Annotated in this window: 38 protein-coding genes; 32 read left to right on the forward strand and 6 right to left on the reverse strand. The window is 37.9% G+C overall.

Going from position 1 to position 41,922, the window contains the following annotated elements; genetic code table 11:
* Positions 1 to 258: 258 nt before the first annotated feature.
* Both ACSU6B_RS26095 and ACSU6B_RS26100 read right to left on the reverse strand, forming a co-directional pair.
* Entirely contained in the window at positions 259 to 2,172 is a 1,914-nt protein-coding gene (locus ACSU6B_RS26095; protein WP_410889277.1) for a heavy metal translocating P-type ATPase, read from the reverse strand.
* Between the two features lie 176 nt (positions 2,173 to 2,348).
* On the reverse strand, positions 2,349 to 3,527 hold the full coding sequence (locus tag ACSU6B_RS26100; protein ID WP_410889279.1) for an MFS transporter: 1,179 nt from the start codon (positions 3,525 to 3,527) through the stop codon (positions 2,349 to 2,351).
* A 185-nt stretch (positions 3,528 to 3,712) separates the two neighbouring features.
* On the opposite strand from ACSU6B_RS26100, the gene cax reads away from it, so the two are divergent.
* From cax to ACSU6B_RS26205, 21 genes are all read left to right on the forward strand, one after another.
* Positions 3,713 to 4,753 carry a calcium/proton exchanger gene (gene cax / locus ACSU6B_RS26105; protein WP_410889322.1) on the forward strand — a complete coding sequence of 347 codons (1,041 nt, stop codon included), beginning with the start codon at positions 3,713 to 3,715 and terminating at the stop codon, positions 4,751 to 4,753.
* Positions 4,754 to 5,136: 383 nt separating this feature from the next.
* The gene (locus ACSU6B_RS26110; protein ID WP_410889281.1) at positions 5,137 to 5,751 is read left to right on the forward strand and encodes a YczE/YyaS/YitT family protein; all 615 of its coding nucleotides are present in this window, start codon (positions 5,137 to 5,139) and stop codon (positions 5,749 to 5,751) included.
* Positions 5,752 to 5,882: 131 nt separating this feature from the next.
* Positions 5,883 to 6,653 (forward strand): YfkD famly protein, encoded by a 771-nt coding sequence (locus ACSU6B_RS26115; protein ID WP_251033171.1) that lies wholly within the window; start codon positions 5,883 to 5,885, stop codon positions 6,651 to 6,653.
* Between the two features lie 132 nt (positions 6,654 to 6,785).
* Positions 6,786 to 6,983, forward strand: coding sequence for an SE1561 family protein (locus ACSU6B_RS26120; protein WP_088085809.1), 198 nt, complete (start codon positions 6,786 to 6,788; stop codon positions 6,981 to 6,983).
* Between the two features lie 191 nt (positions 6,984 to 7,174).
* Complete coding sequence (locus tag ACSU6B_RS26125) at positions 7,175 to 8,716, forward strand: fumarate hydratase (RefSeq protein WP_410889283.1); 1,542 nt, start codon at positions 7,175 to 7,177, stop codon at positions 8,714 to 8,716.
* A gap of 468 nt (positions 8,717 to 9,184) precedes the next feature.
* On the forward strand, positions 9,185 to 10,087 hold the full coding sequence (locus tag ACSU6B_RS26130) for a nuclease-related domain-containing protein (protein WP_410889324.1): 903 nt from the start codon (positions 9,185 to 9,187) through the stop codon (positions 10,085 to 10,087).
* Between the two features lie 62 nt (positions 10,088 to 10,149).
* Positions 10,150 to 10,917 carry a delta-lactam-biosynthetic de-N-acetylase gene (pdaA, locus tag ACSU6B_RS26135; protein ID WP_410889285.1) on the forward strand — a complete coding sequence of 256 codons (768 nt, stop codon included), beginning with the start codon at positions 10,150 to 10,152 and terminating at the stop codon, positions 10,915 to 10,917.
* Between the two features lie 192 nt (positions 10,918 to 11,109).
* Positions 11,110 to 12,492, forward strand: a complete 1,383-nt coding sequence (rlmD, locus tag ACSU6B_RS26140) for a 23S rRNA (uracil(1939)-C(5))-methyltransferase RlmD (RefSeq protein WP_410889286.1) — start codon at positions 11,110 to 11,112, stop codon at positions 12,490 to 12,492.
* A gap of 790 nt (positions 12,493 to 13,282) precedes the next feature.
* Positions 13,283 to 13,405 (forward strand): DUF2200 domain-containing protein, encoded by a 123-nt coding sequence (locus ACSU6B_RS26145; protein ID WP_215006181.1) that lies wholly within the window; start codon positions 13,283 to 13,285, stop codon positions 13,403 to 13,405.
* 385 nt (positions 13,406 to 13,790) lie between these two features.
* Complete coding sequence (arr, locus tag ACSU6B_RS26150) at positions 13,791 to 14,204, forward strand: NAD(+)--rifampin ADP-ribosyltransferase (RefSeq protein ID WP_410889326.1); 414 nt, start codon at positions 13,791 to 13,793, stop codon at positions 14,202 to 14,204.
* Between the two features lie 406 nt (positions 14,205 to 14,610).
* Entirely contained in the window at positions 14,611 to 15,177 is a 567-nt protein-coding gene (locus ACSU6B_RS26155; RefSeq protein ID WP_410889288.1) for a DUF4256 domain-containing protein, read from the forward strand.
* Between the two features lie 16 nt (positions 15,178 to 15,193).
* Positions 15,194 to 18,364 (forward strand): ATP-binding cassette domain-containing protein, encoded by a 3,171-nt coding sequence (locus tag ACSU6B_RS26160; protein ID WP_410889290.1) that lies wholly within the window; start codon positions 15,194 to 15,196, stop codon positions 18,362 to 18,364.
* A gap of 318 nt (positions 18,365 to 18,682) precedes the next feature.
* Entirely contained in the window at positions 18,683 to 19,864 is a 1,182-nt protein-coding gene (locus ACSU6B_RS26165) for a C40 family peptidase (RefSeq protein WP_410889292.1), read from the forward strand.
* A gap of 167 nt (positions 19,865 to 20,031) precedes the next feature.
* Entirely contained in the window at positions 20,032 to 20,739 is a 708-nt protein-coding gene (locus tag ACSU6B_RS26170; protein ID WP_410889293.1) for a M48 family metallopeptidase, read from the forward strand.
* A gap of 34 nt (positions 20,740 to 20,773) precedes the next feature.
* The gene (locus ACSU6B_RS26175; RefSeq protein WP_410889295.1) at positions 20,774 to 21,271 is read left to right on the forward strand and encodes a DUF1456 family protein; all 498 of its coding nucleotides are present in this window, start codon (positions 20,774 to 20,776) and stop codon (positions 21,269 to 21,271) included.
* A gap of 61 nt (positions 21,272 to 21,332) precedes the next feature.
* Positions 21,333 to 22,802, forward strand: coding sequence for a protein adenylyltransferase SelO (locus tag ACSU6B_RS26180; protein ID WP_410889296.1), 1,470 nt, complete (start codon positions 21,333 to 21,335; stop codon positions 22,800 to 22,802).
* Between the two features lie 51 nt (positions 22,803 to 22,853).
* The gene (locus ACSU6B_RS26185; protein ID WP_410889298.1) at positions 22,854 to 23,123 is read left to right on the forward strand and encodes an iron-sulfur cluster biosynthesis family protein; all 270 of its coding nucleotides are present in this window, start codon (positions 22,854 to 22,856) and stop codon (positions 23,121 to 23,123) included.
* 171 nt (positions 23,124 to 23,294) lie between these two features.
* A complete protein-coding gene (locus ACSU6B_RS26190) occupies positions 23,295 to 24,068 on the forward strand; it encodes an IclR family transcriptional regulator (RefSeq protein ID WP_215012171.1) in 774 nt (257 codons plus the stop codon).
* Positions 24,069 to 24,120: 52 nt separating this feature from the next.
* Positions 24,121 to 25,008: an acetaldehyde dehydrogenase (acetylating) gene (locus ACSU6B_RS26195; RefSeq protein ID WP_410889300.1), complete on the forward strand. Its 888-nt coding sequence runs from the start codon at positions 24,121 to 24,123 to the stop codon at positions 25,006 to 25,008.
* Between the two features lie 23 nt (positions 25,009 to 25,031).
* A complete protein-coding gene (gene dmpG, locus ACSU6B_RS26200) occupies positions 25,032 to 26,060 on the forward strand; it encodes a 4-hydroxy-2-oxovalerate aldolase (RefSeq protein WP_410889302.1) in 1,029 nt (342 codons plus the stop codon).
* Between the two features lie 229 nt (positions 26,061 to 26,289).
* Positions 26,290 to 27,696 carry a GntP family permease gene (locus tag ACSU6B_RS26205; RefSeq protein ID WP_215006123.1) on the forward strand — a complete coding sequence of 469 codons (1,407 nt, stop codon included), beginning with the start codon at positions 26,290 to 26,292 and terminating at the stop codon, positions 27,694 to 27,696.
* Positions 27,697 to 27,873: 177 nt separating this feature from the next.
* On the opposite strand, the gene ACSU6B_RS26210 is transcribed toward ACSU6B_RS26205, so the two are convergent.
* Positions 27,874 to 28,299, reverse strand: coding sequence for a MarR family winged helix-turn-helix transcriptional regulator (locus tag ACSU6B_RS26210; RefSeq protein WP_251026733.1), 426 nt, complete (start codon positions 28,297 to 28,299; stop codon positions 27,874 to 27,876).
* 36 nt (positions 28,300 to 28,335) lie between these two features.
* A complete protein-coding gene (locus ACSU6B_RS26215) occupies positions 28,336 to 28,815 on the reverse strand; it encodes a glutathione peroxidase (RefSeq protein ID WP_215006126.1) in 480 nt (159 codons plus the stop codon).
* Between the two features lie 162 nt (positions 28,816 to 28,977).
* On the opposite strand from ACSU6B_RS26215, the gene ACSU6B_RS26220 reads away from it, so the two are divergent.
* The 3 genes from ACSU6B_RS26220 to ACSU6B_RS26230 all read left to right on the forward strand — a co-directional run bounded on the left by ACSU6B_RS26220 (position 28,978) and on the right by ACSU6B_RS26230 (position 30,451).
* On the forward strand, positions 28,978 to 29,205 hold the full coding sequence (locus ACSU6B_RS26220) for a hypothetical protein (protein ID WP_215006130.1): 228 nt from the start codon (positions 28,978 to 28,980) through the stop codon (positions 29,203 to 29,205).
* 192 nt (positions 29,206 to 29,397) lie between these two features.
* The gene (locus ACSU6B_RS26225) at positions 29,398 to 29,781 is read left to right on the forward strand and encodes a hypothetical protein (RefSeq protein WP_374102998.1); all 384 of its coding nucleotides are present in this window, start codon (positions 29,398 to 29,400) and stop codon (positions 29,779 to 29,781) included.
* Between the two features lie 61 nt (positions 29,782 to 29,842).
* Positions 29,843 to 30,451: a methyltransferase gene (locus tag ACSU6B_RS26230; RefSeq protein WP_168242271.1), complete on the forward strand. Its 609-nt coding sequence runs from the start codon at positions 29,843 to 29,845 to the stop codon at positions 30,449 to 30,451.
* On the opposite strand, the gene ACSU6B_RS26235 is transcribed toward ACSU6B_RS26230, so the two are convergent.
* Both ACSU6B_RS26235 and ACSU6B_RS26240 read right to left on the reverse strand, forming a co-directional pair.
* Positions 30,440 to 31,516 (reverse strand): GIY-YIG nuclease family protein, encoded by a 1,077-nt coding sequence (locus ACSU6B_RS26235; RefSeq protein ID WP_410889305.1) that lies wholly within the window; start codon positions 31,514 to 31,516, stop codon positions 30,440 to 30,442. The genes ACSU6B_RS26230 and ACSU6B_RS26235 overlap by 12 nt on opposite strands.
* A 97-nt stretch (positions 31,517 to 31,613) precedes the next feature.
* The gene (locus tag ACSU6B_RS26240) at positions 31,614 to 33,098 is read right to left on the reverse strand and encodes a peptide MFS transporter (RefSeq protein ID WP_410889307.1); all 1,485 of its coding nucleotides are present in this window, start codon (positions 33,096 to 33,098) and stop codon (positions 31,614 to 31,616) included.
* A 332-nt stretch (positions 33,099 to 33,430) separates the two neighbouring features.
* Between ACSU6B_RS26240 and ACSU6B_RS26245 the strand changes: the two genes are divergently transcribed.
* The 8 genes from ACSU6B_RS26245 (at position 33,431) to aroD (ending at position 41,848) form a co-directional block, all read left to right on the forward strand.
* Positions 33,431 to 34,195, forward strand: a complete 765-nt coding sequence (locus ACSU6B_RS26245; protein ID WP_410889309.1) for a MerR family transcriptional regulator — start codon at positions 33,431 to 33,433, stop codon at positions 34,193 to 34,195.
* A gap of 304 nt (positions 34,196 to 34,499) precedes the next feature.
* Positions 34,500 to 35,513 carry an ABC transporter ATP-binding protein gene (locus ACSU6B_RS26250; protein ID WP_410889311.1) on the forward strand — a complete coding sequence of 338 codons (1,014 nt, stop codon included), beginning with the start codon at positions 34,500 to 34,502 and terminating at the stop codon, positions 35,511 to 35,513.
* Positions 35,494 to 36,462: an ABC transporter ATP-binding protein gene (locus ACSU6B_RS26255; protein WP_410889313.1), complete on the forward strand. Its 969-nt coding sequence runs from the start codon at positions 35,494 to 35,496 to the stop codon at positions 36,460 to 36,462. Before ACSU6B_RS26250 ends, ACSU6B_RS26255 begins: the two co-directional genes overlap by 20 nt.
* Positions 36,463 to 36,512: 50 nt before the next feature.
* The gene (locus ACSU6B_RS26260) at positions 36,513 to 38,129 is read left to right on the forward strand and encodes an ABC transporter substrate-binding protein (RefSeq protein WP_410889315.1); all 1,617 of its coding nucleotides are present in this window, start codon (positions 36,513 to 36,515) and stop codon (positions 38,127 to 38,129) included.
* Between the two features lie 320 nt (positions 38,130 to 38,449).
* Complete coding sequence (locus tag ACSU6B_RS26265) at positions 38,450 to 39,457, forward strand: ABC transporter permease (RefSeq protein ID WP_410889316.1); 1,008 nt, start codon at positions 38,450 to 38,452, stop codon at positions 39,455 to 39,457.
* Between the two features lie 17 nt (positions 39,458 to 39,474).
* On the forward strand, positions 39,475 to 40,374 hold the full coding sequence (locus ACSU6B_RS26270; RefSeq protein WP_308162605.1) for an ABC transporter permease: 900 nt from the start codon (positions 39,475 to 39,477) through the stop codon (positions 40,372 to 40,374).
* A gap of 139 nt (positions 40,375 to 40,513) precedes the next feature.
* Positions 40,514 to 41,032, forward strand: coding sequence for a shikimate kinase (locus ACSU6B_RS26275; protein WP_410889318.1), 519 nt, complete (start codon positions 40,514 to 40,516; stop codon positions 41,030 to 41,032).
* 51 nt (positions 41,033 to 41,083) lie between these two features.
* Complete coding sequence (gene aroD, locus ACSU6B_RS26280; RefSeq protein WP_410889320.1) at positions 41,084 to 41,848, forward strand: type I 3-dehydroquinate dehydratase; 765 nt, start codon at positions 41,084 to 41,086, stop codon at positions 41,846 to 41,848.
* Positions 41,849 to 41,922 lie beyond the last annotated feature (74 nt).

The raw sequence follows: 41,922 nt of genomic DNA on the forward strand, positions 1-41,922 counted from the left end.
TGCGCGGAAGGCACGCAGACTCCTGCGGGAGTACGGGGCAGGGGAGACCCCGCAGGCGCTAGCGCCGAGGAGGCTCCCCGGACCGCCCGCGGAAAGCGAAGTGCCTGGAGCGCAAATCAACAGACATGTTGCAAAGCCTATATATTAATAATGTTATAATAAATTAACGCGGTGAATGGTTAAAGTTATTGTAGAAAATAAGAGGCTGTCGAAAGTTTCTCGACAGCCTGACCGGATGAATGTTCATCCGGTTTTTCACTATTTAAGCAATCGAAGGCTATTTAGAATGACTAAAATGGTACTGCCTTCATGACCGATTACTCCATATGGCAAATCGAGCATCTGAAAGAAATTCGATGCGATCAAGATCATGATTACAGTTATGGAGAAAACCACATTTTGTTTAATGATTCTATTCATGCGTTTGGAAAGATCGATGGCCTCGGCAATTCGCGGCAAATCATTTTTCATTAGGACAATATCAGCAGTCTCAAGGGCAACATCAGTTCCTCCGCCCATGGCAATACCGACATTGGCAATTGCTAGCGCGGGTGCATCATTAATCCCGTCACCTACCATTGCCACAGTTTTATACTTTTCTTTTAAATCCTTAAGTTTTTCTACTTTTACCTCAGGTAAGCATTCGGCGAAAAATTCATCTACATGGCTTTCAGAGGAAATCGCTCGTGCTGTTTTTTCACTATCCCCAGTAAGCATGACCGTATGAATACCTTGCTTTTTTAAATGATCAATGGCAAGTTTTGTTTCCTTGCGAACTACATCCTTCATGGCAATGATCGCACTCAGTTCACCATTTATTTCAATGTATACAAGTGTATTGCCAAGACTTGAAAGATCTTTTGCCTTACCTTCAGCAAACTTGTCAACATAATTATTGCCAATAAAGGCAGCCTTACCAATTTTCCACTGCTCACCATTAATTGTCGCTTTAACACCCCAGCCTGGTACATCCTCAAGACTTTCTGGATAAAGGAGATCCTTATTAATGCTTAATTTAACATAATTCACAATCGCGGTTGCAAGAGGATGGTTAGAATGGCTTTCAATTGAAGCTGCTTTCCAAATAAGGTCCTCTCGATCAAGTCCTTCCTTAACAATCACTTCAGTTACTTCTGGTTTCCCTTTGGTAAGTGTTCCCGTTTTATCAAATGCGATGGCTCCTAGATGGCTTAAATTTTCAAGATGAATACCACCTTTAACCAATATTCCATGTCGCGCTCCATTTGATATGGCGGATAAAGTGGCCGGCATAATGGAAGCAACAAGTGCACATGGGGATGCAACCACCAATAATATCATTGCCCTGTAGAAGGCTTCTTGCCAACTCCAGCCTAACATAAAGTGTGGGAGGAAAAACATTAATAAAACAACGGATAGGACTACCTTTACATAGGTTCCTTCAAAACGTTCAATAAACAGCTGTGAGGGTGATTTCTCGCTTTGAGCTGATTGAACAAGCTGTATGATTTTGTGGAAGAGGGTATCATGACTCGCTTTTGTCACTTTAACAGTAATTGAACCAGTCATGTTAACGGTGCCCGCGAAAACATCCTCCTCAGTTCCTTTTGAAACAGGCATTGATTCACCAGTAATAGCTGCCTCGTCGATATTCGTTTGTCCTTTGATGATAATTCCATCAGAAGGGACTCGCTCTCCAGGCTTAATTAAAATAAAATCACCGACACGAAGCACTGAAACAGGAACCTTTTTTTCATAACCACTTGAGATGAGCAAGGCTTCTTCGGGCTGAAGCTTCATTAAAGAGGAAATTTCCTTGTGGCTTTTATTCATGGTATAGGTTTCTAATGCTCCACTTACAGCAAAAATGAAAATTAGAACGGCACCCTCTGTCCAGTAACCAATAATTGCTGAACCTATGGCAGCAAAAATCATTAGCATTTCCACATTTAATTCTTTATTTTCATAGGTGGCTTCAATGCCTTCTTTAGCCTTGGCAAACCCGCCAATTACAAATGCCAGCAGGTAAGCAATAATGGAATCTGCTCCACTTCCGTACTTATCCAATATCCAGCCAGCAGCAATGAATCCACCGCTTAATCCAGCAGCAATCAATTCTGCATGCGGTTTGATTTTTTCTAAGAAACCTACTTTGTGAATACTCTTTGTTAGAGTCTTTGCTTCTGAATTCATAGGATCTCCCCCTCTCAATTTCCTAGTTGATAAGAATAATCAAAATCAATCCCCTTAAAAAATACGAAAGCTGTCATCAAAGGGATGACAGCAACAATTCTAACTTTTATCATTATTTTCTTTCATCTTACCACATATCTTATGCATTAGATACGAATTTGCTCTACAATAGTGGATTAAGAATTTTGTTGTTCGAAAACCAATAAAGTCTTTTTTCCAAAAGCAAAGATGATAATTGATAAGATTAAAAGCATTGTACTAATTATATAGAAGAAACTCACATTTTCAGAGAATTTAATGAACAATCCCCCGATGATTGGACCACATAAGCTGCCAAGACTAAAAAAGATGCCGCATAACAAATTTCCTGTCGGTAGTAGGTTCTTTGGAACTAAATCGGTCATGTAACTTATGCCAAGCGAGAAGGTCGAACCGACTATCATCCCGGAAATGAGGAAAGATACAAACAGCCCAATAAAGGAATGCTCAAGAAAACTTGCAGCTGTAAAGCTGAAAAATCCAAGAAATAATATAGTTATTAAGATATTTCTACGCCCAACCTTATCACTAATAATTCCTAACGGAAGCTGGGTAATGATACTGCCGATTGCAAAAGCTGATAACACCATTGAAACACTGGAAACGTCGATATTCATTCTTAATGCATAGACAGGGAAACTTCCGTTTAAGGAGGATTCTAAAAAGCCGTAAGAGAATGGAGGTAAGAAAGCGACCCATCCATATTTTAATGCCTTTCTAAACTGCTTGATTGTGGCTAGGAATGAATTGATACCAACTTCTTGTTCAGGTAATTCATTTTTAAGAGTAAAAACAAAGACCCAGCCAATAAAACATAAAATCGAGGAAACAATAAAGGGCAGCGATTGATTTACGTTTACTAATGGTGTCATTAATGGCCCGGAGGCAAAACCAATCCCAAAGAACAGACCATACAGAGAAATATTACGTCCCCGCTTTGCAACTGGGGAGGAGGAAGTAATCCAAGTCTGTGTGGCAAAATGGAGGGAATGATCGCCAATGCCAATCAGTAATCGGAGCGCAAACCAAAACCAAAATGTCTCCCATAATGGAAATAAAGCAAGTGAAACAATTACGAGCCCGCCACCATAGATAATAACCGGTTTATAACCGTATTTTCTGAGAGGCATTTCCATGAAAGGGGACACAAGTAGAATTCCAATATAAAGTGCTGTAGCATTTAAGCCATTTAATGAAGGAGAAACGCCACTTTTTTCAAAAATTACTGCGATGAGCGGCAACAGCATGCCTTGCGAAAAACCAGATATGGCAACAATACTAACAAGAATCCAAAAACGAAGGTTATTTTTATTCATAGAACTTCCTCATTCAAATATTTTTAAATATTTCCTAAATGATGGTAACGAGAAAATCCGCCATTTGCAAGTGAACAAACTCCCTAGACTTTTATGATAAGTTTAGGTAAATTAGGGTACAAAAGGAAAAAATATATATAATAGAAAACCGAGAATTTGGAGGGAATACGGTGAACAAGATTTTTATGCTTATGACACTTATTGGGGTGCCACTTTCAGTTATTGGCTCGCTTTTGCATTGGTCAAATATCATCTTATTTATTATTTACTGTTTAACCATAGTTGCATTAGCCAGTTTTATGGGGAGGGCAACAGAAAGTCTCGCAATTGTTGCTGGCCCGCGAATAGGCGGATTATTAAATGCAACCTTCGGAAACGCGGTTGAACTTATTATTTCTATCTTTTCGTTGAAGGCAGGACTCGTTGGTATTGTTCTTGCCTCCTTAACCGGTTCGGTATTAGGAAACTTGCTTCTTGTGGCGGGACTATCTTTCTTTATTGGGGGCATAAAATTTAAGCGGCAGACATTTAATGTGTACGATGCTCGACACAATTCGGGCCTGCTTATGTTTGCTGTTATCATTGCCTTTGTTATTCCCGAAGTTTTTTCGATGAATATGAATGAGACAAAAACTCTTTCCTTAAGTATCGGAATATCAGTCATTCTGATTGTCCTTTATCTAGCGGCCTTATTTTTTAAGCTGGTCACCCATCGAGGTGTGTACCAGCCTAGTACTGAAAAAGTGGCGCATGAGGAAGAAATACCAGAATGGAGTAAAGGGAAAGCGATCGCTGTCCTTTTCATCGCTACCATAGCTGTTGCTTATATTTCCGAGCATCTTGTTCATACCTTTGAATATGTAGGTGAAACTCTCGGTTGGTCTGAATTATTTATCGGGGTAATTATCGTGGCAATTGTTGGTAATGCAGCAGAGCATGCTTCGGCTATAGTGATGGCATTTAAAAACAAAATGGATATTGCGGTGGAAATCGCAATTGGTTCTACCCTACAAGTGGCTATGTTCGTCTTACCTGTACTTGTTCTGATCTCTCTTTTCTTTGATACCACGATGCCGCTTCTTTTCAGCTGGCAGGAATTAATTGCCATGGTTTCATCGGTTCTCCTTATGGTTGTTATCTCTAACGATGGAGAATCCAATTGGTTTGAAGGGTTAACTTTACTGGCAGCCTATTTGATTATGGGAATTGGTTTTTACTTACTCTAATTTACATTAAAGAGACTCTAAGCCTAATGGATTAGAGTCTCCTTTGAAATATATACTATTTTTAAATTCTTCCATGTACGGAGTTAATGATCTTGCTTGGACTATAATAATAAAATATCTTTTTTGTAGGGTTAAGTATCAATCGCTTTTCTTTGGGCCATCAATCACCAACCTTCATGTTTATTTAGATACATGAACACGAGTGTTGAATCTCATATAAGACGGGAATCCCAACCTCCTTAATATTAATTAGGTAAATGGTTAGCAGATTGATTACAGCCCTCCTTACTTGATAGGTTAAGTATATTATATAACGAAATTGTAATTTTGTAAATGTTCTGATTATTACATTTATGTTACTTTTCCCCTAAAAGGAGCCACAAATGAAATTATTAATTAGGTTTTTATTTTTTATTTTAGGTTTAACTATTATGACTTTTGGAGTTTGTATGACCATTGAAGTAGCCGATATTGGTGTAGGTGCATGGGACGCACTTAATGTAAGCCTAACTGAAAAGGTTGGGTTATCAGTGGGAAAATGGGTGATGATTGATGGAGCGGTTTTAGTCATCGTTGTTTCTCTTTTATTAAAAAAAAGACCGGATCTGCTTTCATTACTAACTATTATTATCATTGGTTCCTTAGTGGATTTTTGGTTAGACACTGTTTTTGATTTATTTCAAGTCAACCAACTTAAGGGGAAAATCGGGATGTTATTGATGGGCATCTTGATTATTGGATTTGGGGCAGCCATTTATATTCAGGCTAAGTTTCCACAAAGTCCAATCGATAATTTTATGTTGGCAATCAAGGAACGTTTTCATGTTAATTTAATGGTTGCGAAAACGATTGGGGAAATTACAGCCTTAATTCCTGCAATTTTTCTGCATGGGCCTATTTCATACGGGACCCTTATTATCACTTTTACGGTAGGGCCGGCCATTCAATTGTTTTTTCCATTTTTTGAAAAATTAATGGTCCGTCTTCAGGCGAAATAATGAAATTACTTGCTTGGATGGATAAAATATATCAACTCCGAAAAAACTACTAGCAGACTGATTAATGCTATTTAGTGAAAGGAGTTTAACTCGTGAAGAGAAATATCTCTGTTCTTATGACACTGCTATTAATGTTAACTTTTATTCCGTCAGGGTATGCACAAAAGGTTCCGGTGAAAAAAGTCTCGGTTAAATATCAAGTTCCAGCTTCGGTTCGGAATATCACCAAGGAAAATACTTATCCGAATTCGACACAGGATCTGCCATTACTGCAACCAAGTGATTTAACTAAGAAGTTGATTAATTCTTCAAAGGTCAAAATTGAAAATCCTGATTTGATCCGGATGTTGAATGAATCGAGTATTAATAGCACACCTTTTGCGATTGGTTATCGCGCGATCGTCTACTTAGGCCAGTGGCCGTTGAATTACGAATCAACCGAAACTTCCCCGAATTGGGAGTTCCAAAAAATAAACACAAATTATTTCGATAATCGTGGGGGAAAGGTGCCATATCAGATTAAGTATGTTCAGGAGTCGCAAAAAATCATCAGAGGGGGCCTAACGGCTAAAATCGCCAATGCCGAAGATGTGAAAAAAATGATGCTATTAAAGGCGATGGAAAAAACGAATCTTCCACTTTCATTTGATACGATTATTGGAGCAGGCACAAAGAATGATCATATTTATAACATCCCTCCTAACCGCCTAGGCTACTTATACGCTTATGCACCAGGTGTGAATGAAAAAGGAAAAGTAACCTACGGTGAGGTCTACTTAATGCTAAAAGGAAGTAAAAAGTTTATCGTAATTAAAAATGTCACGTCCCAAGGAATTGGTGCATGGATCCCTGTACAGGATTATGTTTCCTTTGGATTTGCCGCATCTGAAAGACCAAGATGACTTTAAAGTTGAGGACTCCTCCGTACAGGAGTCTTTTTATTTTTTAAAAATAGGGCAAAATAATAATAATCGATTGTCAAAGTTTAAATTTTTCGGTAGGATGAGAACGTTAACGAAAAGGAGTGAATCAGTTTGGGTAATCCAATTGAAGATAAAAATACACAAGTGAATTTTTTAAAACAACGTTTAAACATGTTCATTGATGTGCTAGATGCCATTGATCCTGAAGATACGGATCTTGAAGATATTGACCGCTTAATTTCAATGTTAGATGATATGGAATCAAAATGCAGAGAATTTAATAATCGCGAAGTGAGTGAGTCTGTTTAATCAACAGGCTCTTTTTTTGGAGGGAGGTGAGTTTCTTTATCCAAAATTTACATGGTTTTTTTCCCGATTAACATGGCAACGGTTGCAAGCTAATCCTTTAATTCTAGAGGGTATAGGAGTATAATATAAACGTGCAAAAACGTTGAAAATTGAAAAGACTATTGGGGAACATAGGGAGAGGGGTACTCGAATTGAATATTTCTAAATTTCAAGAAAGCATGTACAAGCTAGTCGTAGAAACATCAACAAAACTTCCTAAGGATGTACGCCGGGCCGTTAAAAGGGCGAAGGAAATAGAAAACGCGGGAACAAGTGCGGCGATGAGCCTTGCGACGATTACAAACAATATCAAAATGGCAGACGACCAAGTGTCACCCATCTGCCAGGACACTGGTTTACCAACCTTTAAAATCAAAACGCCAGTTGGTGTAAACCAGTTAGTAATTAAAGAAGCGATTCGCAATGCCATTGTTTTAGCAACAAAAGAAGGAAAATTACGCCCGAACTCGGTTGATTCACTCACAGGTGAAAATAGTGGTGATAATCTTGGTGCAGGGGTGCCGGTTATCAAATTTGACCAATGGGAAAAAGACTATATCGACGTTCGTCTTATATTAAAAGGCGGCGGTTGTGAAAATAAAAACATTCAATACAGTCTTCCATGTGAAATAGACGGTCTAGGCCGCGCTGGACGTGACCTTGATGGAATCCGTAAGTGTGTCATGCATTCCGTATATCAAGCACAAGGACAAGGCTGCAGTGCTGGCTTTATTGGCGTTGGGATTGGCGGCGACCGTTCCTCCGGATATGATTTAGCCAAAGAGCAGCTATTTCGTTCCGTTGAAGATGTGAACCCAAATGAAGAACTTCGCAAGTTAGAAGAATATGTTATGGAAAATGCAAATAAATTAGGAATTGGCACCATGGGCTTTGGCGGCGAGGCAACTCTTTTAGGCTGTAAAGTCGGTGTGATGAATCGTATTCCTGCAAGTTTCTATGTGTCTGTTGCTTACAATTGTTGGGCATTCCGACGTTTAGGTGTGAGTGTGAACGCGGAAACAGGCGAAATTAATGAATGGATGTACCAAGACGGGGAATTCATTGATTTTGCTGAGGGAGAGGCAGCGAAGGAAACGGCAGCTACATCTGAGGGTGTTATCACGCTTGAGGCGCCAATTTCCGAAGAACAGATCCGTGCTCTTAAAGTTGGAGATGTCGTTCAAATTAACGGCATGATGTACACAGGCCGTGATGCAATTCATAAGTATCTAAGTGATCACGAGGCACCTGTTGATTTAAATGGACAAGTTATTTATCATTGCGGTCCGGTAATGTTAAAGGATGACGCTGGTGAGTGGCATGTTAAAGCTGCGGGTCCGACAACAAGTATTCGTGAGGAACCTTACCAAGGCGATATCATGAAGAAGTTCGGAATCCGCGCTGTCATCGGTAAAGGCGGGATGGGCCCGAAAACATTGGCAGCGTTGGAAGAGCACGGAGGTGTGTACCTGAATGCGATTGGAGGTGCGGCCCAGTATTATGCAGATTGTATTAAATCTGTGGAGGGTGTGGATTTAATGCAATTTGGTATTCCAGAAGCGATGTGGCATCTGCGTGTAGAGGGCTTCACAGCCGTAGTAACCATGGACTCGCACGGAAACAGCTTGCACGCCGACGTTGATAAATCTTCCTTAGAAAAATTAGCTCAGTTTAAGGAACCGGTTTTTAAATAAGGTATTTTTGGGATAGGCGCTTTGGGCGTCTATCTTTTTTAATTTAAAGAGCAATTAGTGAGGAAGGAGATAAAACTGGGAATTAGATGCCATTTTTTGAAAAATAAAGTCCCTGTTTTGTAAAATTAATCTTAATTTTGGTCGAATAACCAGGTTTTAATTTCATTGTTGGAAATATTTCCTAATAATTGTTCAATTCCTAGCTTTTTATGAAAAATAAATTGAATAATTGTATAATAAATCTTTTTTATCGTGTAATTATCTCCCGATATGTAAAATTCCCTTTTCATCTTTTGTCTATCACATTATAATTAACAAAATTCATAAATACTTCATACACGAAATAAGGAAAACATGTTATAAATAAGCGAAACAATTTCTAGATTTACTAAGGGAGGTATTAATTTGTTTGTTAAAGAACTAACACTTCCGCTTAATCTCTTAAAAGCCGAAGCATTGGAAAAAAGAATGCCCTTAAATCATCCCAAACTTAATGCTTTAAGGCTATTCATTAAAAATTTACGATCTGGATATAATGGAGAAAGAAAAATACATTACTATCTAGGACAAATTCCCCCAAAAAGGTTTCTCATTTTCCACGACTTGCGTCTCCCGTATGGAGAAGGATACTTTCAAATCGATGCCCTGCTACTTTCCCCAAGAGGTATTCTCATGATTGATGGAAAAAACCATTCTGGCAAACTTACAATCGAAAAAAATCAGATGATTCAAGATTATTTGGACAATAGGGTCATTTATGAAAATCCAATCGCACAGGCACAACGCCATAACATACTATTGACATATTTTCTAGAAAAACACCAAATCCCTCCAATCCCAATCGACTCCTTAGTTTCTATTTGTAAATCATCCACTGAGGTATGTATTAGTCCTGGATACACAGCTGCTCAAAAGAAGGTTTGCCGAGTAGGTGATTTACTTGGAAAAATCGATGTATTTTATCATCAACATAATAAGAACCAGATTGATAATAAAACCATTGAGAAAATAAAAAAGCTCTTTTTAAAAAACCACACTCCTATAATTACAGACATTCTTCAAAAATTTGGTATTATAAAATCTGAAATTATAACTGGAGTTCAATGTCCAAATTGCTTTCAATTTCCAATGAAATATAAGAGGAAAATATGGTGTTGTCCTACTTGTCAATTTATTTCACAAGATGCGTACATAGATGCGATAAGAGAGTATTTCTTTCTATACACTCCATCATTTACAAACATGGAAATACGGAATTTCCTCCATCTTCCATCAACAAGAATAACCGCGTATTTTCTTTCCTCATTAAACTTTCCTTATACTGGAACAACTAAGGGGCGGATTTATTATCCGCCTAAAAATTTCCTTTAAATACTAATAATCTTTTCTCTCCAATAACAAATAATATAAAAAACAAAATAGGGGGAACATGGATGAAAAGATTATTGTGCATCCTCAGTATGCTGCTCGTTTTGATACCTCAGAGTACATATGCGGCTGTTTCTAATCAGCCGATTCATTGGGGTTTTAAAAAGGGGGTTAACGAACAGCCTGCAGAAGCAGGGGCCGAGCTTGATCAGTTGATCGAACAATACGGGGCTTTTTACAAAAGTGACCCTAATAAAAAGACGATTTATCTTACCTTCGATAACGGATATGAACAAGGTTATACCCCTCAGATTCTTGATATTTTAAAAAAGGAAAAGGTCCCTGCAACATTCTTTGTAACTGGACATTACTTGCTCTCAGCAGGGGATATAGTTAAAAGGATGGTAAAAGAAGGGCATATTGTTGGTAACCATTCGTGGCATCATCCAGACCTTACAGCTGTAAGTGACGAAAGGATACGTGAAGAGCTGGAAAAGGTCCGAGCTAAAACGAAAGAATTAACGGGTCAAAAGGAAATGAAATATCTCCGCCCGCCAAAAGGAGTCTTTAGCGAGCGAACGATGCAAATTGCTAAAGAAGAGGGTTATTCACATGTTTTCTGGTCCCTTGCCTTTGTCGATTGGGAGGTAAACCGGCAAAAAGGCTGGCAATATTCCTACGACAATATCATGAGTCAAATCCATCCCGGTTGTATACTGCTATTACACACTGTTTCAAAAGACAATGCCGATGCACTTGAAAAGGCGATTCAGGACTTAAAGAAAAAAGGCTACAAGTTCAAAAGCCTGGATAAGTTTCCGAAGAAAAAATAATAAAAGCTAAAGGCGAATTTATTCGAAAATTCGCCTTTTAATGATTCATTTTATCAATACCGAATCATGGAGATTCGGTTTTTCAATGTAAATCATGCTATAATACAGGGTAAAATTAAAATGAAACTATCTGTAATGAAGAAACAGTTACTAGGGTTCTTTGAATTTATGGAATAATTTGGAGTGAAATAGATGAAAACTGATCAAAATATCAAAATCGAATTAAATCAAACCTTCCCCCTCACCATCAAAAGGCTTGGAATTAATGGGGAAGGCGTAGGCTATTTTAAAAAGCAAGTTGTCTTTGTACCGGGAGCCCTTCCAGGTGAAGAAGTTGTCGTAGAGGCAACGAAGATTAACCCTAAATTTGCTGAGGCAAAAATCAAAAAAATCCGGATTAAATCCCCGCATCGTGTACTGCCACTATGCCCGGTGTATGATCAATGCGGTGGATGCCAGCTACAGCATTTAAAATACGACCAACAGCTTAAGGAAAAACGTGATATCATCATTCAATCATTGGAGCGCCATACCAAAGTTGACATCAACAAGCTCGAAATTCGTGAAACAATTGGGATGGAAGAACCATGGGGATACAGAAACAAGAGCAGTTTTCAAGTAAAGGCAATCGACGGCAAGGTCCTCGCCGGACTATATGGCCTTAATTCCCATCAACTGATTAATATTGACGAATGTGCTGTGCAGCACGCACAAACAAATGAGGCAACCTCTGAAGTGAAGCGGATTTTAGAGGAATTAAAAATTCCGATTTATAATGAAAAATCTAGAAAAGGTATTATTCGAACCATTGTTACTCGTGTCGGCATTCAAACAGGGGAACTGCAAATAGTTCTAATAACTACACAAAAAGAATTGCCGAAAGTGGACGTCATCATTCAGGAAATTCAAAAGCGTCTTCCGAATGTAAAATCAATTGTGCAGAATATAAATGGACAAAAAACATCACTAATTTTTGGCGATGAAACCTTGCCATTAGCTGGTGAAGATTTTATCCAAGAAACCTTGGGAGACTTACAATTCGAGCTTTCGGCAAGGACCTTCTTCCAGTTAAATCCTGTGCAGACAGTAAAACTTTATAATGAAGTGAAAAAAGCAGCGGCTCTAACTGGCCAAGAAAAAGTCCTCGATGCCTATTGTGGAGTGGGAACTATTGGCTTATGGCTTGCTGACCAGGCAGCCGAAGTTCGTGGGATGGACGTCATCACGGAATCGATTGAGGATGCGAAGAAAAACGCAAAGCGCCACGGATTTACTAATACTAAATACGTACCTGGAAAGGCAGAAGAGGTCCTGCCTAAATGGGTCAAAAAGGGTTGGAAGCCCGATGTCATTGTAGTCGATCCACCTAGAACAGGCCTAGAGGGGCAGCTCATCCAAACCATCCTTCAGGCAGAATCAAAAAAGTTGATATACATCTCATGTAATCCTTCAACTTTGGCTAAGGACATTCAGAACTTAAGCGCGAAATATGAAGTAAAATATATCCAACCAGTGGACATGTTCCCGCATACGGCACACGTCGAGTGTGTTGTGCAACTCATTCTTGTAAGGTAATATATATAGAATTTATGCCTATTCTTCGGAGTAGGCTTTTTGCGTAGCTCAGAAAGGGATTGATTTTAGATAAAGTTCGTAAATTATTTACTCGACAAGATTTGGCACTCTTCGAGTCGTGACAGACACCCAACTTAAAGCAAACCGACATAGCGCTTATCGCCAATGCATTTGTCTATGGGTATCGTCTGGAAGATGTGTTAACGTTAAAGAGTTTAAAAAGTAAAAAAAAGCCTAATCCCTCCGTATTTTAGCGAAGAGTTAGGCCAATGATCCTCCAAAAACGTGCCCGATTGCGGAAGATCAAGATAATTATTGATTGCTACTTTAGCTTATTGAAAATGCTAAAGCATCATATATGATGCCATCTTCCAAAATAGTTTTATTTCTTTGTGGATTCTGTCCTCTCGTTAGCTATCTTCCCTCCCCAGCTAACAGGACTAACGTCTTTAACGTGCCAACATATGTCGTTGCAGCACCAAGTAACAGTGTAACAATACCACTTTTTACTCCGCCAGGCCCGATACCTTTCTGAGCGTGTGAAATTGCTGCACCTCCATTATAGCTTGATGTTTTTACTGCAAACTCAAAAAGGGCAAGATCATTTTAAAATCCTTTAAACATTCCCAGTCTTAGGACTGGGTTTTAGTCTATAAAGGGTGCTTACATTACAGGAGTGATAATTTCGAGCATGTGTAACAAGTAGCTGAGCATTATATGGTTTTGTATGATATTTCCTTTGAATCAATTATAATAAATTTAAGGAAAAGTAAGAGGAGGGCTGGCTAAAATGAAATGGCAAGAAGCTAGAGAGTTATTCCTAAATCAGTTTCTTTTGGTTTCAATTCTTGATTATCATGAAGAAGACGAATTATCAAAGGGCAAGCCAATGGAGAAGATTTTGAGAAGTTGAATTTCCGGGTGTACTCATAATAACAATCAATTAATTTGGAGGTAATTAGATGAATATAAAATTTGATCCAAATAACGTCGTTATTAAACTCTGTATGAGTGGGATGGGATTGGAGGATAGTGGAAATATTGAAGATGCAGTCAAGGTGTTTCACAAAGCATGGCACGAAGCAACAAACGACTATGAAAGATTTATTGCAGCTTATCATTTAGCTCGTCAACAAAAGAGTATTACAGACAAATTAAAATGGATGGAAACATCTCTACAGTGTGCACTAAAAATAGATGATGATAATGTGAAGAGTGCATACTCAACGTTATATTTAAACATTGCCAAATGTTATGAGGAGTTGTGTGATACTGAGAATGCAAAAAGAAATTATGAATTGTCAAATTCATCTCAGGGTGCCCCTTCTGATGTAGGACCATTTTACCATGGGACAAAGGCAGATTTGAAGGCTGGTGATTTACTAACAGCAGGTGGAAATTCAAATTACAAATCTGGGCTTAAAATGAACCACATTTATTTCACTGCTAATGTCAATGGCGCAGGACTTGCAGCAGCTTTAGCAAAAGGAGAAGGAAGAGAACGAGTTTATATAATAGAACCAACTGGTGAATTTGAAAACGACCCAAATGTTACTGACAAAAAATTTCCTGGTAACTTAACACGTTCTTATCGTTCAAAAGAAACTTTAAGAATTATTGGTGAAGTAACAGAATGGGCGAAACTGACAACTATGGAGCGACGCGAATGGCACGAAAATTTAGCTAAAAACAAGGGCGAAATTATTAACTGAACATATTTCAAGATGTTAAAATGCAAATGACTTTTTGAAAATAGCCAAGATGAAAGAAAATACTATCGAACTGGTTGCTGCGTATCCAGTTTCAATTGCTGAGTTTGCAATGGTATCCTTCACCAGCACCCCATGTGTTGCCACATACACTCCGCACATGTGGAGTGCGTGTCGCAGTTAATCTTGAAATAATCTGGGACCTACTTTCAATACATGTTGAATGTGTTTGTGTGCTATATATGGCTGATTAAGGATTGGAAAAAATAAATAATATCCATCATAGAGCATCTGCAGAAAAATGCAGGTGTTTTTGTTTGTTTGTATAAAATGCTTTAGAATGAAATTAAATTAAAATTTTATTATGATTAAAAGCATTTGGCTAACATAATTTAGGAAGAGGTTTAGTATGAATAATGAAAAAAGGAAGTTGTCACCAGAACAACATGAAGAAATACTAAGAACATTGAAAGCCCGTTTTGAGAAAAACATGAATCGCCATAAAGGACTTGAATGGGCTAATGTACAAGCAAAGCTAGAAACTAATACTGAAAAACTGTGGTCGCTTTATGAAATGGAAAGAACAGGCGGTGAACCGGATGTTATCGATCATGATAAAAAGGCGGGCGAATACATTTTTTATGATTGTTCAGTGGAAAGTCCTAAAGGCCGCAGAAGTGTTTGTTACGATCGTGAAGCGCTGGAGTCAAGGAAAGAACATAAACCAAAAAACAACGCAATAGAAATGGCTGCTGACATGGGTATTGAGATGTTAACGGAAGAACAATACCGGGAGATGCAGAGACTTGGAAATTTCGATACTAAAACATCGAGCTGGGTGAAAACACCTGATAATATTAGAAAACTCGGTGGGGCCATCTTTTGTGATCGTCGCTACGATACTGTTTTTGTGTACCATAACGGAGCAGAATCCTACTATGCTGCCAGGGGTTTCCGTGGCTCGCTAAGGGTCTAAAAACGAGGATATCCATATGAAAATAAATCAATTAATTGCGAACAATATTAACAAATTAAATGCAGCACTTCCAGCAGATCAATCGTTAGGAATTGCTGGTTTGTCAGGATCTGGAAAAACAACTTTTTGTCAAACCATTGGTGAAGAATCCAAGAAACGTCTCGTTTCCTTATTGCCAAAAGCTGAATATCAGTATTTATTTCCTAATATAATGGAAACCAATTTTAGTGCTATCAAGATGGAAGAAATGCCACTTGTACTTTTTCTTGGGAGATCATCCATTTCTTCCAATCCACGTTCAACAATTGGCACACATACTGGCGTGTTTACAGAGATTCGTGTGAGTCTTGCGGAAAAATATAATCTTTCTCCGGAAGTGTTTTCCTTTAATAATGCATTAGGCTGGTGTCCAGAGTGTAAGGGTCGTGGAACTACTAAAAATGTCGAATGTAAAAAGTGTAAGGGAAAGCGCTATAATCAAGAAGTTGAACAATATAAAATTGAATTATTTGATCAACCACATAGTATTTCCGATATCAACAATTTAAGTATTGAATCGATTCTATCACTAGCAGAAGTTTTACATATTAGTGAAGCGAAACAGCATATTCTTATAAATATTATCAATATGAATATTGGTTACTTAACATTAAATCGGATCATGGGTACATTGTCAGGAGGGGAAATAACACGTCTTTACTTGGCTGAATTCATGGCAGCCAGTGAAAATACCGTGATTATTATTGATGAAATCTCCGTTGGTCTTGATCACCAAACACTATTGAAGATTTTAGAACAGATTAAACAATTAGGCTATAAGAACCAAATTTGGTTCATTGATCATTCCGACACCGTGCTAGATACAACGGATGAGCAATTGTTCTTTGGACCCGGCAGTGGGAAATATGGCGGAAAAATTGTGGAAGAATCACCCCGTCCACAACCCATCCATTGGGAACAAAATCAAGAAATGCCAACAGATTACTATCAATTTCGTGAACTGCATTGCCGTAATATTCAAATGGCTGAAATTCAGATTCCCAAAAATAGACTTGTCACCTTTACGGGTGAGTCTGGATGTGGTAAGTCTACGCTAGTCAATGAATGTATCGCCAAGGATTTTCTGAAGCGTTATCCAAAAGATAAACTGGTTATCGTTGGTCAGGATCGAAACCAATCGATTACTAGTCGGTCAACCGTTGCGACTTTTCTTGATATCAAAAAGAAACTCACAAAATATAGTGAAGATATTGATGATATTTTTGAGCGCTCGATTGAAGACATTATTGAGGAACTTCCAAATGAAGACATCGCACATAAACGTTTGAGTTTACTGATCAAACTTGGACTAGGTTATTTGACATTAGAAAGAAAAACACAAACATTATCGACTGGTGAATTTCAATGTGTTCATTTAGTTTCGGAACTGTTTGCGAATTCTAGAAACCCTCATACACTTTTCATTTTTGACGAACCTTCAAAAGGTTTATCACAAAATATTCTAAATCAATTCATTGATAGTGTCAGGGTCATTCTGCAAGATGAATCTGTCTCAATTATGATGATTGAACATAATGCCTATATGTTAGAAAGCTCTGATTTTATCGCTGATTTTGGTAAAAGAAAGATTGAACCTGTCACTCATCTTGAAGTTGTCAGTCATAACGAATATTACGAGCTTAAAAATAAGAAAGATGTTGTGCTTCCATCCCAAATTTCTTCGACACTCAAAGCTCAAAATGGCATTACTTATTTAAAAGAAAATCATATCGACTATTTTAAGAATGCAGAAAATGTCTATAAGGGCGGTATCTTAAAAAGCTTATCATCAATGGCCCGTTTAATTTACGGCGAATACGAATCTGACACCATTGCGCCTGTCATTGCTATAGATCTTGAAAGACATTTGTATAGCCAATACAGTTTTCTCTATGAAATGGGCGGCGTCATCAACCATATTATCGCGTCGCATCCGACCATTAAAGATACGAGAAGCTTCGATTTCTATTCACAGGACAATCATTGTCCATCATGCTCAGGACGCCTTAAGATTGAAATATTTGATAAAGATCTTGTCATTCAGGACAAAACCGTTCCATTCTGGGATGGCCTATTTTATCCTGAAGTGATGGAAGTATTAAAATATTATCAATATCCAAAATTAGAGTTTCTATTTGAGGAAATTAAGAATGAGCTCGGGTTCGATCTGACGAAAAGCTACAATGAGATGACAGAAGAAGAAAAGCATATTTTTTGGTACGGATATTTTGAAAAGACATTCTATGATAAAGCAGGCAAGACACAGAGGACCTGGGTAGGCTTTAATACAATCGTTGGTGGGTATATGGTCATTTCGAAATCGGTGATTAAAGAGAAAATGAAAGCATCTAAAGAAAAGATTACCTGTCCGATTTGTCATGGAACTGTACTTAATCATCATAAACAGCTTATATTTGATGACACAGATATTCGTGAGATGATCAATCAGCCACTTGATCAAGTGTTACAAATAGTTGGAGAGTTACCTGTACTCGTAAAGCTAAAATCTATTGTTGGCGGCGATATGACTTTGACAGAAGATGTATCCCTGCTGTCTAGAAAAACACAAGTCGCATTGAAAATGTTTGAATTGGAACTCGCAAGCTTTGTTGGGTATGAAATGGTATTACAAAATGTCTTACCATTCTGGGATACAATTAAGGGCTATATCGAATCTATCAGCATCAATAATCAGATTACCATCTGTGATTTTGCCAATATCAATGAGACAAGAGAAACTATCATTGATAAGTATTTCACTAATGGAAAATACAAAAAACTAACGTATGTTTATGAAGCATTTGGTTACAAAAAAATAGTCACTCAAATTAATAAAATTAAAAAAAGTTATCCATGTCCATTTTGTAAAGGGAAGAAAGTCATTACGGAAGAGAATCTCCATGATGGCGTGTTTAAATTAACGATACCATGTGTGAGTTGTCGTGCAAGTGGCATCAATGATGAAGGTCGCAAGGAAATGGTCGAAGGCATATCAGTAAAAACATGGTTAACTGGCACAGTAAGTGATGTTGTTGATGAAAGTTTATATACAGAAGCTGTCGCTGATATTCCAATTTTTAATCGTATTCGTGAGTTAAATAAACGAGATATGATGGCGGTTTATCAATGCCTTGAGCAAAATAATTAGATTAGAATGATTAAAACAAGCCATGTAAGTGTTAAAAGAATTGATATTAAGAAGCTGCAAATTTGGAATGGGATAATATCCTGTTTCTTTTTTTTGGTCTATTTTAACAATACAGGTTTATGTTTATGCTCTAGAATACAAGGATGGGTGTCCGTCTAAAATAGGGAACAGGAGTCGACTCTTTATCAGATTATTCTACATAAAATTACAATTATATTACATTATCGACTGTTTCATTGTTATTAGTCCGTTTGGAAGATAAACTATTAATATATAAAAAAATCGAATTAACAATAGGTAATAAGAGGAGATTTTAAAATGATAAGAAAATTATTTAAATATACAGTATCGGCTGCCATCCTCGCCACTATGATTCAAGCAACACCTACTTTTGCAAGTCCAGTAGATTCACCAGTTACACTAAATGAAATCAATACTACAAAAGTACAAATCAATGACTTTGAAACAAAGATCCAGCAATTAGACAACCGGATCTCCTTATCCATGGAGAAAAGTCAAAAACTAAACGATCAGATTAAAACACAACAAGGAAAAATTGAAAAAACAGAGGCTGAAATTGAAAACGCTAAAAAGTCCTTAGATGCTCATAAAAAGGTCTATTCTGATCGTCTAAAAAGCATTCAGTTAGAGGGCAAACAATCAATCGCTACATACGCGGAGCTTTTACTTTCGTCTGATAACATTTCAGATTTTTTAACTCGTTTTACTGCTATATCGCATATTATGGAAACTGACACAGACTTACTGAACGGTTTAAATGATAAAGAACAAGCGTTAGAAAATGCAGAGGGAAAATTACATAATGAGTTTGACCAATTAAAAAAGAGCCAGGTTGAATTAGCTTCTGAACAAAAAATGATTGAAGAAGATAAAAAAGAAGTTGAAGAAGGAATAGCTGAGGCGAAAAACACATTACAAAACCAACAGGCTCAACTGGCACAACAAAAGGCTGAACAAGCCCGACAGCTTGCTGCACAACAACAAGCCCAAGAACGCGCTCAACAAGCCCAACAACAGTCCAGACAGCCTGCTCAACAAGCCCAGCAACAAACTCAACAACAGGCACCAATAAGCAGCGGACCATCTAAGTCTGCACCACCGTCAGTTGCAGCCATTTCAACTAACTCTGGATCGGCAAGTGCGATGATTGCTTACGCTAAACAATTTTTGGGCGTTCCTTACGTTTGGGGCGGGTCAACGCCAAGCGGATTTGATTGTTCGGGATTCACTTCCTATGTGTTTCGTTCAGTTGGCATTAATCTGCCAAGAGTTTCACGAGACCAGCAAAATGTTGGAACAAGTATTTCTCCTAGTCAAGTACAGCCAGGAGATTTAGTATTCAGGGGTTCTCCTGCCTATCATGTCGGCATTTATATTGGAGGCGGGCAATATATACATGCTCCGCAAACGGGTGATGTTGTGAAAATTGCTTCGTATAATCCGTCTAAATTTTCTAGTGCTGCTAGAGTATTGCGTTAGAAGTAACAATTTTTTGAAATGTAACTTTAAATAGTGAGACCCTTGCAAAAAAAGTTAATTGCTTTTTCAAATAAACATAGGCAAAATCATGTTAGAGTAGGTTATTTATACTTACTCTAATTTTTTTTGCTGTTATTTTACCCATTGTCATAAATGAAGGTGATTAAATGATACATAAATATTTAGGTCAGACCCTTAGTTTTGAGATAGATTATAAAAATCGTACATCCATGGGCATTTATATAGATGTTTATGGAAATGTTGAAATCCAGGCTCCTAAAGGGACCTCCGATGAACTTATCCTGCAATTATTAGAGGAAAAATGGGATTGGATCCAGCAAAAATCAACAGAAATGAAGGATAGAACGCTTGGCCAAAAGGTAAAGGTCTATGATCATGGTGAAACCTTTCTTTATTTAGGAGACGAATATCCTATCCAGGTCTCTCAAGATATAACTATCAAGCAAGACTATGTAGTGTTAGAAGGGGATAAGTTATATATATATGTGAAACAGCTTGAGGATGAGAAAATAAAACAAGCCTTAAAACGGTTTTATTATCAGCAGTGTAAAACCTTAGTAGAGAGGAGTATTCGTTCCTATCAAAGTAACTTTAAAATAAAACCAAGGTCTATCCGTATTTCTGATAATAACAGGAACTGGGGAACCTGTGATTCCAGGCAGCAATTAACCTTCAATTGGAAGCTCGCGATGGCACCATTGAAGGTAATTGATTATGTAGTCGTTCATGAAATGTGCCATATGGTTCATCTGAATCATGATCGATCTTTTTGGCGCCTTGTAGGTAAAATAATCCCCGAATATGAGCAAATGGAGAACTGGCTAGCTTTATCAAGTTGGAAAATGACAGTCTAAAAGTGGAACATCAATTTTAAAGGGAGACTTACTGATGGATAATAATGATATATTAATTCGAATGAGATATGCACTAGAAATAAAAAATAAAGAAATGGCAGAAATATTTAAACTTGGCGGAGTGGAAGTAACAGTCCCTGAGGTAATAAAGATTCTAACAAAATCCGATGATGAGGCTGAATATGACGATCAAATAAAATGTAATAACAGTATGTTTGATTCATTTTTAAATGGACTTATTATTTTTAAAAGAGGGAAACAAGAGACCAAACCAGGACAGTCTGAAACACCGGAACCGTCAATAAAGAAAAGCGCAAACGTTAATAATCTCCTGTTGAAGAAAGTAAAAATAGCGCTGGCCTTAACTACTGAGGATATGCTGGAAATATTCGAAAATGCAGGAATAACAGTAACAAAAGGAGAACTCGGCGCTTTATTAAGAAAAGAAGGGCATAAGAATTATAAAGAGTGCGGGGATAAATACGCTAGAAATTTCTTAAAAGGTTTAGCTTTAAAATATAGGGAACAGTAATAACAAACAGAGCAACACTACATTGGTAACTCTAAACTTTTTAAAAAGAAAAGGGGATACGATGGCTAAAGAAATTAATGAACTAGGCTGGAACTTAGATAACAGTTATGCTCGACTGCCAGACTTATTTTTTACTAGGACCGACCCAACGCCTGTCCGTTCACCCAAGTTGATTATTCTTAATAACCGGCTGGCAACCTCCCTTGGCTTGAATATACAAGAGCTCGAGAGCGAAAATGGCGTTGCAGTATTTGCTGGCAACCGGATACCTGAGGGGGCCATGCCGCTTGCCCAAGCATATGCAGGGCATCAATTTGGGCATTTCACGAAATTAGGGGATGGACGGGCCATCTTGCTTGGTGAACAAATCACCCCGAAAGGTGAACGGTATGATATTCAACTTAAGGGTCCAGGTAGAACACCGTACTCCCGCGGAGGCGATGGTCGAGCGGGGCTTGGACCGATGCTGCGTGAATATATCATCAGCGAAGCAATGGATGCGCTTGGGATACCAACCACCCGAAGTCTAGCCGTTGTGACAACCGGGGAGGCAGTATTCCGCGAAACCGCCCTGCCAGGAGCAATTCTGACTCGTGTGGCATCCAGCCATCTGCGCGTTGGTACCTTTCAATACGTTGCAAAATGGGGCACAGTTGAGGAGATCCAGGCACTAGCAGACTATACACTAAAACGCCATTATCCACACGTTGACACTGATGAGAGACGATATCTATCGCTTCTACAGGAAGTGATCAAACGTCAGGCAGCGCTAGTAGCAAAATGGCAGTTGGTTGGCTTTATCCACGGGGTAATGAACACCGACAACATGACCATTAGCGGAGAAACGATTGATTATGGTCCGTGTGCTTTTATGGATACCTATGATCCTGCAACAGTATTTAGTTCTATTGATAGGCAAGGACGTTATGCTTATGGCAATCAGCCGTATATTGCCGGTTGGAATCTCGCTCGATTGGCTGAAACTCTTTTGCCGCTCTTACATGACAATCAAGAACAGGCTGTCCAACTGGCTCAGGATGAGATTTCACATTTTATGGAGTTGTTCCAGGGTAATTGGCTGGCTGGAATGAGAGCTAAACTCGGCATATTTAACGAAGAAGAACAGGATGAATCTCTTGTTGATAATCTTTTAACTATGATGCAGAAGTATAAGGTGGACTATACCAATACTTTCCGAGCATTAACTTTTGATAAGCCAGAGGATACAGACTTAGTGGAGACTTCGGAATTTAAGCAGTGGTATGAGCAATGGCAAGCACGTCTAAACAGACAGCAGGAATCGAAAGACTCCTCTCACCAGTTGATGCGTAATAGCAATCCTGCGGTAATCCCTCGTAACCACCGGGTGGAGGCCGCACTAGACGCTGCCGTGAATCAAGAAGACTACAGCGTTATGGAGCGGTTGCTTGATGTACTTTCAAGCCCATATGCCTACTCCCCAGAACAGGAGGAATACTGCACGCTTCCTGAGCAATCAACCCAGCCTTACCAAACCTTTTGTGGTACATGATAATCATTAATTAAATCTCTTTTTAGGAAATTAAGGTGTGAGGATGATCGCGTGTTTCTATTAACTGAAAATGCCAAAACAGAACTACAAAATAGGTTGGAACTAGCAGATTCAAAACAATTTATCCGGCTGCAAATGCGTAAAAGTTGTTTTATGAAAGTGAAATTGACCTTGGAAGAAACGACTCAGCCAAATGATGCAGAAATTACAAAGGATGAATTGCATTTCATTATTGACAATGGTGAGTGCCATTATTTCAATAATAAAACGTTAGATTTTATCCCAGATACAACAGGTTTTAAGCAATTTGAGATTATTTAAAAAGGAGTCTGATTTCTTTGAAATCAGACTCCTTTTTTTATATTCAATGTAAATTAAAAAAACAGTAAAATTATTTAAATTATTGACAGAATAATGAACGAGAGTTACTATTAGATTGTCCTTAAGAAATGTGAACGTCGTTCGATAATGTCGAATATAAGGAGGATGGTTGTGTCAGAACGTTTAATTCAGTCGGTTGAAAGAGCAGCTGATATCCTAGAATTATTTTTGGTTACTAAACCAGAACTAAGTATCAAAGAGATTAGTGAGAATTTAAATTTATCAAAAAGTACTGTCCACGGTATTATCAAGACCTTGGAACATAGAGGGTTTCTTCAACAAAATCCTGAGGATTTGAAATATAAGCCTGGGATCAAGCTTTTTGAACTTGGGAATTTTGTCGGAAAACATTTCGATATTGGGAAAATTGCAAGGCCCATTATTAGAGATTTAGTGGATGAACTAAATGAAACTGTTCACTTAGTTTCGTTACAGCGAGATGAAGTTATTTACATTGAAAAAGTAGAAGGTCAAAGTGCCCTTACTATTTATTCGCATATTGGAAAAAGAGCTCCTTTTCATAGTACGGGTGTGGGAAAGGCGATACTTGCCAACCTTAATGAAAACGATGTTAACAGAATATTATCATCTATCAATTTGGAATCATTTACAAAGCACACGATGACAAATATTGAGGAAATAAAAGACCATTTACATTCCATCCGTGAGCAAGGCTATGCGGTCGATGATGAGGAAATTGAGTTAGGGCTTAAATGTATAGCTGCGCCGATATTTAATCATCAAGGAAATGTAATCGCTTCAATAAGTTGTGCTGCACCTAAAATGAGACTTGATGAAAATCGGCTGCCTAAGGTGATAGCAGGAATTAAAAGTGCTGCAGCTGAGATTTCAAGTTGTTTAGGCTATAAAGGTAAAAATACCTGATAGAAAGACAAAGAGAGAAATAAACACATTAATTTTTAGGAGGAGAATTATTTTGTCAAAAGTAAAAGTTGCCGTTCTTGGCTCAGGGAACATTGGTACAGATTTAATGATCAAACTTGGACGCTCTGAATATTTAGAGCTAACAGCTGTGATTGGGATTGACCCGCAATCAGACGGATTACGCCGTGCAAGAGAATTAGGTTATGCTGGGGTTGATACGGGAATCGATGGTTTTCTTGCAGACAAAACACTAGAAGCAGACATCGTTTTTGATGCAACTTCAGCCAAAGCTCATCTTTATAATGCAAAAGTGTTAAAAGAAGCAGGAATAAAAGTAATTGACATGACCCCTGCAGCTGTAGGTCCATATGTATGTGCTGCTGTAAATATTGATGAACATTTAGATAAAGATAATATCAATTTAATTACCTGTGGTGGTCAAGCAACCATTCCAATGGTTCATGCAGTTAACCGAGTAGCTCCAGTAGAGTATGCAGAAATCGTTGCAACGATTGCAAGTTTAAGTGCTGGCCCTGGAACACGTGCAAATATCGATGAATTTACGGAGACAACTTCACGTGCAATTGCTGAGGTGGGTGGTGCTAAAAAAGGAAAAGCGATTATGATCCTAAACCCTGCTGAACCGCCAATTATGATGCGTGATACCGTTTATACACTTGTTGAGGATGGGAAAATGGATGAACAAGCGATTAGGAAATCGATTGAGGAAATGACTAAGGTTGTTCAATCCTATGTTCCAGGCTATCGACTCCGCACAGAACCAATTTTTGAAGGAAATAAAGTAACCATCTTCCTTGAAGTAGAAGGTGCTGGTGATTACCTTCCTAAATACGCAGGAAACTTAGATATCATGACATCTGCCGGTGTTAAAATTGCTGAAGCGTTTGCTAAAAAATTATTAACGAAAGAAACAGTTTGAACTGTAGAAAGGGGTAAAAAATAATGACAAATGAAAGAGATATTCTTATCACAGAGGTAGCATTACGCGATGGAAGCCATGCGATCAATCATCAATTTACAGTTGAACAAATACTTAAGGTTGCAAAGGCATTAAATGACGCAAATGTTCCTTATATCGAAGTATCCCATGGAGACGGTTTAGCAGGATCTTCTTTACAATATGGACTTTCCCGTACAAATGAAATGGAATTAATCGAAGCAGCCGTTTCTGTTGCCGACAAATCCAAAATTGCTGTGTTACTTTTACCAGGAATCGGTACTTTACATGAATTAAAAGAAGCAGCTAATTTAGGAGCAAAAATGGCTCGTATTGCAACACATGTAACAGAAGCAGACGTGGCGCCACAACACATTGCCTACGCAAAAGAATTAGGGATGGAAACAGTTGGATTCTTAATGATGAACCATATGGCACCTGTTGCTAAATTAGTAGAACAGGCTAAATTAATGGAAAGCTATGGAGCAGATTCAGTATACGTTGTTGACTCTGCAGGTTACTTACTTCCAGACCAAGTTCGCGAACGTATTCGTGCTCTTAAACAATCCATTGGCGTTAATGTTGGTTTCCATGGTCATAACAATTTATCTTTAGCGATGGCCAATACACTTGCTGCAATCGAAGAAGGTGCCACTCGTATTGATGGCAGTGTTCGTTGCCTTGGTGCTGGTGCCGGTAATACACAAACAGAAGTACTTGTAGCAGTTTGCGAACGGATGGGTATTAATACAGGGGTAGATTTATATAAAATGATGGACTTAGCTGAGGACATTGTGGCACCACTTTTACAAGTACCACAAGAAATCACGAAAGACAGCCTAACGCTCGGGTATGCTGGTGTATATTCTAGCTTTGCTCTTCATGCAAAACGTGCAGCTGCAAAATTTGGTGTGGATTCACGTGATATTTTAATTGAACTAGGAAATCGTAAAGTAGTTGGCGGTCAAGAGGATATGATTGTTGAAGTGGCTGCAGAGATTGCTAAAAACAAGTCAAAGATAGTCTTGGCCTAATAGTTATAACCCATTACAAATAGATTTATAGAATATTAAAAAATAATAGAGTTGATGGAAGAGGGGACTAAACTGTTCCCACCTCCATCGACTAGCCTAAATCGGAATGATTTAATATATTTTCTATTTAAATGCTTATGTAACCGTTTTTACCTTTAAGAAGAGATAGATAACCGTCTAAATTTCATCTTAGCTGGAATTTACATCATAGGATTAGAGGAGAAATTTTATGGAATTAGTTATAATATTATTAGCACTCGGAATGTTAATGTTTATTGCATACCGAGGATTTTCAGTTATCATGTTTGCACCGTTATGTGCATTATTCGCCGTCTTTTTAACGGACCCTGATTGGGTTCTTCCGTTTTTCTCCAATGTATTTATGGGGAAAATGGTTGAATATATTAAACTTTACTTTCCAATTTTCCTATTAGGAGCTATTTTCGGTAAAGTGGTAGAAATGTCAGGATTAGCACGTTCAATTGCATCTACGCTTATTCAGTTAGTAGGACGTAAACGTGCAATGTTAGTTATCGTTTTATTGTGTGCGATTCTAACATACAGTGGAATAAGTTTAGTCGTTGTTGCTTTTGCTGTTTATCCATTTGCAGCACATTTATTCAGACAGTCAGATATTCCGAAACGATTGATTCCAGGGACGATTGCACTTGGTTCATTTACCTTTACGATGGACGCACTTCCTGGTTCACCTCAGGTGCAAAACGTTATCCCAACTACATTTTTCAAAACAGATCTTTATGCCGCGCCTACTCTTGGAATAATTGGGGCAATTTTTATCTTCATACTTGGGATGCTCTATTTAAATTCACGTCGTAAAAAGGCAGAAAAAGCGGGTGAAGGCTATTATAGTTTCGGCACAATCAAAGAAAAACAGATCGATATTGATTTAGACCAAAATGAAAGTATAGCCCGTAAAATCTTGGCATTTGTTCCAGTAGTCCTTGTCGGTGTTTTAAATAAAGTGTTAACCACTTGGATTCCAAAATGGTATCCTAATGGCTTTGATTTTTCTAAGATTGGCTTAAATTTTCCAAATGTTGAAACTTCCCAGGTTGTCGGTATTTGGTCAGTTGAAATTGCTCTTATTGTCGGTATTCTTACAACCATTTTATACAATCGTAAACCCGTTGTTATGAACTTCAAGGATGGCATGAATCTTGGTATTGCTGGTGCATTATTAGCCATCATGAACTCTGCAACTGAATATGGTTTTGGAGCAGTAATTTCTAACCTTCCTGGTTTTACGATGGCGAGAGATGGAATTGCTAAATTATTTACGAATCCTCTATTAAATGGAGCAGTTACAACCAATGTTCTATCTGCTATTTCTGGTTCCGCATCGGCTGGTATCGCCATTTCACTTGGGATTATGGCAGATAAATATATTGAATTAGCAACTCAATTCGGTATCCCGCTTGAAGTAATGCACCGCGTAATTTCTATGGCTTCAGGGGGGATGGATACACTTCCACATAACGGAGCAGTCATTACGTTGCTTGCGATCACAGGCTTAACACATAAGCAGTCCTACCGTGACATTTTCGCTGTTACCATTATTAAAACAATCGCTGCTTTCTTTATCATTGGCGTTTATTTAGTAACAGGTCTTGTTTAAGACTACAATTATTGAATACAGATGGTAATCCTTCTTGTAGTTGGACTAGCCATTTAGAATATGTATGAAAGCAATAACCCGATTGCAATTGGAGCAATCGGGTTATTGTTAAGTTACCTCAAATAAAGAAACTCGTAATCTCTTCATAAAATCCCACATGATATGATTGTTGTAAGTCTAATGTTCCCGTTCTTTCAACTTACTATGCAATTGATTCAATCGCACCATTAATTGTTTATATTCCTCGAGTTCAATATTACAGGATTGTATTTCTTCACCAACTGTTTTTGTAATGGCTTGTTTTTCTTCCAGTGCTTTCTTTTGTAAATGGATATAGACTTTTCTCTCATCTGCCTTTGAACGTTCTTTTCTAAGCCAACCATTTGCTTCCATTCTTGTCAGCATGGGAGTCAATGTTCCAGTACCTAAACTTAATTTTTCTCCTATCTCCTTAACCGTTATACCATCTTTTTCCCATAATGCTAATAGAACTAAGTATTGAGGATAGGTTATTCCATAAGGTTGAAGTGCACTTGAATATAACTTATTGAATTCACTTGCTGTTTCATAAATGGCAAAGCATAGTTGGTTTTTTAATAACATGAAGTCTTCCAAGATGATCACCTTACTTTAAAATAATTATGAAAATAATCTTTTTATATCCTTCTCAATTCTGCTTGGTTCAGTCGTGGGGGCATACCGTTCGATCACCTGACCCTTTGAGTCGACTAGAAATTTTGTGAAATTCCATTTTATATTTTTTGTAAGAGCACCTGGTTTCTGGTTCTTTAAATAAGTAAATAGGGGATCAGTATTATTGCCATTTACATCAATTTTAGCAAATATTGGAAAGGTTACCCCGTAGTTTAATTGGCAGAACTGTGTTGTCTCTTCAATATTAGCAAATTCTTGATTATTGAATTGATCACAAGGGAAACCTAAAATCTCTAAACCATTCTCATTAAACTTTTCATATAATTCTTGAAGTCCTTTGAATTGAGGTGTTAACCCACATTTACTTGCAGTATTCACAATAAGTAAAGGCTTGCCTTCATAATCCATTAATGATTTTTCCTCACCATTAGTCATCTTTACACTAAAATCATAAATCGTTGTCAATTGAGTCTCCCCCTTGGTTTTTACTATGGAATTTTTAAGATTAAGTCGTTTACGATTTAATCTTACACGATTTAATTAAATGTGGCAAGTCTGAATTTGTTAACTAGGCTGGATATCTGGAATGGAAAAGAGAAAGATAAAGATAAAAAGGAGGGTTTTCCAATGGGGATAAATTTGTTTAATGGTAAAAATGGAGAAGAAAAGGAAATACTTAAAGACGTTCTTGAGGATTCAATCGAAACGGAAGAAAATTTAATGCGGACATATCTAATAACTGCAGAGCGAATTCATGATGATGATGAACTAAAGGAACGCCTTGAAAACTTTGCCGAAGGAAATGCGAAACGAACCAAACAACTGATTGATGAACTCAATGAAATCAAGGAATAGTAAAAAAGACATGCTCATCTGTGAATAGACCAAGATGAGCATGTCTTTTTTACTTACATACGTTTCTATTGTTGTTCTGATTACCGCAATTATCCAAACATAAACCTTTTCTTTATAAACCAAAATAATATAGTTCACTTATACATTCCAAAGGAGTTGGTCGTGTTGAAATGGCACAAAACGATACTTTCAATGATTCAACAGCGTCAAGATAAAAAGGTTGCGTTAGCTGTAGACACTTCCACGAATGAAGCCCCAAGCATATTGATCAATAACATAGTAAAACTGTTTGAACAATTAAAGCCAGACACCATTTTGGTGCAAGCAGATTTTAAAATTAGAAGTACATCACCTGTCAAAAGTGATACAATTAAATACTATACACATGGGAAATCTTCGTATACCTTGGTGCTTGAGTGGGCTAAAGAAGAAAATATCGATACACTATTTTATATTACCGATGTAACCGGCTTTATTTCAGAAGACATAGAAAATGTTAGTTATGAAATGATTTGGCTTGTACCTGGAGCTATTTTGCCAAGGGTTCCTTTTGGCAAAGCAATTAAAGTAGCCTGAAAAAAATCCCTCACAAAAAGTGAGGGATGAACTCTTTCAGATAAGGAGTTATGAGTTTTCAATGAAAGAATATTATTATGATAAATTAATGGGGATAAAAACGGGAGGGGACCAAGAGGGATTTAATAAGTCCTTTCACTACCATCGTTATGAGCCAACGCCATATAGCGCCCTCGAAGAATTATTTAACAACTATAAATTAACTAGCCGTGATCGAATAGTTGACTTTGGGTGTGGCAAAGGGCGATTAAACTTTTTTATTCATTATCTATTTAATGCAATGGTTGTTGGTGTTGAAATGAATGAGGATTTCTATCAGGAAGCAATTGAAAATCGAACTAGTTATTTAAAGAAAACCGACACGAGAAATAGCAATATTGATTTTTATTGCGGTTTGGCGGAAGAATACCAAATAGACCCTTATGACAATCGATTTTACTTTTTTAATCCGTTTTCAATCCAAATTTTTATGAAAACCATTAATAATATATTGCTATCGGTGGAAAAATCCGAGCGTAATATTGAATTGATTTTATATTACCCATCAGAAGATTATATATATTATTTAGAAAACGATACCTCTTTTGAATTGAAAAAAGAAATCACTTTGCCTTACTTCTATGAACATAATTCTAATGAGAGATTTTTAATTTATCAATTAATCGTATAGCTTTTGCATTAATCTGTTTATCTCATCGTTTAATTCAGCTGTGTTTTTAGTATCAAGCAATTGTTCAGAAATGACGATATAACTGCTGTTGCTTCCTTTCAAATAACTATAGATAATCTGTGCGGCATCAATTTCATCTCTGCTGACTTTTTTTGTTGAATTAACTTCTGTAGTTTTAAAGATGCTTAATATATTGGACGTGATTGTTTTCCTCGTAGCCTCAATCTCAGAACATGAATATTTTTCACTGTAGAGTATTTTGTTCTTCTTAATTAGGAATAGTTTAAAAGTATTGTAATTTAAGGATTCAACGACAGCGAGATTTTTATTACTTTCCGTAAATTCAATCACTTTTTCTTTATTTAGAAGGGAGTGGATGGCATCCAACGTGTCTCTATACTTTACAGCCAATTCAAAATCAAATTCTTCAGAAGCCTCTGTCATTCTTCGCTCCATAACTTCAATTAGGCTCATATCGGTGCCATGCAATAAGCCGATAATCTTAGTTATGTTTTCATTATATCGATCAAGTGCATCTCCTCCTAAACACATACCAAGGCATAAACCTAAGGAATAATTTAAGCAGGGAGTGTTCTTGTTTGAAGGGCTGCTACAGCAGATCTTATAGAATTCCTTGATACCTTGGAGCGCCTTTTCGACAGTTTGCTTGCTTGAATATGGACCAAAATAAAGACTTTTAGGGTTATCAGGACTGCTACAAGTGTTGATTCTATGATAGCCGGCTTCCATTTCAATCCTAATATAGATATAGGATTGAGTATTTTTCATCATTCTATTAAAAATGGGCTTGATTTCACTGATTAATTTACATTCTAACATAAACGCTTCAAATTCTGTGTCAGTAAGGATATAGTCAAAATCCTTTAGGCTTGCTTTTAACTTTATTATCTTTTTAGGATGGGCCTTTGAATTTTGGAAGTAAGACCGCACACGATTTTTAAGGTTTTTTGCTTTTCCCACATATATAATTTGTGCTCTGGAGTCCTTCATAAGATACACTCCAGGGGAAGAGGGAAGGTTTTTTACCTTTTCTTTAAGTTCCATATGAAAACCTCCATTCACACTATATTTTATCACAAATAAAAAAGGTGCCCAGTCTTCACCATCAATGGATGAGAAGACTAGGCACCTTTTTTTATAATTACCTAATACCTTTCATGTAGCCCTGAATTTTCGGGGCTAGCATTAATAGGATAATACCTAGTACGATGGATGCTCCACCAATCAAACCAAAATAGGTCATTTCAGTTTCAGGTGTGTAGAATTTAACAACTTGTGCATTTAGTGCTTGTGCAGCAGCACTTGCTAAGAACCATAAGCTCATCGTTTGTGCTGAGAATGCTGCAGGCGCTAATTTAGTAGTCGCAGACAATCCAACAGGTGACATGCATAATTCTCCAAATACAACAATTAAATAACTAAGAACAAGCCACATTGGACTCACCAATGAATCCGTACCGCCAAAATAAGCAGGTATAAGAATAACTAGGAATGACAAACCAGCAAATAATAATGATAATGAGAACTTTTGAGGTACTGATGGCTGACGCTTTCCTAATTTAACCCACAACCAAGCAAATACAGGCGCAAATATAATAATAAATAACGGGTTTAAAGATTGAAACCACGCTGGCTTAATTTCAATTCCAGCAAAATGTAATTGTGTACGAGTATCAGCATAACTTGCAAGGATGGTTGAACCTTGCTCTTGAATTGCCCAGAACATAACCGCTGAAATAAATAACGGGATATAAGCAATAATCCTTGAACGTTCTACTGCTGTTGTTTTTGGACTACGGTACATCACAACGAAATAAATCGTCGGAATTAAAATACCAAGAAAAGTAACAATATTAATAAAGCTAGCAAAAGTTAAAAGTCCGTTTGGTATTAATACTGCACATAAAACAACAAGAATAATTACAGCTAATCCAATAAAAGTGAAGACTTTTTTCTTTTCTGCAGGTGACATTGGATTGGCAATCATCGTTCCTGCAAGACCTAGATTTTTTTTCTTTGTAAGACTGAATACAATTAATCCTAAGAACATACCTACAGCCGCAATTCCAAAACCTAAGTGGAAGTTACCTACCGATCCAACGATTAATGGGGATAAGAACGCTCCCAAGTTAATACTCATATAGTAAATAGTGAAACCTGCATCACGACGTTCGTCCTTTTCGCTGTATAATTCACCTACTGCGGAAGAAACATTCGGTTTAAGCATTCCAGTACCTAGGACAATCAATACCATGGAAACAAAGAACATAGAAACACTGCCAGGAATAGCTAGAGCTATATGTCCAAACATAATCAAGATTCCGCCGTAAAACACGGCTTTGGAAGAACCGAAGACCCGGTCAGCAAGCCAGCCGCCAATTATTCCAGACATATAAACAAGTGATCCATAGATGGACATGATAGAAAGTGCGAGATTTTTATCAATGCCCAATCCGCCTTTAGAAACTTCATAATACATATAGAAAACGAGGATGGCTCTCATTCCATAGTAAGAAAAGCGCTCCCAAAATTCAGTAAAGAAAAGAGTAGATAGCCCTTTAGGATGTCCGAAAAATCCTGTTTGAGGTACACTATCCACAATTTTCTGTCTATTCATGTTTGACATGTTACAACCTCCCTTTTATTATACTATAATACTTTTTATAGTTTTGAATTGTCAAAAACTTTTTTTGGAAAATAAGTTATGAAAGGTTATAAACATTGATAATACTGAATTTCAGCCGAATGAAAAGAGAAAAGAAAGTTTTTTTAAAATAGTAAATGATTTCAGATAAGAGTGACTTTTCACTCTAAAGACCTTAATTGGGTGCCTGACACCACAGATGGACATTTGTCCATCTGTGGTGTCAGGCACCTTTTTTCCTAAAAATAGGCATAATAGTGATTGACATTGACGTTGCGTAAAGGTGTATCGTTAGTTTATAAGGGGGTGAACGAATGGAGTATACAGTGCAGAAGCTTGGAGGTCTAGCTGGTGTTAGTACTAGAACACTTAGGTATTATGATGAAATTGGAATTCTTAAGCCAGCTAGAATTAATTCATCAGGATACAGAATTTATGGTCAAGCGGAGGTGGACTGTCTTCAACAAATCTTATTTTACAGGGAATTAGGGATCAGTTTAGAAAGTATAAAAGAAATTGTAACAGCTCCAAACTTTGATGGCGCTGCAGCACTTAAAGAACATCGTGAAAAACTCCTTGAGAAAAAGGAACAGTTAGAATTATTAATTGCGAATGTAGATAAAACGATCGCAGTAACAGAAGGGAGAATGAAAATGTCAAATAAAGAAAAGTTCGAGGGTTTTAAGAAAAAAATGATTGACGAAAATGAGAAAAAATACGGGAAAGAAATTCGAGAAAAGTATGGAGATGAAACCGTTAATAAGTCAAATGACAAACTACAGAATATGACACAAGAACAACATGATGAGGTAACAGCACTAGCTGAAAAATTGACACAAACGTTAGCTGAAGCTTTTAAAACCGGGGATCCAGCCGGAGAAAAGGCACAAACAGCCGCTGACCTCCATAAGCAATGGTTATGCTACTATTGGAATGAATATAGTAAGGAAGCCCATGTAGGTCTGGCACAAATGTATGTGGATGATGAAAGATTTACCGCCTATTATGATAAACAACAGCCAGGGACAGCAGAATTTTTAAGGGATGCCATTCACATTTATACGGGTATGAAAAAATAACTTTTTACTATAGATGAGATTCCCTGTAAGACAGCGATAGTCTTACAGGGTTTTTTTATTACCTTTTATATTTTTTATTATTTTAATATCTAAAGGAAAAATTTGGTGTATAACACCAAAAAGCGCCTTAGTGCATTACCGCGACTATGTGCTACTGGGATATTTTGAACTTTTTTCACGTAATTGACAAAAATGGATAGTACCACTAAAGTAATATATGTCATAATTATTTTAAAATTTATTATATTATTATATTTCTGATTAGAATGAATACATAAAAAACAATGTACAGGTAGGTGTAAATGTGGAAAAGGATCCTATTCTTCGAATAAAAGACTTAAAGGTGTCTTTTCAATCAGGGAAAAAACTAGTGCCGGCAGTTGATGGCATCAGTTTCGAATTAAAGGATGGAGAAATTCTAGGGATTGTAGGTGAATCGGGGAGTGGTAAAAGTGTCACTTCTTTAGCGACCATGGGTTTGATTCCTTCTCCACCAGGAAAAATCGAGAATGGTCAAATCATTTTTGAAGGAAAAGACCTGAAAAATATCTCCGAAAAAGAGTGGAGAAAAATCCGCGGCAATCTGATTTCAATGATATTCCAAGAGCCTATGACCTCATTGAATCCGTTGTTTACAATTGGTAATCAGTTAATGGAAGCCATCCGACTGCATACAGACCTTTCAAAGCGAGAAGCAAATGTACGCAGTATCGAATTATTAAAACTTGTTGGTATTCCAAGAGCAGAAGGAATTCTTAAAGAGCATCCACATCAACTATCGGGCGGTATGCGGCAACGGGTAATGATTGCGATGGCCATGGCCTGCAATCCTAGAGTGCTGATTGCGGATGAGCCAACAACCGCACTTGACGTAACAATTCAAGCACAAATCCTTGCCTTAATGAAGGACTTAAATAAAAAGACAAATACATCGATCATTCTCATTACCCATGATTTAGGTGTCGTTGCAGAAATTTGTGAACGCGTAATTGTCATGTATTCTGGGCAAATCGTGGAGCAGGGTGATGTTAGAACGATACTCAAAAATCCTCAGCATCCTTATACAAAGGGCCTTTTAAAATCCGTCCCTGATTTAAGAGGGAAAAAGGAGCGGCTTTATAGTATTCCCGGCACTGTCCCTACACCAGGATCAATCCAAAAGGGCTGTCGGTTCGCGGCTAGATGTTCAGAGGCATTTGGTCAATGCCAGGAAGAAACACCAGTTTTGTATAAAACGGAAAAAGACGGACATGAAGTGCGCTGTTTCCTACATACATTGATGAAGGGGAGTGACAACCATGTCAGAGTTACTTCTTGAAGTAAATGGATTAAAAAAGTACTTTCCGATTACAGGCGGCCTTTTTGGGAGCAAAAAGGGAGAAGTCAAAGCGGTTGATGATGTATCCTTTTACGTTAGAAAAGGAGAAACATTGGGCATCGTTGGTGAAAGCGGTTGCGGTAAATCGACCACGGGCCGTCTGCTCATGCGTTTGATTGAAGCAAGTGAGGGTAGGATTATTTTTGAAGATCAAGAGATTACTAGTATGTCAAAATCTGAATTAAGAAAAACTCGACGAGATATCCAAATGGTATTCCAAGACCCTTATGCATCGCTTAATCCAAGACATTCGATCGAACAGATTCTTGAAGAGCCGCTCATTGTTCATGGAATAGGGACAAAAGAGGAACGTAAAAAGCAAGTGAGAGATATGCTTGAGGTAGTTGGCTTAAGCAGTTACCACGCCAAAAGGTATCCGCACCAATTTAGTGGCGGTCAGCGTCAAAGAATTGGAATTGCAAAAGCGTTAATGACCAAACCAAAACTAATTATCGCCGATGAGCCTGTTTCAGCACTGGACGTATCCATTCAGGCTCAGGTTCTTAATCTGATGAAGGACATACAAAGGGAATTTCAGCTTACTTACATATTTATTGCTCATGATTTAGGAGTTGTACGCCATATTAGTGATCGTGTTGGCGTGATGTATTTAGGAAGATTAATAGAGTTAGCTGAAAGTGAAGATCTATATGAAAATCCGAAGCATCCATATACAAAAGCGCTCCTATCAGCTGTGCCAATACCGGATCCAGATATAAAGAGGGAGACCATTTTAATAGAAGGAGAACTTCCAAGTCCTGCGAATCCTCCCTCAGGTTGTGCCTTCCATACACGATGCTCACAGGTGATGGATATTTGTAAAAAGACTAGACCTGCGGAACAAAATCTAAACGGTCATTTTGTCGCATGTCACGTATATAACAAGTGATTTGCTGCATTTATGATAAAAAACAAAAATATAAGGGGGCAACAAAACTTATGAAGAAGAGGTCTTTTAAACTGCTGTTAATCTCTCTATTAGCCATCAGTATGTTTCTAGTTGGCTGTAACAGCAAAACCAATGAAGTAGCAGGAGGCAAGAAAGATCCTGCCACTGGAAGTGGATCGAAAAAAGATACACTAGTTTATGGTCGTGGTGGAGATTCTACATCTCTAGATCCAATCACCACAACTGAAGGTGAAGCATTCAAAGTAACAGAAAACATTTATGAAACATTGATTCAATATGGTGATCAAGATACTACTATTAATCCAGGACTTGCTGAATCGTGGAAAGTGACACCAGATGGCTTAACTTACACATTCAAGCTTCGTCAAGGAGTTAAATTCCATGACGGTACTGATTTTAATGCAGACGCGGTTGTTTTTAACTTCGATCGCTGGATGAATGGTAATGCTGACAGCTTCCCATATTACACCATGTTTGGTGGATTTAAAGGGGAAAAAGGACACATAATTAAAGAGGTTAAAGCTGTTGATGCAAATACAGTACAATTTGTATTATTTAGACCACAGGCACCGTTCCTTAAGAACCTAGCTATGTCTCCGTTTGGAATTGCAAGCCCTGCGGCTGTTAAAAAATACGGTGATAAGTTTAGACAAAATCCAGTTGGAACAGGTCCATTTAAATTCGTTGAGTGGAAAGAAAACGATACAATTACGCTTGAGAAGAACCCTGACTACTGGCAAAAAGGCTTGCCCAAGTTAAACAAAGTTATTTTCCGCGTGATTCCTGAAAATACTGCACGTTTGAACGCTCTAGCAAATGGCGAGATTGATGTGATGGATGGACTAAACAATTCAGATGAGGCGACTGTTAAAGCAAATGCCAATCTCCAAGTGATTGAACGTCCATCAATGAACGTGGGTTATATTGGTTTAACAACCACTCGTAAACCATTTGATAATAAACTCGTTCGTCAAGCGATTAACTATGCTGTTGATAAAAAATCAATCATCGATGCGTTTTATGGTGGGAAAGCCCTTGCAGCGGTCAATCCAATGCCTCCTTCCATCGAAGGCTATAATAAGGCAGTTGAGCCATATCCATATGATTTAGAGAAAGCAAAGCAATTGTTGAAAGAAGCTGGATACGAAAAAGGATTTGAAATTGACCTATGGGCAATGCCTGTTGCTCGCCCTTATATGCCAGAAGCACAAAAAGTTGCTGAAGTTATTCAAGAGAGCTTAAGCAAAATCAATGTCAAAGCCAAAATCCAATCTGTGGACTGGGCTACTTACTTAGATAAAGCAGCAAAAGGTGAATTTGATATGTTCATGCTTGGCTGGACAGGCGACAACGGTGACCCTGATAACTTCTTATACACATTGCTTGATAAAGACAGTATTGGAAGTAATAACTATTCCCAGTACAGCAATGACAAATTACATGACGTCTTAATTAAGGCACAAACAGAAATTGATCAAGCAAAGCGTAATGCACTTTATGAGGAAGCACAAGTAATCATTCATGATGATGCCCCTTGGGTGCCACTTGTACACTCTACACCGTTGTTAGCAGCAGGGAAAGATGTCGCAAATTACTTACCGCACCCAACTGGATCAGAAGCACTAACAAAAGTTGAATTTAAATAATAGGCTGAGTTTAAGGTCACTTTTGATTTTTTAGCACAGTTGATTGGAGCGGAAGGCGCGAAGACTCCTGCGGGAGGACGGGGCAGGGGAGACCCCGCAGGCGCTTAGCGCCGAGGAGGCTCCCCAGACCGCCCGCGGAAAGCGAAGCGCCTGGAGCGGAGATCAACAGACAAGTTTAACAGACCGAATTAATAATGGCTGAAAGGGGAGGGAGCTTAGCCTCCCCTTTTGTTAACTAACACATTCAGTTTTTTTGTAAAAAAAATTGTTTAGCTAAAGCATCTAACCAGGCGCTTACGCTTTTCAGTGAGGTGAAAAATTTGTTTACTTATACAGTCCGCCGTGTGTTTTCTTTAATCCCTGTTTTAATTGGGATGACTCTCGTGGTTTTTGCCATCATCCATGCTATTCCAGGAAATCCCGCTCAGGTAATTCTTGGGCAAAGAGCGACTGCAGAATCAATTGCCACGTTAACAAAGGAATTAGGGCTGAATAGACCTTGGTACATACAATACGCCGATTATATTAATGCTTTACTTCATGGGGATTTAGGAGTCTCACTCAGGACAAGGGGTCCAATTAACGAAGAAATATGGTCCTACTTAGCAGCAACCGCCGAACTAACAGCAGTGGCAATGTTAATTGCCATCGTAGTGGGGGTAAATGCAGGAATTGTCAGTGCTTGGTTCTCCAAATCATGGTTTGATTATGTTGCGATGGTTCTTGCACTGATTGGGGTGTCATTGCCGATTTTTTGGCTTGGTTTAATGGAGCAATGGGTATTTTCAATTGAATTAGGCTGGCTTCCAACGACAGGAAGAGAGAATGTTAGAGATCCCGTTGCAGCAATTACTAATTTTTATTTAATAGATACCCTCTTACAAGGAAGATTTGATCAATTTATAACGGTCATAAAGCATTTGGTGTTACCTAGCATTGCACTCGCAACGATTCCAATGGCGATTATTGCTCGAATGACCCGCGCAACCATGCTGGAAGTGATGAAGTCAGATTATGTCCGTACCGCAAGAGCAAAGGGACTGAGCATGTTCTGGGTCGTTTATAAACATTCCTTAAAAAATGCCGTTATCCCGGTTCTAACTATCATCGGGTTGCAAACCGGTCTTTTACTTGGAGGAGCTATATTAACGGAAACAATCTTTGGCTGGCCAGGAATCGGGAGATATCTATATGATGCGATCGGCTATCGAGATTATCCGGTTATCCAGTCAGGGATATTAATTATTGCGGCAATTTTTGTACTCATTAATTTAATTGTGGATCTATTATATGTTTTTGTTGATCCACGAATAAAATATACCAAGTAGAGGAGGGGGATCTTAAAGTGGCGGAATTAGCAAAAAAACCGGCAAATATGGCAACGGTAATTGTTGAAGAAAAGCTGACACCTCCCTGGAAGGAAGCATGGATTTCATTTTATAAAAACCGATTAGCAGTAGTTGGTTTAGGAATTGTGGTCTTTTTTATTATCATTGCTATATTCGCTCCTATTATTGCTCCATATAGCTTTAAAGATCAAGTGTTGGCAGATCGAATGCTCTCACCTTCCAGTGAGCATTGGTTTGGGACAGACGACTTTGGTCGAGATATTTTTTCTCGTATTGTTTATGGTGCAAGAATATCATTGTGGGTTGGCTTTTTCTCAGTTTTAGGCTCAGTTGTGGCAGGGACATTACTAGGAATTGTAGCTGGATATTACGGCCGCTGGGTAGATGCGATTATCTCGCGTATTTTTGATATTATGCTAGCTTTTCCAAGTATTTTATTGGCGATTGCGGTTGTTTCTATTTTGGGGCCATCCCTGCAAAATGCTTTGATTGCGATCGCGGTTATTAATATACCGAACTTTGGACGATTGGTTCGCTCCAAAGTATTAAGTGTTAAACAGGAAGAATATATTATGGCTGCCCGTGCCGTCGGAATGAAAGATTCACGTATCCTTCTCCGTCATATTTTACCTAATAGTATATCACCAGTAATCGTTCAAGCTACATTAGCGATTGCCACAGCAATTATTGAGGCAGCAGCTCTTGGTTTCCTTGGAATGGGTGCACAAGCACCGACACCAGAGTGGGGAAAAATGCTTGCCGATTCAAAAAATTATATCACTCAGGCACCATGGACGTTATTCTTCCCTGGGGTCGCTATAATGCTGACCGTGCTCGGATTTAACTTAATGGGGGACGGGCTAAGGGACATCCTAGATCCGAAAATGAAACAATAGACGTAGAGACTCCTGTGTGGGTCTCTTTCTTTTGGTGTCATGCACCATTAACTTGATTAATTAATAATTGTCTAAAATCTCAAAATAGCATTATAATTATGCTTAATAATTTGTTTTACCAATTGGGGGTTTGGCGTAAATGTTAAATAGAAATAAGAGTATTGTTTTTATTGGGTTTATGGGTGTTGGAAAAACTACTATCGGCAAGATGGTTGCTAATAAACTAAATCGTGATTTTATTGATATTGATGAACAAATTGAAAAAGAATACAACATGCCAGTGTCCCAAATTTTTTCTGAATTTGGTGAGAAAGTTTTTAGAGAAAGAGAAAAAAGTTTAATTGCAAGTCTAGCGTCCCAGCAACAAAAGGTTATTTCTGTCGGCGGCGGTGCCTTCCTACAAGAAGAAATTAGAAAGACCTGTTTAGAATCTTGTATTGTTATTCTGCTAGATTTATCATTGGAGGGCTGGAAAGATAGATTAGGTCTGATTATAGACAGCCGACCTGTTTTAAAAGGAAAGTCAATTGAGGAAATGGAAGATCTTTTTTACAAAAGACAAGATATTTATGTTAACCATCATTTGAAGATTTCAACTGATAGCAAGGATGCAAAAGAAATTGCTAACCAAATTATTGACGAATTAAATTCAATCTAGGGAAAAATAGGTATCAAAACTTATGTAGAATGGGACAAGGAGTGGGAACAAATGACTAAAACAGTAACGGTTAGAGGTCTCGTCATTGGGGAAGGAATGCCAAAAATTTGTGTCCCGTTGGTGGGAGAAACACTTGTACAATTAAAGGAAGAAGCCGAATTTCTAAAAACAATTGACTTAGATGTAGTAGAGTGGCGGGTAGACTTTTTTGACCAAGTAGAAGATTTTGAGCAGGTGAAAAAGGCTCTTGCTGAAATTCGCACGTTCCTGCCTGCTACACCACTTATCTTTACCTTTCGAAGTCATAAAGAAGGCGGCAATAAGGAAATAACCACTTCTTTTTATTTTGAATTAAACAAGACGGTTGCAGAAACAGGTCTGGTGGATATCATTGATGTTGAGTTATTTAATGATGAAAATGAAGTCAAAACTATAATTGAAAAGGCACATGCAAAAAATGTTTTTGTTATTGTCTCTAACCATGATTTTCATAAGACGCCAACAAAAGAGGAAATTATCTCGCGGTTACGGAAAGCACAAGAGTTTGGGGGAGATATACCAAAAATTGCTGTAATGCCAAATAGTACAGCCGATGTGCTAACCCTCTTAGATGCAACAAATACAATGAACGAACAGTTTGCGGATAGGCCGTTCATTACTATGTCTATGGCAGGTAAAGGGGTCATAAGTCGATTGGCTGGCGAAATATTTGGGTCTGCTCTTACCTTTGGAGCAGCAAAAAAAGCTTCTGCACCTGGACAGGTAAATGTGAAGGAGTTGCGAGGTGTATTAAACTTGTTACATGAAAGTCTATAAAAAAACCGAAAAGCACTCAGAGGAGTGTTCAGATTGTCGAGAAAGGGTATTTTTCTCGGCAATTTTTTATTCTC

This window comes from Neobacillus sp. C211 (genome assembly GCF_051842875.1).
Classification (GTDB): domain Bacteria; phylum Bacillota; class Bacilli; order Bacillales; family Cytobacillaceae; genus Neobacillus.

What these genes read in the sequence shown, in the direction of transcription:
- ACSU6B_RS26095 (WP_410889277.1), bottom strand. Translation starts at nt 2,172, where the DNA reads ATGAATTCAGAAGCAAAGACTCTAACAAAGAGTATTCACAAAGTAGGT.
- ACSU6B_RS26100 (WP_410889279.1), bottom strand. Translation starts at nt 3,527, where the DNA reads ATGAATAAAAATAACCTTCGTTTTTGGATTCTTGTTAGTATTGTTGCC.
- cax (WP_410889322.1), top strand. Translation starts at nt 3,713, where the DNA reads ATGCTTATGACACTTATTGGGGTGCCACTTTCAGTTATTGGCTCGCTT.
- ACSU6B_RS26110 (WP_410889281.1), top strand. Translation starts at nt 5,137, where the DNA reads ATGAAATTATTAATTAGGTTTTTATTTTTTATTTTAGGTTTAACTATT.
- ACSU6B_RS26115 (WP_251033171.1), top strand. Translation starts at nt 5,883, where the DNA reads ATGTTAACTTTTATTCCGTCAGGGTATGCACAAAAGGTTCCGGTGAAA.
- ACSU6B_RS26130 (WP_410889324.1), top strand. Translation starts at nt 9,185, where the DNA reads ATGCCCTTAAATCATCCCAAACTTAATGCTTTAAGGCTATTCATTAAA.
- pdaA (WP_410889285.1), top strand. Translation starts at nt 10,150, where the DNA reads ATGAAAAGATTATTGTGCATCCTCAGTATGCTGCTCGTTTTGATACCT.
- rlmD (WP_410889286.1), top strand. Translation starts at nt 11,110, where the DNA reads ATGAAAACTGATCAAAATATCAAAATCGAATTAAATCAAACCTTCCCC.
- ACSU6B_RS26145 (WP_215006181.1), top strand. Translation starts at nt 13,283, where the DNA reads ATGAAATGGCAAGAAGCTAGAGAGTTATTCCTAAATCAGTTTCTTTTG.
- ACSU6B_RS26155 (WP_410889288.1), top strand. Translation starts at nt 14,611, where the DNA reads ATGAATAATGAAAAAAGGAAGTTGTCACCAGAACAACATGAAGAAATA.
- ACSU6B_RS26160 (WP_410889290.1), top strand. Translation starts at nt 15,194, where the DNA reads ATGAAAATAAATCAATTAATTGCGAACAATATTAACAAATTAAATGCA.
- ACSU6B_RS26165 (WP_410889292.1), top strand. Translation starts at nt 18,683, where the DNA reads ATGATAAGAAAATTATTTAAATATACAGTATCGGCTGCCATCCTCGCC.
- ACSU6B_RS26170 (WP_410889293.1), top strand. Translation starts at nt 20,032, where the DNA reads ATGATACATAAATATTTAGGTCAGACCCTTAGTTTTGAGATAGATTAT.
- ACSU6B_RS26175 (WP_410889295.1), top strand. Translation starts at nt 20,774, where the DNA reads ATGGATAATAATGATATATTAATTCGAATGAGATATGCACTAGAAATA.
- ACSU6B_RS26180 (WP_410889296.1), top strand. Translation starts at nt 21,333, where the DNA reads ATGGCTAAAGAAATTAATGAACTAGGCTGGAACTTAGATAACAGTTAT.
- dmpG (WP_410889302.1), top strand. Translation starts at nt 25,032, where the DNA reads ATGACAAATGAAAGAGATATTCTTATCACAGAGGTAGCATTACGCGAT.
- ACSU6B_RS26205 (WP_215006123.1), top strand. Translation starts at nt 26,290, where the DNA reads ATGGAATTAGTTATAATATTATTAGCACTCGGAATGTTAATGTTTATT.
- ACSU6B_RS26210 (WP_251026733.1), bottom strand. Translation starts at nt 28,299, where the DNA reads ATGTTATTAAAAAACCAACTATGCTTTGCCATTTATGAAACAGCAAGT.
- ACSU6B_RS26220 (WP_215006130.1), top strand. Translation starts at nt 28,978, where the DNA reads ATGGGGATAAATTTGTTTAATGGTAAAAATGGAGAAGAAAAGGAAATA.
- ACSU6B_RS26225 (WP_374102998.1), top strand. Translation starts at nt 29,398, where the DNA reads ATGATTCAACAGCGTCAAGATAAAAAGGTTGCGTTAGCTGTAGACACT.
- ACSU6B_RS26230 (WP_168242271.1), top strand. Translation starts at nt 29,843, where the DNA reads ATGAAAGAATATTATTATGATAAATTAATGGGGATAAAAACGGGAGGG.
- ACSU6B_RS26235 (WP_410889305.1), bottom strand. Translation starts at nt 31,516, where the DNA reads ATGGAACTTAAAGAAAAGGTAAAAAACCTTCCCTCTTCCCCTGGAGTG.
- ACSU6B_RS26240 (WP_410889307.1), bottom strand. Translation starts at nt 33,098, where the DNA reads ATGTCAAACATGAATAGACAGAAAATTGTGGATAGTGTACCTCAAACA.
- ACSU6B_RS26245 (WP_410889309.1), top strand. Translation starts at nt 33,431, where the DNA reads ATGGAGTATACAGTGCAGAAGCTTGGAGGTCTAGCTGGTGTTAGTACT.
- ACSU6B_RS26255 (WP_410889313.1), top strand. Translation starts at nt 35,494, where the DNA reads ATGTCAGAGTTACTTCTTGAAGTAAATGGATTAAAAAAGTACTTTCCG.
- ACSU6B_RS26260 (WP_410889315.1), top strand. Translation starts at nt 36,513, where the DNA reads ATGAAGAAGAGGTCTTTTAAACTGCTGTTAATCTCTCTATTAGCCATC.
- ACSU6B_RS26275 (WP_410889318.1), top strand. Translation starts at nt 40,514, where the DNA reads ATGTTAAATAGAAATAAGAGTATTGTTTTTATTGGGTTTATGGGTGTT.
- aroD (WP_410889320.1), top strand. Translation starts at nt 41,084, where the DNA reads ATGACTAAAACAGTAACGGTTAGAGGTCTCGTCATTGGGGAAGGAATG.